General features: G+C 28.2%; 58 protein-coding genes and 1 other annotated feature (2 of these 59 cut by a window edge). Of the genes, 7 read left to right on the forward strand and 51 right to left on the reverse strand.

All coding sequences use genetic code 11. From position 1 onward, the window contains the following. From I4U66_RS08995 to infC, 5 genes are all read right to left on the reverse strand, one after another. A protein-coding gene (locus I4U66_RS08995; RefSeq protein ID WP_166506023.1) for a potassium channel family protein crosses the window boundary here: on the reverse strand, window positions 1–662 show its 5' portion. The gene continues 10 nt to the left of window position 1, outside the view; the window shows 662 of its 672 coding nt (coding positions 1–662); its start codon is at window positions 660–662; the stop codon falls past the left edge of the window. A gap of 53 nt (window positions 663–715) precedes the next feature. Then, entirely contained in the window at window positions 716–2092 is a 1377-nt protein-coding gene (locus I4U66_RS09000) for a TrkH family potassium uptake protein (protein WP_166506024.1), read from the reverse strand. A gap of 298 nt (window positions 2093–2390) precedes the next feature. Next, a complete protein-coding gene (gene rplT, locus I4U66_RS09005) occupies window positions 2391–2747 on the reverse strand; it encodes a 50S ribosomal protein L20 (protein ID WP_092923489.1) in 357 nt (118 codons plus the stop codon). 58 nt (window positions 2748–2805) lie between these two features. After that, the gene (gene rpmI, locus I4U66_RS09010; RefSeq protein WP_092923487.1) at window positions 2806–3000 is read right to left on the reverse strand and encodes a 50S ribosomal protein L35; all 195 of its coding nucleotides are present in this window, start codon (window positions 2998–3000) and stop codon (window positions 2806–2808) included. A 27-nt stretch (window positions 3001–3027) separates the two neighbouring features. Beyond that, window positions 3028–3555, reverse strand: coding sequence for a translation initiation factor IF-3 (gene infC, locus I4U66_RS09015; RefSeq protein WP_442971178.1), 528 nt, complete (start codon window positions 3553–3555; stop codon window positions 3028–3030). Between the two features lie 399 nt (window positions 3556–3954). Between infC and I4U66_RS09020 the strand changes: the two genes are divergently transcribed. Next, on the forward strand, window positions 3955–5358 hold the full coding sequence (locus I4U66_RS09020; RefSeq protein ID WP_166506025.1) for an ATP-dependent metallopeptidase FtsH/Yme1/Tma family protein: 1404 nt from the start codon (window positions 3955–3957) through the stop codon (window positions 5356–5358). Between the two features lie 46 nt (window positions 5359–5404). Here the strand turns inward: I4U66_RS09020 and thrS are convergent, their stop codons facing one another. The 12 genes from thrS to queG all read right to left on the reverse strand — a co-directional run bounded on the left by thrS (window position 5405) and on the right by queG (window position 20261). Beyond that, window positions 5405–7324: a threonine--tRNA ligase gene (gene thrS, locus I4U66_RS09025; protein ID WP_092923477.1), complete on the reverse strand. Its 1920-nt coding sequence runs from the start codon at window positions 7322–7324 to the stop codon at window positions 5405–5407. 128 nt (window positions 7325–7452) lie between these two features. Further along, window positions 7453–7671, reverse strand: a binding site (T-box leader). A gap of 52 nt (window positions 7672–7723) precedes the next feature. Further along, window positions 7724–8326: a DUF445 domain-containing protein gene (locus I4U66_RS09030; protein WP_092923474.1), complete on the reverse strand. Its 603-nt coding sequence runs from the start codon at window positions 8324–8326 to the stop codon at window positions 7724–7726. A gap of 138 nt (window positions 8327–8464) precedes the next feature. Next, window positions 8465–9238, reverse strand: a complete 774-nt coding sequence (locus I4U66_RS09035; protein WP_195581621.1) for a putative sporulation protein YtxC — start codon at window positions 9236–9238, stop codon at window positions 8465–8467. Window positions 9239–9407: 169 nt separating this feature from the next. Continuing rightward, window positions 9408–10343: an ABC transporter permease gene (locus tag I4U66_RS09040; protein ID WP_092923468.1), complete on the reverse strand. Its 936-nt coding sequence runs from the start codon at window positions 10341–10343 to the stop codon at window positions 9408–9410. Beyond that, window positions 10343–11434: an ABC transporter permease gene (locus I4U66_RS09045; RefSeq protein WP_092923465.1), complete on the reverse strand. Its 1092-nt coding sequence runs from the start codon at window positions 11432–11434 to the stop codon at window positions 10343–10345. Before I4U66_RS09045 ends, I4U66_RS09040 begins: the two co-directional genes overlap by 1 nt. Then, window positions 11427–12995: an ABC transporter ATP-binding protein gene (locus I4U66_RS09050; RefSeq protein WP_092923462.1), complete on the reverse strand. Its 1569-nt coding sequence runs from the start codon at window positions 12993–12995 to the stop codon at window positions 11427–11429. The genes I4U66_RS09045 and I4U66_RS09050 overlap by 8 nt, the downstream gene beginning before the upstream one ends. 276 nt (window positions 12996–13271) lie before the next feature. After that, a complete protein-coding gene (locus tag I4U66_RS09055; RefSeq protein WP_166506026.1) occupies window positions 13272–14321 on the reverse strand; it encodes a BMP family lipoprotein in 1050 nt (349 codons plus the stop codon). Window positions 14322–14640: 319 nt separating this feature from the next. Further along, window positions 14641–15489, reverse strand: a complete 849-nt coding sequence (locus I4U66_RS09060) for a DegV family protein (protein ID WP_195928779.1) — start codon at window positions 15487–15489, stop codon at window positions 14641–14643. Window positions 15490–15527: 38 nt separating this feature from the next. Next, window positions 15528–15998, reverse strand: a complete 471-nt coding sequence (gene trmL / locus I4U66_RS09065) for a tRNA (uridine(34)/cytosine(34)/5-carboxymethylaminomethyluridine(34)-2'-O)-methyltransferase TrmL (protein WP_092923453.1) — start codon at window positions 15996–15998, stop codon at window positions 15528–15530. A gap of 199 nt (window positions 15999–16197) precedes the next feature. Continuing rightward, the gene (gene nth, locus I4U66_RS09070) at window positions 16198–16824 is read right to left on the reverse strand and encodes an endonuclease III (RefSeq protein ID WP_092923450.1); all 627 of its coding nucleotides are present in this window, start codon (window positions 16822–16824) and stop codon (window positions 16198–16200) included. Between the two features lie 208 nt (window positions 16825–17032). Then, complete coding sequence (locus I4U66_RS09075) at window positions 17033–19267, reverse strand: Lon protease family protein (RefSeq protein ID WP_166506027.1); 2235 nt, start codon at window positions 19265–19267, stop codon at window positions 17033–17035. Between the two features lie 94 nt (window positions 19268–19361). Continuing rightward, window positions 19362–20261, reverse strand: a complete 900-nt coding sequence (queG, locus tag I4U66_RS09080; protein WP_166506028.1) for a tRNA epoxyqueuosine(34) reductase QueG — start codon at window positions 20259–20261, stop codon at window positions 19362–19364. Between the two features lie 64 nt (window positions 20262–20325). On the opposite strand from queG, the gene I4U66_RS09085 reads away from it, so the two are divergent. Beyond that, window positions 20326–20730 (forward strand): RusA family crossover junction endodeoxyribonuclease, encoded by a 405-nt coding sequence (locus tag I4U66_RS09085; protein ID WP_092923441.1) that lies wholly within the window; start codon window positions 20326–20328, stop codon window positions 20728–20730. A 113-nt stretch (window positions 20731–20843) separates the two neighbouring features. On the opposite strand, the gene I4U66_RS09090 is transcribed toward I4U66_RS09085, so the two are convergent. The 10 genes from I4U66_RS09090 to I4U66_RS09135 form a co-directional block, all read right to left on the reverse strand. Then, window positions 20844–21839, reverse strand: coding sequence for an aldo/keto reductase (locus I4U66_RS09090; RefSeq protein WP_176579621.1), 996 nt, complete (start codon window positions 21837–21839; stop codon window positions 20844–20846). 25 nt (window positions 21840–21864) lie between these two features. Then, a complete protein-coding gene (locus I4U66_RS09095) occupies window positions 21865–22701 on the reverse strand; it encodes a deoxyribonuclease IV (RefSeq protein ID WP_166506029.1) in 837 nt (278 codons plus the stop codon). Window positions 22702–22793: 92 nt separating this feature from the next. Next, a complete protein-coding gene (locus I4U66_RS09100; protein ID WP_092923432.1) occupies window positions 22794–23345 on the reverse strand; it encodes an ArsR/SmtB family transcription factor in 552 nt (183 codons plus the stop codon). Window positions 23346–23427: 82 nt separating this feature from the next. Next, window positions 23428–24345, reverse strand: coding sequence for a glutaminase A (glsA, locus tag I4U66_RS09105; RefSeq protein ID WP_166506030.1), 918 nt, complete (start codon window positions 24343–24345; stop codon window positions 23428–23430). A 95-nt stretch (window positions 24346–24440) separates the two neighbouring features. Further along, a complete protein-coding gene (locus I4U66_RS09110; RefSeq protein WP_092923426.1) occupies window positions 24441–26108 on the reverse strand; it encodes a nucleoside kinase in 1668 nt (555 codons plus the stop codon). Window positions 26109–26144: 36 nt separating this feature from the next. Next, entirely contained in the window at window positions 26145–26906 is a 762-nt protein-coding gene (locus I4U66_RS09115) for a sugar phosphate isomerase/epimerase family protein (protein WP_092923424.1), read from the reverse strand. Window positions 26907–26915: 9 nt separating this feature from the next. Beyond that, complete coding sequence (gene lepB, locus I4U66_RS09120; RefSeq protein ID WP_092923421.1) at window positions 26916–27449, reverse strand: signal peptidase I; 534 nt, start codon at window positions 27447–27449, stop codon at window positions 26916–26918. A gap of 31 nt (window positions 27450–27480) precedes the next feature. After that, window positions 27481–28281, reverse strand: a complete 801-nt coding sequence (locus tag I4U66_RS09125) for a hypothetical protein (RefSeq protein WP_092923418.1) — start codon at window positions 28279–28281, stop codon at window positions 27481–27483. Between the two features lie 220 nt (window positions 28282–28501). Beyond that, window positions 28502–29800: an RsmF rRNA methyltransferase first C-terminal domain-containing protein gene (locus I4U66_RS09130; protein WP_166506031.1), complete on the reverse strand. Its 1299-nt coding sequence runs from the start codon at window positions 29798–29800 to the stop codon at window positions 28502–28504. Beyond that, window positions 29797–30522, reverse strand: coding sequence for a PrsW family intramembrane metalloprotease (locus tag I4U66_RS09135; protein ID WP_166506032.1), 726 nt, complete (start codon window positions 30520–30522; stop codon window positions 29797–29799). Before I4U66_RS09135 ends, I4U66_RS09130 begins: the two co-directional genes overlap by 4 nt. Before the next feature lie 113 nt (window positions 30523–30635). On the opposite strand from I4U66_RS09135, the gene sleC reads away from it, so the two are divergent. Then, entirely contained in the window at window positions 30636–31910 is a 1275-nt protein-coding gene (sleC, locus tag I4U66_RS09140) for a spore cortex-lytic germination protein SleC (RefSeq protein WP_092923409.1), read from the forward strand. 88 nt (window positions 31911–31998) lie between these two features. Here sleC and I4U66_RS09145 read toward each other — a convergent pair whose 3' ends face one another. The 11 genes from I4U66_RS09145 to I4U66_RS09195 form a co-directional block, all read right to left on the reverse strand. Continuing rightward, window positions 31999–33369, reverse strand: coding sequence for a DUF3298 and DUF4163 domain-containing protein (locus tag I4U66_RS09145; protein WP_195581619.1), 1371 nt, complete (start codon window positions 33367–33369; stop codon window positions 31999–32001). 62 nt (window positions 33370–33431) lie between these two features. Continuing rightward, on the reverse strand, window positions 33432–34088 hold the full coding sequence (locus I4U66_RS09150) for a hypothetical protein (RefSeq protein WP_092923403.1): 657 nt from the start codon (window positions 34086–34088) through the stop codon (window positions 33432–33434). Window positions 34089–34321: 233 nt separating this feature from the next. Continuing rightward, on the reverse strand, window positions 34322–34639 hold the full coding sequence (locus I4U66_RS09155; protein ID WP_092923400.1) for a PTS lactose/cellobiose transporter subunit IIA: 318 nt from the start codon (window positions 34637–34639) through the stop codon (window positions 34322–34324). Window positions 34640–34652: 13 nt separating this feature from the next. Then, complete coding sequence (gene chbG / locus I4U66_RS09160; RefSeq protein WP_166506034.1) at window positions 34653–35378, reverse strand: chitin disaccharide deacetylase; 726 nt, start codon at window positions 35376–35378, stop codon at window positions 34653–34655. A gap of 9 nt (window positions 35379–35387) precedes the next feature. Then, on the reverse strand, window positions 35388–36698 hold the full coding sequence (locus tag I4U66_RS09165; RefSeq protein WP_166506035.1) for a 6-phospho-beta-glucosidase: 1311 nt from the start codon (window positions 36696–36698) through the stop codon (window positions 35388–35390). 33 nt (window positions 36699–36731) lie between these two features. After that, window positions 36732–38048 carry a PTS sugar transporter subunit IIC gene (locus I4U66_RS09170; RefSeq protein ID WP_195581618.1) on the reverse strand — a complete coding sequence of 439 codons (1317 nt, stop codon included), beginning with the start codon at window positions 38046–38048 and terminating at the stop codon, window positions 36732–36734. Between the two features lie 22 nt (window positions 38049–38070). Beyond that, complete coding sequence (locus tag I4U66_RS09175) at window positions 38071–38382, reverse strand: PTS sugar transporter subunit IIB (protein WP_166506037.1); 312 nt, start codon at window positions 38380–38382, stop codon at window positions 38071–38073. Between the two features lie 109 nt (window positions 38383–38491). Then, a complete protein-coding gene (locus tag I4U66_RS09180; RefSeq protein ID WP_092923388.1) occupies window positions 38492–39196 on the reverse strand; it encodes a GntR family transcriptional regulator in 705 nt (234 codons plus the stop codon). 255 nt (window positions 39197–39451) lie between these two features. Continuing rightward, complete coding sequence (gene rlmD / locus I4U66_RS09185) at window positions 39452–40807, reverse strand: 23S rRNA (uracil(1939)-C(5))-methyltransferase RlmD (RefSeq protein WP_166506038.1); 1356 nt, start codon at window positions 40805–40807, stop codon at window positions 39452–39454. Window positions 40808–40829: 22 nt separating this feature from the next. Next, window positions 40830–41552 carry a pseudouridine synthase gene (locus I4U66_RS09190; RefSeq protein ID WP_092923382.1) on the reverse strand — a complete coding sequence of 241 codons (723 nt, stop codon included), beginning with the start codon at window positions 41550–41552 and terminating at the stop codon, window positions 40830–40832. Then, entirely contained in the window at window positions 41552–41881 is a 330-nt protein-coding gene (locus I4U66_RS09195; RefSeq protein ID WP_092923379.1) for a DUF1904 domain-containing protein, read from the reverse strand. The genes I4U66_RS09190 and I4U66_RS09195 overlap by 1 nt, the downstream gene beginning before the upstream one ends. A 174-nt stretch (window positions 41882–42055) precedes the next feature. Between I4U66_RS09195 and fba the strand changes: the two genes are divergently transcribed. Then, entirely contained in the window at window positions 42056–42919 is an 864-nt protein-coding gene (gene fba / locus I4U66_RS09200) for a class II fructose-1,6-bisphosphate aldolase (protein WP_092923376.1), read from the forward strand. An 89-nt stretch (window positions 42920–43008) separates the two neighbouring features. Here the strand turns inward: fba and I4U66_RS09205 are convergent, their stop codons facing one another. The 7 genes from I4U66_RS09205 to I4U66_RS09235 all read right to left on the reverse strand — a co-directional run bounded on the left by I4U66_RS09205 (window position 43009) and on the right by I4U66_RS09235 (window position 48422). Next, entirely contained in the window at window positions 43009–43494 is a 486-nt protein-coding gene (locus I4U66_RS09205) for a hypothetical protein (RefSeq protein ID WP_092923374.1), read from the reverse strand. Window positions 43495–43525: 31 nt separating this feature from the next. Next, window positions 43526–44089, reverse strand: a complete 564-nt coding sequence (locus I4U66_RS09210) for a 5' nucleotidase, NT5C type (protein ID WP_092923372.1) — start codon at window positions 44087–44089, stop codon at window positions 43526–43528. Window positions 44090–44201: 112 nt separating this feature from the next. Beyond that, window positions 44202–45005 (reverse strand): hypothetical protein, encoded by an 804-nt coding sequence (locus tag I4U66_RS09215; RefSeq protein WP_092923371.1) that lies wholly within the window; start codon window positions 45003–45005, stop codon window positions 44202–44204. A gap of 92 nt (window positions 45006–45097) precedes the next feature. After that, the gene (locus I4U66_RS09220) at window positions 45098–45790 is read right to left on the reverse strand and encodes a metallophosphoesterase (protein WP_092923369.1); all 693 of its coding nucleotides are present in this window, start codon (window positions 45788–45790) and stop codon (window positions 45098–45100) included. Window positions 45791–45911: 121 nt separating this feature from the next. Continuing rightward, window positions 45912–46712: a GTP pyrophosphokinase gene (locus I4U66_RS09225; protein WP_092923368.1), complete on the reverse strand. Its 801-nt coding sequence runs from the start codon at window positions 46710–46712 to the stop codon at window positions 45912–45914. 57 nt (window positions 46713–46769) lie between these two features. Beyond that, a complete protein-coding gene (locus tag I4U66_RS09230; protein WP_195928781.1) occupies window positions 46770–47681 on the reverse strand; it encodes an MBL fold metallo-hydrolase in 912 nt (303 codons plus the stop codon). 12 nt (window positions 47682–47693) lie between these two features. Then, window positions 47694–48422, reverse strand: a complete 729-nt coding sequence (locus I4U66_RS09235; RefSeq protein WP_092923362.1) for a YkgJ family cysteine cluster protein — start codon at window positions 48420–48422, stop codon at window positions 47694–47696. Window positions 48423–48565: 143 nt separating this feature from the next. Between I4U66_RS09235 and I4U66_RS09240 the strand changes: the two genes are divergently transcribed. Both I4U66_RS09240 and I4U66_RS09245 read left to right on the forward strand, forming a co-directional pair. Beyond that, entirely contained in the window at window positions 48566–48817 is a 252-nt protein-coding gene (locus I4U66_RS09240) for a hypothetical protein (protein ID WP_092923359.1), read from the forward strand. A gap of 214 nt (window positions 48818–49031) precedes the next feature. Continuing rightward, window positions 49032–49367, forward strand: a complete 336-nt coding sequence (locus I4U66_RS09245; protein ID WP_195581617.1) for a hypothetical protein — start codon at window positions 49032–49034, stop codon at window positions 49365–49367. 74 nt (window positions 49368–49441) lie between these two features. Here the strand turns inward: I4U66_RS09245 and adhE are convergent, their stop codons facing one another. Continuing rightward, the gene (adhE, locus tag I4U66_RS09250; protein WP_166506039.1) at window positions 49442–52078 is read right to left on the reverse strand and encodes a bifunctional acetaldehyde-CoA/alcohol dehydrogenase; all 2637 of its coding nucleotides are present in this window, start codon (window positions 52076–52078) and stop codon (window positions 49442–49444) included. Window positions 52079–52669: 591 nt separating this feature from the next. Between adhE and I4U66_RS09255 the strand changes: the two genes are divergently transcribed. Then, window positions 52670–53584 carry a manganese-dependent inorganic pyrophosphatase gene (locus tag I4U66_RS09255; protein WP_166506040.1) on the forward strand — a complete coding sequence of 305 codons (915 nt, stop codon included), beginning with the start codon at window positions 52670–52672 and terminating at the stop codon, window positions 53582–53584. Between the two features lie 288 nt (window positions 53585–53872). Here I4U66_RS09255 and I4U66_RS09260 read toward each other — a convergent pair whose 3' ends face one another. From I4U66_RS09260 to I4U66_RS09280, 5 genes are all read right to left on the reverse strand, one after another. Further along, window positions 53873–54397 (reverse strand): peptidylprolyl isomerase, encoded by a 525-nt coding sequence (locus I4U66_RS09260; protein ID WP_092923347.1) that lies wholly within the window; start codon window positions 54395–54397, stop codon window positions 53873–53875. Window positions 54398–54535: 138 nt separating this feature from the next. After that, a complete protein-coding gene (locus I4U66_RS09265) occupies window positions 54536–55129 on the reverse strand; it encodes an AAA family ATPase (RefSeq protein ID WP_092923344.1) in 594 nt (197 codons plus the stop codon). Between the two features lie 148 nt (window positions 55130–55277). Further along, window positions 55278–56027, reverse strand: a complete 750-nt coding sequence (locus I4U66_RS09270; RefSeq protein WP_166506041.1) for a patatin-like phospholipase family protein — start codon at window positions 56025–56027, stop codon at window positions 55278–55280. 16 nt (window positions 56028–56043) lie between these two features. Next, entirely contained in the window at window positions 56044–57342 is a 1299-nt protein-coding gene (locus I4U66_RS09275; RefSeq protein ID WP_166506042.1) for a M18 family aminopeptidase, read from the reverse strand. A gap of 237 nt (window positions 57343–57579) precedes the next feature. Beyond that, window positions 57580–57671, reverse strand: the final stretch of a protein-coding gene (locus I4U66_RS09280; protein ID WP_092923335.1) for an ATP-dependent helicase. It continues 2131 nt past the right edge of the window; only the last 92 of its 2223 coding nucleotides appear in the window; its start codon lies beyond the right edge, outside the window; its stop codon occupies window positions 57580–57582.

Raw genomic sequence — 57671 nt, forward strand, 5'->3', positions numbered from 1 at the left:
CTAATAAATTCTTCATTTTCTGATGCGATAGTACTTATATGGCTATTTTGACCTATTACAACCAAAATACTACCTGCTTTTAACTCTTCATCTGGAGCTGGAGTAACATTTATGCTCTTACCTGTTTTTATAGCTAATACAGTTATTTCAAACTTAGCTCTTAAGTTTAATTCAACTAAAGTCTTTCCTACCCAACTATTTGGTGTTACTATCTCTACAATTGAATAATCTGGATCTAATTCTATATGATCTAGTATATTATCAGAAACTAAGTTATGTGCAACTCTAACACCCATATCTCTTTCTGGGAATACTACCCTATCCGCTCCTATTTTATATTGAACTTTAGCTTGTAGTTCATCTTTTGCCTTACATACTATATGAGGTACACCCATTTCTTTTGCTATAAGTGTAGCCATTATAGATGCTCTTATATCTGAACCGATGGCAACTATTGCAACATCAAAGTTACCTAGTCCTAAAGATCTTAATGACTGCTCATCTGTTACATCTACTATAGCAGCATGAGTTACTTTATCTGCTATATTTTGTATAATTTCTTCACTTTTATCTATAGCCATCACTTGATGACCTAAAAGATGCATAGTTGTAGCAACTGATGCTCCAAATCTTCCACAACCTATAACTATATATTGCTTCATTTCCTTCGTCCTCTCCACACTTAAATTATTCTTTACTATAAGTAAAGGCTATATTATCCAACTATTATCTTCCCTTCAGGGTATCTTATAGGAGGATTATTCTTTGTTTTTCTAGACATTATTGCCATAAATATTGTAAGAGATCCAACTCTTCCCATAAACATAAATAACATTATAAATATTTTTCCTAATGTACTTAAATTAGGACTTCCACCTAGACTTAATCCAACTGTAGCAAATGCTGATACTACTTCAAACCCTGCTTCTATTAAACTAAAACTTGGGTCAGTTATAGTTATAATTATAGTTCCAGATAAAACAACAATTATACCTATAAGAAATATTCCTAATGATTTTCTAACTATTGATGTTCCAATTCTTCTTGATCCTACTTCTATATCTTCTTTTCCAAGTATAAATGATTTAACAGTTAGAACTAAAGTAGCTATAGTCGTAACCTTTACACCACCACCTGTAGATGCAGGAGATGCACCAATAAACATTAGTATTATCATTATAAATAAACTATTCTCATGCATTGCCGTTAAATTGACTGTATTGAATCCTGCTGTTCTAGTTGTTACTGATTGGAAGAACGATGCAAGCATTTTTCCACCAAATCCTAACTTTCCTATTGTTTTAGGATTGTTGTATTCTAATACTAAAATAAGTAACATACCTACTAATATTAATGACACTGTTGTAATTAATACTATTTTAGAATGTAAATTTAATTTAGATAATTTTCTATTTTTTATTATATCTAAAATTACAGGGAATCCTAATCCCCCAAATATTATAAGTAATGAAATTGTAACACTTACTGTAAAGTTATTTACATAGTATGTTAATGATGTAAACTTACCTGAAACTGGCCCCATTAAATCAAATCCTGCATTACAAAAAGCTGAAATAGCATGAAATATACTATACCAAGTTCCTTTTAATAGCCCAAATTGAGGTATAAATACTGTTGATAATATTAATGCTCCTATACCTTCTATGGTAAATGTCATTAATAATACATACCTTGTTAACTTAACTAACCCTGACAAATCAAATTGATTTAAAGATTCTTGGATTAATAGTCTTTCTTTCAGATTTATTCTTTTCTTAGTTATAAGTGCAAATAGCGTGGTTATTGTCATAAATCCTAAACCACCAATTTGAATAAGTAGTATTATTACTACGTGTCCAAATCCATTCCAATAAGTTGCCGTATCTGCCATTATTAATCCTGTTACACATACAGCTGATGTTGAAGTAAATAAGGCATCTATAAATCCGATGCTTTCTCCGCTTTGAGTTGCTATAGGAAGATTTAATAGAAGCGCTCCAATTAATATAACGCTAGCAAACCCTAAAACCATTACTTGAGTTGGTTGCATTTTATTTATAAGAGCAATAAATCGCTTAAATATGGTCTTCATCTGTATTTATGCCTCCTTCTCACTTTATAGCTAATAAGTTTTTTCTCATTAGATACATCCTTCTTTTCAATTATTACTATATTATATTCCAAAACCTATATAAAAACAATAAAGGATATGTAAATTGGCCTATTTAAAATATTCACAATTTATAAACTTCCTTTACATATTTTTAACAAAACGTATTCATATTATATAATTTTTTATTTTTTTATAGAGTATAAAATCTATAATTTTATGGATATAAAAAAAGCCTTTGAATTTTATTCAAAGGCTTTTTATGAACTTAACTATTTAATTAAGCTAATTTTGACTTAGCAACTTCTACTAATTTAGCAAATCCTTGAGGATCGTTTATAGCCATTTCAGATAACATCTTTCTGTTAACTTCAACACCTGCTAATTTTAATCCGTTCATGAATCTTGAGTATGATAATCCATGAGCTCTAGTTCCAGCGTTTATTCTTTGTATCCAAAGTTTTCTGAAGTCTCTCTTCTTTAACTTTCTTCCTATATATGCGTTCTTTAACGCCTTCATTACGAATGTATTAGCTGGTCTGTATAACTTGCTTCTAGATCCTCTGAATCCTTTTGCAAGCTTTAATATTTTCTTATGCTTTTTACGAGCGTTCATTGCTTTTTTAACTCTTGCCATCTCTGTGACCTCCTTTGTTTTTCTCTTTTAAAATTTCTATTTTAATTTAATCCGATTTTTAGTATGGTAATAATTGTGCTATTCTTCTAGCATCACCTTCACTAACTATTCCTGCTTTTCTTAATTGCATCTTAGTTTTAGCAGCTTTCTTAGTTAATATATGTCTTCTGAAAGCTTTAGCTCTCTTTAATTTTCCACTTCCAGTTTTTTTGAATCTTTTAGCAGCTCCTCTATGAGTTTTCATTTTAGGCATTTTTATTTCCTCCTCTCAGTTTATCATCTATTTTTTTGGATCTATGATTACAACCATGTTATTGCCCTCAAATTTTGGTGGCTTTGCTGGTTCTCCAAACTCTTTTACTATATCTATAAACTTAAGCATTACTTCTTTTCCAAGATCTTTATGTCCTAATTCTCTACCTCTAAATCTTAGCTCAACCTTAACTTTATCTCCTTTTTTAAGGAACTTTATAGCGTTGTTAGCCTTAGTATTTAAATCATTTGATTCTATACCTGGTCTAAGTCTTACTTCTTTAACAGTTACAACTTTCTGCTTTTTCTTAGACTCTTTTTCTTTTCTAGCTTGTTCGTACTTATACTTACCATAATCTATTATTCTGCATACCGGTGGTTGTGCATTAGGTGATATCATAACTAAGTCTAAGTTTCTTTCGTTAGCTATTAATTGAGCTTCTCTAGCTGACATTATTCCTAATTGTTCTCCATCATGTGAAAGAACTCTTATTTCTTTTTCTCTTATTTGTTCGTTGATTGCTAATTCCTTGCTAATGGTAGGACACCTCCAAATTTTTTATATAAAATAAAAGGCGAATGATATAATCACCCGCCATATAAGTCAACAAATTTATATAAACCTAAACATATTGAAATAATATATTTAAAGTTTTGAACTTATATTTACCAGACAACCTAAGTCGAAAGGTGAGAAGCGGACTTCTACTTGCTTTTGTTATTAATTACTCTATATAATATATCACTTCTAAATATTATTTGCAACTATTTTTTTATTATTTTTTAAATTTTTTAATTCTCATAATATGTATAACTAACCTAAAATTTATATTCTTAGTAATGATTAAACAAAGTTTTGGTTATACTTAAATATAAACAAATGATTTTTCGATGGTTTTTGGTTTGTTAGAAATTATAAAACCAATAAACAATTTTTTATCTGAGGTGTATGACTATGAAAATGTTAGACAATTTCTTTAAAAAGATTAACAAACCAGTACCTGTATTTGCTCAAACTAAACTTGAGAAAGAATCTCCTAAGGAAGACTCGGCTTCTACTAAACCTAAAACTACATTTTGTGATGTAGCTGGTTTAGATGAAGTAAAAGAAGAGTTGTTTGAAATAGTAGATTTTATGAAGTCTCCTGATAAGTACAAAAAAATGGGTGCTAAAATACCAAAAGGAGTATTATTTTATGGACCTCCTGGTACAGGTAAAACATTACTTGCATCCGCTGTAGCTGGTGAGACAAATTCATCTTTTTTCAATGTTACTGGTTCTGAGTTTGTTGAAAAATACGTTGGTGTAGGTGCTAAGCGTGTAAGAACACTTTTTGAAAAAGCTAGAAAAGAATCTCCTAGCATCATTTTTATAGATGAAATAGATGCTATTGGAGCAAAAAGACATCTTGAAAGTAATAACGAAAAAGATCAAACACTAAATCAATTATTAGTTGAAATGGATGGATTCACTAAAGACTCAAATGTCATAATAATAGGAGCTACTAATAGACTTGATCTTTTAGATGAAGCTCTCCTTAGACCCGGAAGATTTGACAGACATATACACATAGGTTCTCCTAACTATCATACTAGATGTGAAATTTTAAAAGTTCATACAAACAATAAACCTCTTGATCCATCTGTAGATTTGGAATTACTTGCTAAGAAAACTCATGGATTTAACGGTGCTCATCTTTCAAATATAGCTAATGAAGCTGCTATATTTGCAGTTAGAGATAATAGTGATGTTATAACAACTGATCACTTTGATAAAGCACTTGAGAGAGTTATTGCAGGACTTGAATCTAAAAACTCTAAGTTAATAGAAAAAGAAAAACAAATAGTATCTTATCATGAGGCAGGACATGCTATTGTTAGCAATATACTTGGAATTTGTCCTATACAAAAAATATCAATAATACCTAGAGGACAAGCATTAGGGTATGTTCTCCAATTACCTGATGAAGATAGATATATCTACACAAAAGAAGAATTAATTGGTAAAATGAAAATTTTATTAGCAGGTAAAGCATCTGAAGAAATAATTTTTAATCATAAATCAACAGGCGCAAAAGATGACTTAAAAAAGGTAACAGATATAGCAAATCAAATGGTTTGTGAGTATGGTATGAGTAACTTAGGATTTATGACTATAGATGGAAATGTAAAAACATTTATGTCTGAACAAGTTCAAAAAGAAGCCAATGATATTGTCCAAAATTGTTACAATGAAACTTTAAGTCTTTTAAAGGATAATATAAATGATCTACATGTAGTTTCTAAACATTTATTTGATAATGAAACTATGACTCATGAAGAATTAAAGTCTTTGATAACTAAACAATTTATAAATTAATCAAAAAAGGGTATTAATAAAATTTTATTAATACCCTTTTTCTTTATTAGGCTAACTCTATATTAGTTCTTTCTTCTATTTCTTTTAATATAGTTTCTAAGAATTCATTTAAGTCTAAGCTTCCTATTTCTCCATTATCTCTTGATCTAACAGATACTTTCTTATCAGCTTCTTCTTTTTCTCCTACTATTAACATGTAAGGTACTTTTTGAAGCTGAGCTTCTCTTATCTTGAATCCTGTTTTTTCTGCTCTATCATCTATTTCAACTCTTATACCTTTGTCAAATAAAGCTTTTTTAACTTCCTTAGCATAATCATTGTATTTATCTGATATAGGTAATATCTTAACTTGAGTTGGAGCTAACCAAACTGGGAATTTACCAGCATAGTGCTCTATTAATATACCTATAAATCTTTCTATACTTCCGAATGCAACTCTGTGTATCATTACTGGTCTATGCTTTTCACCATCTTGACCTATATAAGTTATATCAAATCTTTGAGGTAATTGCATATCTAATTGTATTGTTCCACATTGCCAAGTTCTTCCTAAACAATCTCTTAAGTGGAAGTCTATCTTAGGTCCGTAGAATGCTCCATCTCCTGGATTTAACTTATATGGTAAATTTAACTCTTCTAAAGCTTCTCTTAATCCATTTTCAGCTACTTCCCACTCTTCATCAGTTCCTATAGAAGATTCTGGTCTAGTAGATAACTCCATATGATATTCGAATCCAAATACCTTATAAACACTATCTATTAATGAAACTACACCTTTTATTTCATCTTTTATTTGTTCTGGTAACATGAATATATGTGCATCATCTTGAGTAAATGCTCTAACTCTCATAAGTCCATGTAATGCTCCAGATAATTCATGTCTATGAACTCTACCTAATTCAGCAACTCTCATAGGGAAATCTCTGTATGAATGTGGCTTGAAGTTGTAGAATAACATTCCTCCCGGACAGTTCATTGGTTTTATAGCGAAATCTTGCTCATCTATACCCACAGTATACATATTTTCTTTGTAGTGGAACCAGTGACCTGAAGTTTCCCATAATTGTCTGTTTAATATTATTGGAGTTTCTATTTCTACATAGTTATCTTTTCTATGAACTTCTCTCCAGAAGTTTAATAATGCATTTTTAAGTTCCATACCTTTTGGTAGGAATAATGGGAATCCTGGACCTTCTTCTGGTATGAAGAATAACTCTAATTCTTTACCTAATTTTCTATGGTCTCTCTTTTTAGCTTCTTCTAACATGTGTAGGTATTCTTCTAAATCTTTATTCTTTTCGAAAGATATTCCGTATACTCTTTGAAGCATTTTGTTCTTTTCATCTCCACGCCAGTAAGCTCCTGTTACATTTAATAACTTAACTGATTTTACCTTCTTAGTTGATGGTAAATGTGGCCCTCTACATAAATCAGTAAAGTCCCCTTGCTTATAGAAAGATATTACTTCCCCTTCTGGTAACTCTGATATAAGCTCTACTTTATAATCTTCACCATTTTCTTTAGCCCAAGCTAAAGCTTCTTCTCTTGGTAATTCAAATCTTTCTATAGCTAAATCTTCTTTAGCTATTTTCTTCATTTCTTTCTCTATTTTTTCTAAATCTTCAGCTGATAATCTGTGCTCTAAGTCTATATCATAGTAGAATCCATTTTCTATACTTGGTCCTATTGCAAGCTTAGCTTCTGGATATAATCTCTTTATAGCTTGAGCTAACATATGAGCTGATGTATGTCTAAATACATCTTTTCCTTCTACATCATCAAATTTAAATAAGTTTAATTCACAATCTTCATTTATTTTATAGTCTAAACCTACTACTTCTCCATTTACAGATGCTGCTACTATAGCTCTAGCTAAGCCTTCACTTATAGATTTTGCTACATCCATGATAGAGATACCTTGTTCAAATTCTTTTACTGAACCATCTTTTAAAGTTACTTTAACCATTTTTGTTACCTCCTCTATTATTTTTTAATTTATTTCCTATTTATTTAGATATACTGATATCTAAATATAATTACCTAAATCATTTTTATTATTTCATGAAATTAAAAAAACTCGACCCAAATATATATATTTGGGACGAGTATAAATTCGCGGTTCCACCCAAGTTGATGTATATAATACACCCTCTTAAGACGACTATAAGGTAGTCAACCGAATACTTTCACATATGCTACTAAATTCTGCTCCAAGGTAGTTTTCAAATAGACATATTTAGACGAGCTTTCAGCCGGTGACTCATCTTCTCTGGAAATTGTTTCTATTTTACTTGTCCTTTTCATCGCAATTTCTATTAAGTTAGTATCATTATATCAGATAGTAATAGTTCTATCAACCATAATATTATAGAATTACTATTATTATTCCTTGCACTATTCCTATTGCAAAACCTAATACAAATCCTAAGATCTCTATATGCTTTAATTCATTTTTAGCAACTTTAAGAATTATTTCTTCTAATTCATATAAGTCAAGTTCATTAATCTTATCTTCTATCATTTGCTGGATATTTATTCTTTTACTAGCCTTATTTATCATTTCACTACTTAAATCATCTATACTATTTTTTATTTCTTCTTCTATCATATCTGATACATAAGATTGTATAAGATTTTTTATTGAACTTGGTGCAAATGACATTTTTTCATTTAATATACTTTTTATTTTAATTTGTATATACTCTGCTATTTTATCCTTATCTTCATCTGTAATAACTTGATTAAGTATTTCATCAATAGATAAAAATTCATCTTGTATAATCTCACCTATATTAGTTGCTATTTCACTTCTTCTTTTTGGTATTATACCGATTATTTCTGTATTAATTATAGGTATTTTTATTGGATTAATAGGCCTAAATATTAACTTTATTGCTATTATATTAGTAATATATCCTATTACGCCCCCTATAATCGCAAGTATTAAAACTTTTAATAAATTATCCATTTTGCAATCTCCTTACTAATATTAATTCTGTCCATATCTTACATAATTATAAGCTTTTTCATTTAATAAATAAAGCTATCTAATTATTGTATAATATTAACATAACTTACATTAGTTAAGAAGAATTATCTATATTCTTTAATTTTGATATACTATACTAACCTTATCTCCAAATATAGATTTTATGGTATTTATCATTTCTTTAGATATATTATTTTTTAATGTATCTAGTATTTCTATTTTCTTAGGGCATAAACTTAGTAAAGTGCTTATTAAAAAATCTTCTGAATTTAAGTTTTCTTCTATAACCATATTTACAATATCTTCATTATTCATTTCATTTATTCTATTGCCATTTTTATCATATATAAGAAAAGTATCTTCGTCTTTTATATGCACTTTCACTAAGTCAATTTTATCATCTTGAATTTCTATAAAATATTTAAGAACCTTTATAAATTCATCTTGGTCCTTTTTAATTATGTATTCTTCTACTGCCCTATCTGTTACAGCTAATATGTATTTTTTAAAATTTTTCATCCTAAAATTAACAAATCCATCTAAATTTATGTAGTCATTTGTCCTTATATAATCTAGCAGCTTTTGCCGTATGGATTCTTCTATAAATGGTTCCTTATTTTTTAATATTTCTAAAGAATATATATATATTTCATCTTTTTCATCTGGATAAATATTACTATATTCCTTATCTATATGGTCTTTTAATATTTTATCTCTTATAATTTTCATTACTATACTAGATATCCCACTTATAGTAGATTTGTTATTCTCATTAATATCAAGTTCAATTTCTACAATTTCATTATCCTCTGATATATTCTTGCTTTTAGAAAAAATATTTTTAGCATAAAGTTTTTCTTCTGATAATAAACTCACTTTTATTGTCTTCATACCTAACTTGTGATCCTTTCTTGATTTAAGAGGAACCTAGATAATTATTTCAAGATAGTTGTTTATATCAATATATCTTATAGATTTTATTATATGTGTTTTTATATTTTTAATTCATATTATATTAATTTTTAAAAAAAATGATAGCTTTAAGCTATCATTTTTTTGATTATCTTTCACCTTTTTTATAAGGGTTACCAAGTGCTGCTGGTGCTTTAGAACTCTTAACGAAGATAACTAAAACTATTAATGTTACAACATATGGTATCATAGATAATAAGTTTTCATTTATGCTAAATGGCAATGACGGATTACCAAAGAATACTGATAATGCTGTAGAGAATCCAAATAATAGACAAGCTACCATTGCCCATTGAGGTCTCCACTTACCAAATATAACTGCTGCTAATGCTATATATCCTTGACCTGATATTAATGTAGGTCTGAATGAAGAAACAACAGCTAAACTCATTGATGCTCCCCCTAAACCTGCTAATATACCAGATATTATAACTGCTGCATATCTTGTTTTAGCAACACTTATACCTAATGTATCTGCTGCACCTGGATGTTCTCCAACTGCTCTAACTCTTAAACCAAATTTAGTTTTATATAGTACATAATAAACTACTGCAACTAATATAAATGCTAAAAATACTGTTGCATATGAATTAAATATTGTATCTAATATACTTCCTGTTTCAAATAAACCATGTAAAGGTCTTGGTATTTTATTTTCCATTGGTATTGTTGGTGTCATTGTTGCACCATCAAACATTATCTTAGATGTAAATAATGCTACCCCAGGAGCTAATAAGTTTATTGCAACCCCTGATATTGTGTGGTCTGCATTACAAGTTATTGTTGCAAATGCATGTATTAAAGCAAATAGTCCACCTGCTAATCCACCAATTAAAAATGCTATCCAAGGATTTCCTATAAGAACACCTGCTGCTGCTGCTGAGAATGCTCCTATTGTCATCATTCCTTCTAGTCCTATATTAACTATACCTGAATTCTCTGAAAATACTCCACCTAATGCTGCAAATATAAGGGGCGTAGAGTACATTAAAGTGGTACTAATGATTAAAGCTAAATCTTCCATTATGCAATTCCCCCTTTATTTTTTTTATCTCTCATTTTTATATATAAATTTCTTAATACACTACTTAATGCTATAAAGAATACTATAGATCCTATAACTATATTTACTACTTCTGAAGGAGCCCCTATAGCTTGCATCTTAGTTGATCCATACTTAAGCCCTCCGAATAATAATCCTGAGAATATAACTCCAATTGGATTACTATTTGCAATTAAAGCAACTGCTATACCATCAAATCCATAACCTTCTTGAGCTGCTAATATTGTTATGTTATTTGATACACCCATAACTTGTATAGCTCCAGCTATACCAGCAAGTAAACCTGCTATTGCCATTGATTTTAATATTGCTGAGTTAACATTTATACCTGCATATTCAGCACCAAATTTGTTGTATCCAACTCCTCTTAATTCAAAACCTAAAGTAGTTTTAAATAATATGAATGCTATTATTAAAACAAGTATTATTGATATAACTATACCCCAGTTAACTTTAGTAGCTGGTCCTACTAATCCATTTAACCAACTTATACCTATGCTAGCCGAGTCATGTATACTAATTGATGCTTCACTGTTTGGTCTAGCTAACCAAGTATTTTTTATCATATAGTTACTTAAGTAAAATGCTATCCAGTTAAGCATTATAGTTGATATAACTTCATTTATTCCAAACTTAGATTTTAACCAACCAGCAAATCCCCCCCAAACAGCTCCAGCCAATGCTGCTGCTAAAAGAGTAAGTGGTACGTGTATTATTGCTGGTAATTGTACCCCAGCTCCTACGATAGTTGCTACTAAAGAACCTACTATAAATTGCCCTTCAGCTCCTATGTTGAATAGTCCTGTTCTAAATGCAAATGCAATAGATAGACCTGTTAATATAAGTGGCGTTGATCTTATTATAGCCCAAGCTATAAACTTTGGTTTTCCAAATACACCATCTATCATAGCTGAATAAGCTTCTATTGGATTAAACCCTGCTATTATTAATGCTATTGCTCCTACTAATAGTCCTAAAACTATCGAGATAATAGAAAATAAAATAGTATTATCAGCTAAAGATAGTTTTTTCTTATTTACCTTACTACTCATTATCTTCACCTCCAGCCATCATTAATCCTAATGTATTTTCATCTGCATCTTTTGCATCGACGATTCCAACTATTTTTCCTTCATATATTACAGCTATTCTGTCTGATACATTCATAACTTCATCTAGTTCTAATGATACTAATAGTACTGCATTTCCTTCATCTCTTTGTTTAACTAATGCTTGATGAACGAACTCTATAGCTCCAACATCTAATCCTCTTGTTGGTTGAGTTGCTATTAATAATTGTGCCTCTTTAGTAGTGGCTCTTGCTACCTCTATATTGTCAACCTCTCTACCTATTATAACCTTTTGTTGGTTACCTCCAGATAAAGCTCTTGATTTAACAGTATGATCTGTAGGTCTTACGTCAAATCTTTCTATTATTTCATCTGCATATTTTTCTATTGCAGCTTTATTTAATATTCCATTTTTAGAGAATCTCTTATCTTTATAGTTTTGTAAAACTGTATTTTCTGCTACTGTGAAGTCTAGTATTAATCCTCTCTTATGTCTATCTTCTGGTATATTTTTAATACCATTGTTAAACATTTCTTTTGGATTTTTATTTAATAATTCTTTTCCATTTATTTTTATACTTCCAGATTCAGCTTTTCTAAGGCCTGTTAAAGCCTCAACTAATTCTGATTGCCCATTTCCATCTATACCAGCTATCCCTAATATTTCACCAGCTTTTACTTCTAACGATAATTCATCTACTACTGATATTTTTCTATTGTCTTTAACAGTTAAGTTATTTATCTCTAAAACAACATTACTTGGCTTAGCTTCCTTTTTGTCTACTTTAAAGTTAACTTCTCTACCAACCATCATAGCTGCTAAATCATCTTCTGTAACATCTGATACTTTTACTGTATCTATATATTTACCTCTTCTAATTATTGTACAGTGATCTGCAGCTGCTTTTATCTCTTTTAATTTATGAGTTATTATTATTACTGACTTACCTTCTTTTGTTAAGTTTCTTATTATTTGTATAAGTTCTTGTATTTCTTGTGGCGTTAAAACTGCTGTTGGTTCATCTAGTATTAATATTTCTGCCCCTCTATATAATGCTTTTAGTATTTCTACTCTTTGTTGCATACCAACTGATATATCTTCTATCTTTGCATTTGGATCAACATATAGACCATATTTTTCAGATATAGCTTTTACATCATCAATAGCCTTGTTTATATCTACAGCTCCAAGTCCTTTTGTAGGCTCAGTACCTAATATTATGTTCTGAGCTACTGTAAATGGTTGTACTAACATGAAATGTTGATGAACCATCCCTATACCATTTGCTATAGCAACATTTGGATTATCCATTTCAACTAATTTACCATTTATGTATATTTCTCCTGATGTTGGTTGGTATAATCCATATAATATGTTCATTAAAGTAGATTTACCCGCTCCATTTTCACCTAAAAGAGCATGTACTTCCCCTTTATGTACAGTCAAATTTATATTATCATTTGCGACAAAGTTTCCGAATTTTTTTGTTACATTTTTCATTTCTACAACTTTTTGACTGTAGTTAACATTACTATTATTCATCGCTCTTTCTTACCCTCCTTAATTTAAATTTCTAGTATTTTTATTATACTAAAATATCGTATATATAACAAACTATTTTAACTATTTTTGATAAAAAAGTCATTTTTTATCGCTTTTTGTTGTATATTATATATAAATTAAAACTTATTTATACATCATATTTATCTAATTGTATGGAAAATACGATTTATTACATAGTTTTATTCTTTCCAATTTATATATAATTTATTTTTAAATATTAAAGGCTATCCTATTCTTACAGGATAGCCTTTAATGTTATTTATTTAATTCTTTATATTCTTTTTCATTTTGTGGAACTTTTATTTCACCAGATTTTATTTTTTCTGCTTCTTTTTGAACATATTCTAAAACATCTGGTGGAACATTCTTATCACTAGTTGGAGCTATTCCAACTCCATCCATGTCTAGTGTGTTTACTATAACTTGTCCACCTTTATAAGTTCCATCCATCATAGACTTAACTAAGTTAAATACTGCAACATCTATATTCTTCATAGCTGAAGTTATTACATTGTTTGGAGCTAACTTGTTTTGGTCTTGGTCAACACCTATAGCTTTTTTATTATTTTCTTTAGCTGCTTCTATAGCTCCTATACCTGCAGCACCTGCAGCAGAGAATATGATATCTACATTATCTTTGTGCATTTGATTAGCTATAGACTTTCCTAATGCTGAATCAGTAAAGCTGTTTGCATATTGAACTACTACTTTTGCATCTGGGTTAGCAGCTTTAACACCTGCTCTATATCCGTAATCAAATCTATCTATAACTTCTCCTTCTACACCACCTATGAAACCAACTTTATTAGTTTCAGTCATTTTACCAGCTATTAATCCTGTTAAATAAGCTGATACGTTATCTTCAAATAATAATGATGTAACATTTTTTGGTTGTTTTGGATAAGCAGCATCTATAAGAGCAAATTGATTTTCTGGATAATGCTCAGCTGCTTCTTTTATAGCATCTGCTAATTTAAATCCTACACCTATTATTAAATCCATATCTTGATCTACAAATGTTTCTATATTTGGAACATAGTCAGCATCTTGCTTAGATTCTAAGTACTTAACTTCTATTTTATCTCCGTACTCTTTCTTAGCTTTCTCAAGGCCTGCCCATGCAGATTGGTTGAATGATTCATCGTTTACTCCACCAACATCAGTAACCATACCTACTCTAATTACTTTTTCATTCCCCTCAGCAGCCTCTGAAGAGTCTGCATTCTTGCTAGATGAGCATCCAACTAACATACTAGCACTCATAACTACAGTTAACCCTAAAGTTAATAACTTTTTAAGTTTCATGTATTTCCTCCCAAATTTAAATATAGTGTACTATTTATTTATATTGTACACTATTTTAAAAACTTTTTCTACATAAAAATTTATTTTTATGGCAAATTATATTATTTTTCTTAAAAATTTGTGTTTAAGACTTATTTTAAACATAATAATTCATTTATTAATTAAATATATATGTAAAATATAATTTATATATCACTTTACAGAAAATATTATTATTTAATTTCAAACTATTAGTTTTAAGCCATTTTGTTTTATTAAGTCATTATAAGTAGAAAAATAAAAAAAGAGTCTTAAGCTTAAGACTCTTTTTTATGTTACACTATTTATTTTTAATGCATACTATTCCAGTTAATCCTGGACCTGCATGAGAACCAACACAAGATCCTATTTGGAAATATAGTATATCTTTTGGATTAAATTCAGCTTTAACAGCTTCAGTTAATCTTTCTCTTTCTTTAAAATCATCACTGTATCCAATACATATTGTTTGGTCTTGTAGATTTTCTCCACAATTATCTTTTACTAATTCTATCATCTTAGATATGACATTCTTTTTGCCTCTAACTTGGCAAACTGGAGCAACTAAACCATTTTTTATATCTAATATTGGCTTAATATTTAATATACTTCCTATAGCCGCTTTAGTTGAAGATATTCTTCCACCTTTTTGTAGATATTCTAACGTATCTACTGAGAATAAAACATAAGTCTTATCTCTTAACTCTTCTATGGCTTTCATTATCTCATCTATATCATATCCTTCTGATGCCATTATTGCAGCTTCAACTACTAATATTCCTATAACATAAGAAAATGCTTGAGAATCATATGTATATATTTCTCCATCTGTATCATTTTTAGCCATAACAGCACTTTGATAAGTTCCTGTTGCAACTGATGAACCTGCTATATATAGTACTCTTTTTCCTTGATTAACGTATTTTTCAAATACTTCTTTAAATTGAGCATATGTAGCTTGAGATGTTTTTGGATATACATTCTCTTCCCTAAGAGTTTTATAAAATTCATCATTTGATATATCTACACCATCTTTATATTCTTTTTCATTTAAGATTACAGTTAATGGTACTACTTCTATATCATATTTTTCTATTAATTCATTAGGTATATCTGATAAACTATCACATATTATTTTTATATCTTTCATGTACTTCCCCCTTATTACTTTATAGTAAGGTTAGTTTATTATCTCATTTTTGGATAATCTAATTGTCTTAATGCTTCATAAACAACTATAGCAACTGAGTTAGATAAATTTAACGACCTTGCTTTCTCAATGTCTAACATTGGTATTCTTATACATGTTTCTAAGTTAGCTTCTATTAATTCTTTTGGTAATCCTTTTGTTTCTTTTCCAAAAACTATAAATGAATTATCTACATAATCAACATCTGAGTGAGCTTGATTGACTTTAGTAGTTGCGAAGAAAAACTTACCTTCAGGGTTTTTTTCTACAACTTCTTCAAAGCTATCATAATACTTTATATTGGCTATATCCCAATAGTCAAGTCCGCTTCTTTTTAAATACTTATCTTCTAGAGAAAATCCTAAAGGTTTAACTAAGTGTAAGTTTGTGCCTGTTGCTGCACATGTTCTTATTATGTTTCCAGTATTTTGAGGTATCTCTGGCTCTACTAAAACTATATTTAATGACATATTTTCCCTCCTTACTTATTTAAATAACAACTATACTTACCTATATTAAAGTACGTTCAATTTTATTATGCCTTATCACTTAAAACTCTAATATTCTAAATTATATTATAACAGAAATTACGTTTATAACAATAATGCAGTCTTCTAATTTAATTCTTCATAAAAACATAAAAACCTCTTGTATTTAAAACAAGAGGTCCTATTTATTTTCTTTATAGTACTTACAATACTTTTGTATAGGACATATTTCACACTCTGGCTTTCTTGCCTTGCATATTCTTCTTCCATGAAAAATTAATAAATGATGAGAATGAGACCATCTTTTCTTAGGTATAACTTTCATTAATGGAAATTCTGTTTTTTCTGGAGTTGTCGTATTTACCATACCTATTCTATTAGCAACTCTAAATACATGAGTATCTATAGCTAAAGCATCTTGTCCAAAAGCATTACTAAGTACAACATTAGCTGTTTTTCTTCCCACTCCAGGCAACTTAATTAATTCATCTAGGCTATCTGGAACTTGTCCATTATAAAGTTCACAAATTTTAATTGATGTTTCTTTTATTTTTTGAGCTTTGCTTTTGTATAATCCACAACTTTTTATTTCTTCACTAATTTCTTCTATGCTTAATTTAGCAAAAGCTTCTGGAGTATTATATTTTTTAAACATCTCTTCTGTTACCTTATTTACTCTAACATCTGTACATTGAGCTGATAGTATTGTAGCAATCAAAAGTTCAAATGGCGTAGTATAATTTAATTCACATTTAGCATCAGGATAAGTTTCTTCTAATATATCTAATATCTTATTTATATTTTTCATCTTAGACTCCCTCATTATCTTGTATATTATTTATTATTTATATTATTTTTATATATATGTGTAAAATTTTAATTATTAATCTCTATATAAAATTTAAATCTATATGTTAATTTTATATACTGTAGTATTTTGATATTCTATAAAAGGAAGTAAAATTTTAAATAATTTTACTTCCTTTTATATCTTACCCATGAAATTTATAATAAAACTAGTCTTTTAACTTCTTATTTATATTGCTAAATTCTTTAAGCCTTTCTATTGTTTTTTTCTTAACATCTTCAAAACTCATATCCGTTAAAATCTCTATAGCTTCTTTTACATTTTCTACTTCATATATTTTAAATTTATTGTCTCTTATAGCATCACTAACTTCATCACATAAAACTAAATTTCTTCTATTATTCTTAGGTATTATAACTCCTTGTTCTCCACTTAATCCTTTTTTCTTACAAGTATAATAAAATCCCTCTACTTTTTCAGTTATTCCTCCTACAACTTGTATTTCCCCTTTTTGGTTCATAGAACCAGTAACTGCAATATTTTGCTTTAAAGGAATTTTACTTATAGAAGATATAAGTGCATATAATTCTGCTCCTGTAGCACTGTCACCATCTATTCCACCATAGTTTTGTTCAAAGCATATATATGCATTTAGAGATAATAAAAAGTCCGTTGCAAAGTTTTCAGATAGATATCCACCTAATATTAATACGCCTTTATTATGAATTGGACCACTCATGTTTACTTCTCTCTCTATATTTACTATGCCTTTATTTCCAGGGCTAGTAGTTACTGTTATTCTAGATGGTCTACCAAATGAATATTCACCCATATTTAGTACAGAGAGCCCATTTATAACTCCTACTCTACACCCCTCTGTTTCTATTAAAGTAAATCCATTTTCTAAGGATTCATCCATTTTACTTTCTATCCTGCTAAGTCTTTTCCTTCTTTCATTTATTGCTTTTTTTACATCATCTTTATCTACAAACTCTGCATTTCTAATTGTGGCATAAGCATCACCTTCAATTATAATCTCTAGTATTTTGTTAAACTGAGTAGATATTTTAAAACTATCACCTGATAGTCTTATAGAAAACTTTATAACTTCTTCTACTGCTTCATAGGTAAAATGTTTTAATTTATTTTTTTCACATTGTAATGCTATAAATCTAGCTATTCCATCTCTATTAATTTCACTTTCATCCATTTCATTATCAAAATCCACTAATATCTTAAAATACTTACTAAAATCTTTATCATAATGATATAAAAGATTATACATATAATTATCACCTATAAGAATTACCTTTACATCTATAGGTATGCTTTCTGGAGTTATAGATGTTTGCGTATCTATACTTATTTTTCTAGTTTGAATCGTTTTCTTTAGAATATCCCAAGATAACCCATATCTAAGCAGTTGATCTGTGTATAATACTAGATATCCTCCATTAGCTTTATGTATGGCCCCTGGTATAAGTTTTGTAAAATCAGTTTTTATACTTCCATTATTATAATCATATTCTGCTTTTCCAAATAAATTAGATACACTAGGATTTATTTCTGTGATTATTGGTGCTGATTCGTTTTCTTTATCTCCACCATTGTCTACAAATAAATTTACTTTATATTTTATAAAATGTTCTTTATCATATTTATCTTTTAATTCTTCTTCACTCATATAAAATAAATAAACATACTCTAATATATCTTTCCTCATATTATCTAGATATAAATTTACCTTTTCATACTCTTTATACTTTTCTTTAAGGTTATCTATATGTGGATCAATAATATACTTTGCAGTTTCCTCTTCTAGGTCAAGCAATGCATCTTTTGCTGCATCTTCTAAATCCCTTATTTTATATGCAACTTGTATTGCCATATTTTCTAACTCTCTTTTTAATTTATAGAATTCATCATCATCTACTTCTTCTCCATTTTCCTCTATTGGCATAAATACCATTCCAACTTTACTAGTTTTTAGCTTAAATCCTTTTTCTTCTCCATATTTCTTTATCTGCTTAAGCAAAGCATCTTTTTCTATTTCATACTCTTCTACAAGTTGATTTTTGCTTAATTCAAAATCTTCACTTTCAAAAGCTTCTATCAATTCATCTAATAAAGTCTCAATTAATTTCTCTATATCTTTTTTAAATATTTTCCCAGATCCCTTTCTTAATCCTATAGCTATTGGCTCTCTTGGATGCTCAAAATTATACACATAACACCAATCCTTATGTGTATCTTTTTCTAATGAATATTTTTTAAGAGCTTTCATTGCATAAGTAGTTTTTCCTGTTCCTGGTTCTCCAGCTAAATATATATTATACGCAGGGTTGTTTATTTTAAGACCTATCTCCATAGCTTCAATAGCTCTTTCTTGCCCCAATATACTTTCTAGAGGTTCTATTTCTGATGTGTTTTTATACACTAACATATGTATACCTCCTCAACTCTTTTATACATTTTATGTTGTATAGCTTGTAAAAGTTTCGTAGATATATCTATAAAAAAAGTCTTAATCTAAAAGACTAAGACTTTTCTAATATTATTTCTATATTTCTTTTTATTATTTTTTTGCCTCTCCAACTAAAAGCTCTATTTCCATATCTCCTTTTAAACTCTTTGTTTGATATTTCATCAATTTCTTCAAAATCTAAATTTAATATTAAATCTTTCATAAATTCTTCTATATGAGTTTCTTTTATATTTTTATTGTGAGGACATACTTCTTGGCATATATCACATCCAAAAATTTTCCCACTATTTTTAATTGCTTTAACTTCTTCTAAAGATAATTCTTCTTTCTTCTGAGTTATATATGATAAACACTTTCTAGGGTTCATATCATAATTTCCTAAAAGAGCATTTCCCGGACAATATTTTACACATTTTCCACATTTCATACATTCTTTATCCAATGGCTTATCTAAAGAAAATTCATAATTATTTATAATATAACCAATAAATACATAAGAACCATATTTATCTGTTATTATATTATTATTTATTCCAAAATACCCTATTCCAGACAAATAAGCTAATTCTCTATCTACTAATGGACCATTATCTACAAATATTTTATATTCAAATCCTTCGATATTCTCATCTAAATAATCGCATACTTTCTGTAATAATTCTTTCGCTACTATATGATAATCTAAACCTCTACAGTATCTAGATAAATTTGACTCTTTTTCATTATCTATATGGTATGGAAAGGCACATACTATTATAGATTTAGCATCTTTCATTATATTTTTAGGATTAATTCTGTTTTCTAAAATAGGTTCTTCCATTCCAGTAATATGTTCTTTTTCTATTCTTTCTTTTAATTTTTTTTCTAATTCATAGTTTACATTAACTCCTGTTATGCCTACTGTATCTAAGCCCAATGATTTAAAGTACTCTTTTAATTTTTCTTTATTCATAAAATTCCCTTCCATTAATTTTTTATTAGCTTTATAATATTTAAGATGTAAGGATGGTGATAAATTGATTAAATTAACAATCCCAGGTAGACCAATAAGTAAGTCTAATTTTAAACTTCACAACGTCCATGGTCAAGCATGGATGCCATCAAAAGGTAAACACTCTAAATATTTAGCCTATGAAAACATGATAGCAGGTTATATAAACCAACAATATGATGGAGAAACTATAGAAGAAGATTTAATAACTATTTTAAAATTATATTTCCCTAATAAACGTATGGGCGATTTACATAACTATCCTAAAAGTATATGTGATGGAATAGAAAAAAGTGGAATAATAAAAAATGATAAACAGTTAAAACCTGTATTATTATTTGATTTTATAGATAAAGAAAATCCTCGTGTTGAAATAGAACTTTATCCTGCTTCTGAATATGATGTTTCTTATAGCATTCTTAAAAAATAAATAGTAACATAAACTTTTTGATTTTTACTTTGATTATTTTTTCTAAAAACTATATAAGCTATAAGATTTTATATCTAAAAAGAGAACTTAATCTAAATTAAGTTCTCTTTTTATTAACCAAGTTTAGCGCATACTTCTTTTAACATTTCTCTTATTGGTAAATTATATGGACATTTAGTTTCACATAACCCACAATTTACACATTCATTAGCTTTACCAACTGTAGATGCATATCTTTCTTTTGCCCATTTTTTAAGGTTATATCTAGTATAATATCCTTCTAGTAAAAAATTGGCTGGGATATTTACTCCTACTGGACATGGTAAGCAATATTCACATCTTCTACAAAATCTTTTGCCTAATGTACTTTTTATTTCTTCTATTTTTTTATTGTCATCTTCATTTAATTCTAGATTATTAAGTACCGCACTATTTTGCTTTACCTGCTCTATACTTTCCATACCTGGTATAGCAACATCAATATAATCTTTTGATAATATATACTTAATAGCTAAAGTTGCATCATCTAGTGCTCCTCCTGCTAAAGGTTTCATTACTATTATTCCTATACCCTTCTCATTAGCTTTTTTAAATACTTCATCTGCTTGATTCTCAACTATATTATAAGGAAACTGTATAGTTTCAAATTTATCATTTTCAACTACCTTTTCTATAGTTTCTAAACTATGGCTAGTTATTCCTATATGTTTTATTTTTCCTTCTTTTTTAGCTTCTAACAAAGCTTTATATGCTTTATTATCTGCAAATATTTCATCATATTCTTCACTTTTTACATTGTGTAGTTGATATAAATCTATATAATCTGTTTTTAAGTTCTTAAGACTTATTTCTATATCATTTTTCATAGCCTCATAGTCTCTAGACATACTCTTTGTGGCTATAAAAAATTTTTCTCTTTTTTCTTCAATTGCATTTCCTATATACTCTTCACTAACTGTATATCCTCTAGCTGTATCTATAAAGTTTATTCCTTGTGCTTCAAGTTCATTTATTACTTTATTAGTCTCTTCTTGGGTAATTCTTTGTATAGGTATTCCCCCAAATCCTACTCTTTTAACCTTCATATTAGTTTTACCTAATTCTCTCAATCTACTTCCCTCCACTTAAACTTTACTATTTAGTTTCTATTATATCCCTTAGCATTTTTATTTCTTTTTTATGACCTTCATCTTCAAGAGGTGTTTCTAAGAAAAATGGTAAATCCTTTATCTTTGGATGTGTCATAAAATTAATAATAGCATCTAATCCTATTTTACCTTCTCCTATTACTGAATGTCTATCTTTCTTTTCACCAAATCCCATCATACTATCATTTAAATGTATTGTTTTCAATCTATCTAATCCTATGATTTCATCAAATTGATTTAAAACTTCATCTAAGTTATTTACTATATCATATCCTGCTGAGAATATATGGCAAGTGTCTAAACATACCCCTAGTTTTTCATTATGTTCTACACCATCTATAATTCTTTTTATTTGTTCAAACTCAAATCCTATTTCAGTACCTTTTCCAGACATAGTTTCTAAAAGAACTGTTATATTTTCATTTCCTGTTAAGGCTTCATTTAGTGCTGCTATTATCTTATTTATTCCAGCATCAATCCCTCCACCAACATGGCTGCCTGGATGGAAACATATATACTCTATTCCTAAAGAATCCATTCTTTCTATATCTTCTTTTATGACTTTTCTTCCAAATTCATATACATCATCTTTAGCAGCTGCCAAGTTCATAGTATATGGTGCATGTGCCAATAATGGGCCAAAGTTATTTTCTTTTCTTATTTCTTGAAAGTTTGCTATATCTTTTGTATCAAATTCTCTGGCATTTCCTCCTCTTGGATTTCTACTAAAGAATTGAAATGTGTTAGCTCCTATTTCGACTGCTGTTTTTGCAGCTTTTGCATATCCTTTTGCTATTGATATATGTGGTCCTATTATAATCATATTTACTCTCCTTATGTCTTTTATCATATTTTGATTTATTTTATATTTTAATTATACCCAAAAAAATAAGTATCAACAAAGGTCGATACTTATTATATGCTAATCGCTTCTTCTACTGGTATTGCCAATACTGATATGTTATATCCTATTTCATTTTCATCAGTATTTCTAGAATCTACGATTTCTTGTATTTTTATCTTAATTGCATTATTTAACTCTATAAGTTCACTTTCCGTAAGTGATATATTTTGATATTCAACTATACTTTCATCAAGCAACCTATTTCCCTCTGCTGCACTATAAAATAATTCGCTCATGTTTTCAAACTTAGATATACTAAGTTGTTCTTCATCTGTTAGTGAGAAGTTAAGAATCTTTTGCCCAATAACTATATTTTTTGCACTCGGGTAATAGTACTTCTCTACTATTCCAGATTTTATCTTTTCTTCTACTAACTCCAAAATTCCTACCTTATAAAGAGTTTTTATATGATAGTTAATTTTTGCATGAGGCTCATCTAATAATTGTGATAATTGCTTTGCTGATAGTGGTGATTTATCAAATGTTTTTAAAATGTCTATTCTTCTAGGATGTGCAATTGCTTTTATACATTCTAAGTCCCTAAGCACTAGTACTTCCTTCATTCCCCCACCCCTATAAAAAAATTGTTTTATTTATAAGATAATTATATATTAAGGACTTGTAGTTGTCAAAAAATTCTATAATTTAAAATATGTTAAGTTCTAACTTTTGAGATAATTCTTCTAGTATCTTTATACCAGCTATACTATTTCCCTTTTTATCTAGAGCTGGTCCGTATACTCCAATACCCATAGTATTTGGAACAGATGCTAGTATTCCTCCACCAACTCCTGATTTTGCAGGTATTCCAACTTTTATAGCAAACTCTCCTGATGCGTCATACATTCCACATGTAACCATAAATGTCTTAACTATCCTTGATACTTTTTCATCTATTATTCTTTCACCAGTTTCTATGTCTACACCATAAGATGCAAGATTAACTCCTATTCGTGCTAAATCTAATGTGTCAACTTCTATCGAACATTGTTTAAAGTATAAATCTAATAATTCTTCTACATCTCCTTGTATAAACCCGTCATTTCTTAAAAGATAAGCCATAGCTCTATTTCTATCTCCGGTCATTTTCTCTGACTTATACACATCATAATTTATTCCCAAGTTATCATTTTTAGCTAATTTTCTAAAGAACTTTAACATTCTTTCTTCTTTTTCTTCTAAACTAGCACCTTTTATTAAAGATGTAGTTACTATAGCACCTGCATTTATCATTGGATTACTTGGCTTTTTAGTATCATTTGTTTCTAATTTCATTATTGAGTTAAATGGATCACCACTAGGTTCTTTACCTACTTTAGAAAAAACATATTGCCAGTCATTATCCATCAACGCCATCGCAAGAACAACTATTTTAGATACACTTTGAATCGTAAATTTAGTATCCCAATTACCAGCTTTATATATGTTGTTATCTTTATCTATTACACATATACCCAGATCATCTCTTTTGGCTTTCTTTAATTCTGGTATGTATCCTGCTACCTGTCCATAATTTGTATATTTCCTATTTGAATTTAATACTTCTTCAAGAATCTTTTCCATACTTCTCCTCCTAATTTAATTACGTTTCCAAATGTCTAATAAATATATAATACAGAAACCCCTGATATTCTGTCAACATCAGGGGTTTTATAGTATTAATCAACTATTTTACTTCCACCTACAAACTCTCTCAATATTGATGTTGGTGGTATATCTGATATGTCTGATAACTCAACAAAATATTGAAGAAACTTTAAAAGTCTATTAGCTTCTATATATGAACTATTTTCCTTATCAATTTCCTCTAGTAATGGTTTTGCGTACTTTTTCAATACTGCTAATTCATAAATACATGCAGAGTTAAATATTATATCCGCTTCCTCTTGATATGGGAATATATTTTTCTTCTCTCCACGTCTTACTGATTCCCACTGCATTATTGTCTTTTCTGCGCTATAACCTCTAAAATTATAATCTCTAACCATTCTTCTTATTAACCTTAAATCCGTTGTAGGTATTCTATTATGGTCATCTAAATTAATTTGAGTTAGGGCACTTATATAAATTTTAAATTTATCTTCATCTGGTATTGATGATGTTAGCATAGGATTTAATCCATGTATTCCTTCTAATATTATTGGCTGATTTTCTTTTATTTTTAACTTCTTTCCTTTTTCTTCTCTTATTCCTAATTTAAAATTAAACTTAGGTAAACTTATTTCCTTACCTTCTAGTAAATCTTTTAAATCTTTATTAAATCTCTCTAAATCTATTGCATATATAGACTCAAAATCATAATTTCCAAATTCATCTAGTGGAGTATGCTCTCTATTAACAAAGTAATCATCTAAAGATATTGATACAGGATTTAGATTATTGACTCTAAGATGTATTGATAATCTATGAGCAAAACTTGTTTTACCTGATGATGAAGGAGCTGCTATTAATATAACTCTCTTATTTTTTTCTTTTATAATATCTGCTATTTGAGATAATTTTTTCTCATGTAGAGCTTCTACTGTTCTTATAATTTCTCCATACTCTTTTCTTTCTATTACCTCATTAAGTGTAGTTACTTTACTTACTCCCATAAGCTTTGACCAATTCTCCGCTTCATGATATACACTCGATAACTTAGGCTGTTCTTTAAATTTAGTTGGTATATTTTTATTTTCTTCACTTGGACCTAATACTATTATTCCATTTTTATATGGTTTTAAATCAAATGTCTTTATATATCCCGTAGATGGTAACATATATCCATAGAAATGATTTATATGATTGTTACACTTATATATCTTTACATCATCATGTTCCTTGTATTTAAGAAGCTCTGCTTTCTCATACATTTTATTATCTTTAAATATTTTTATTGCTTCTTCTTTATTAGTGTCTATTCTTTCTATTTTATAATTAGACTCTATTATATCTTTCATTTTTTTGTTTATAGCTTCTACATCTTTCTCTATCAATTCTCCATCTTTATGAACTTCACAATATAATCCCTTTGATAGAGAATGTTCTATTACTACTCGACAATCTTTAAATACTTCGTTACAAGCCATTATAAATATAAATGACACAGTTCTAAAGTATACTCTTAATCCATCTTCGCTAGTTGTATCTAAAAAACTTAATTTACAGTCTTTGTTTATACTATAATTTAATTCTCTTAGTTTGTTGTCTATAACTCCTAATGTTATGTATCCTTTATAGTCTTTATCTATTTCTTTTACTATACTTTCTAGTTTTACTCCTGGAGAATCTTTTTCTATTTTATAAACTTTTTCATTTCCTTCTACATTGATAGTTATATTTTTCATAGTAATCTCCTTTCTTTTATACTTAAAAAGAGGTATTTAAACCTCTTTTTTAATCTCTTTTATATATTCTATACTTTCCTTTATATCATGATATTTTATCTCTAATATTAAGAACTCTGGTTCTAAGTCAATGATAGTTTTAACTTCTTTTTTATCTAATATACCTTTATTTATCCCTATATGTATATCTTTCTTTCCATCATTGTCACTTAAATGAACTATTCTAATCTTGTTATGTAATTTGTCTATATAATTATCCCTATTGATTAGATTATGGCCTGTATCATAACAAAACCATAATTTTTCATTTTCTACTTTATTAAATATATATTCAAAATCATATAGTTTGTTACCTACATTTGATAAATCACCATTATTAGAATAAGTATTTTCTATTGATATATTAGCTTTCGTCTTATTTATAATATCATTTAACATACTACATGATATATCTAAATATTTTTCTCTATTTTTATCTAATCTATCAGATATAACATACCCTAGGTGAAGATTGTAGTAACAAATATTTAAATGTTTTAATTTATAGTTCATTTCTTCTACAAATCTTACCCAAGATTGTCTAATAAATTCTATATTCTCACACAAGTTTAACTCCATAGGTAAATGAATACTTAAAGATACATTTAATTCTTTAAGCTTGTCTATATATTTGTATATCTCATCACACTCATATAAGTTATCTATACCAAGTTCTATATGTTTTATTTCATCTATCTCTTTGCACAAATTTATTGCTTCATCAAGATTATATAATAATGCTGATATACCAATTTTCATGTAATTCACCTATTTTACAGTTCCTATTTTATTAAATGGATATAACCTTATCATTACCTTACCCATTATATTTTTTTCATTTACTAACCCGACATCTTCATATCTACTATCTAAACTCTTCTCTCTATTATCTCCCATTGCAAATACTTCACCCTTTGGAACTGTCATATCTATATATCCATCTGTATAATTATCATGTATATATGGTTCATCTAATAACTTTCCATTTACATATACTTTGGAATTTTCTATCTTAATATGATCTCCTCCGGTTGCTATAACTCTCTTTACTAAGTCTTTAGGTTTTCCATTGTCTTGAAGTAAATTCGTATGGAATACTATTATGTCTCCCTTTTTTGGCTCTCCTATTTTATAAGCCATTCTATTAATTATTAAATAATCATTTTCCTTTAAAGTAGGATACATAGATTCTCCCTTAACTAAAGTAGGTCTTATAAATTGAGTTATTATAAATGCAAAAATAAGAGCAGTAGCTATTACCTTAATCCACTCTATTGCTTCTTTTTTTAATTTTTCACTCATCCTAATAATCTCCTCCTAAATTTTAATTTAGTTAATAATTGGTGTAACTTCCTATCATTTGTATAGCCATCTCATTTATATTATCATATTTATCCATTTTTATACCTAAGTCTAGTAATTCACATGCTTTAACTAAGTCCTGAACTACTTCCATGGGATTGCCATATAACTCTTCAATATCTTCTTTGCTAACCCCTTTAAATCCATGTCCAACTGGGCTTTCATGTCTAATCTTAATTAAATTTTCTAGTCTTTCTCCATTTAATATATCAACAACCTTTTCCATTCTTTTTGTTTTTTTAATATACCTATTTATATAGTTAGTCACCCCAGTTATTAGATTTCCATTATATATATTATACTTCTTTTTTAATGTATATAGAATATTTTTCTTTGATACCATATAACCATGCATATTTACTTTATATTTTTTATTTTCCTTAGTACTTACAAATATATATTTAAATAATGCTTCCTTTAATCTATATAACCTTCCCAAAAAATCAATATACTCTTCATTAACAATTTGTATCTTCATATTTTCTATGAGCTCTGATAATATGTCTTCAGGTTCTCCATTTTCTAGATTTTCTAGGTTAGAAACCAATCTTTTTATCTCTCTTCTACTTAACATCTCACTGCTCATCTTTTTTAAACTTATCGATGCTTTTTTAAAGTCAAAGTTTATAGCATACTTAGATGATTCCATTAATAGGTATAGATCTCCTTCGACTATACCAACTTCTTCTAATACATCAATTACCGCATCATAATCATATCTTTGTAAAAATTTATATATAACATACTCTTTACTTTTATCTAATGGATTCATATTTCCCTCCTAGTTGTACCTCTTTTTAATACACATATATTTATTATTAAACTAGAAGGTTTATATTATGTAAAAAAGCTCATATTAAATATAATATATTAAGGCTTTTTTGAATAATATATATAATAATTATATTTATCTATAAATTTAAAATAAGTGTGTCTACATATATACTATAAAAAGGTACTAAGTTATAACTTAGTACCTTTTTATAGCTACTTTAGTATTTTATTCTAAGACCTTTCGGATAGTGGTTTTTTAATACTCCATTGGATTCTTTTCCCCACCCTAGTGGTATATTTTCTACTGTTACTAATACCCATCCTCTACTTTGTCCTGTATTTATGATATTTCCTCTTAAATAATTTAATACTTCTTCATCTTGTATTGATAAATTCTCTGTATACTTAACTTGATTTGGCTTTAAATAATGAGACAATGCATGTGATGGCTCAAACCTATTTTTCTTTAGTATTCCCAAATGAAGTCCATATCTTAAAACTTTTAATTTTTTAGTTTCTGGACTTTCTTCTGGCAATAGATATAAATTTTCTCCTCTTATATCAAATTTATTTCCTATTGACTCATTTAAAAATTTCTTTTCAAATTCTCTAAAATCCTTTAATTCTGTATCTAATCTTTTAACTTTTAATTCTTTAGTTTTTATATCCTCTTCTTCATTTTTTTGTATTTTAGCTACAAAGTGACCTTCTCCTTTTATCTTGTGAGGCCATAATCTTTCCATCTCTATAAGCTTAGCATTTTCATATTCTTCTATAAACTCATTTATAACTGTTTCATTTTCTTCTTTCGCAAATGTACATGTAGAATATACTAACGTACCTCCATTTTTAAGCATCTCATATCCATCTCTTATTATTTCTCTTTGAATAGATTGACATTCTAATACTTTTGCATAGCTCCAATCACTTATAGCAACTTCATCTTTCCTAAACATTCCTTGCCCTGAACAAGGAGCATCTATTACTATTTTATCAAAGTATCCTCTAAATACCTTCTTTAGATTATTTGAGTCTGTATTTGTTATTATACAATTTTTAGCTCCAAATCTCTCTAGATTTTCTCCTAGTGCTTTTATTCTCATTGGGTTTATTTCATTTGATACTAATAATCCTGTATTATTTAGTTTTGATAGTATGTATGTTGATTTTCCTCCTGGAGCAGCACACATATCTAGAATTTTTTCACCTTCTTTAATATCCAACTTTGGCACAACACTCATAGCTGATGGTTCTTGTAAATAATATGCTCCTGCCTCATGTAGTGGATTTTTGCCGGGTCTATCTATATCTTCATCATAATAAAAGCCTTCATTTACCCAAGGTATTTGTTCTAGTTTAAATAAATTTAATTTATCTAAGTCATTTTTACTTATTTTTAATGTATTAACTCTAAGGCCGGTAGTTTTTTTATCATCATATGTTTTTATAAATTCATCATACTCATCTTTTAGTATTTCTTTCATATCACTTAAAAATCTTTCAGGTAGCTTTGTCAATTCTTATCGTCCTTCCTCGTTCTCTTTTTTCTTCTCTTAAATCTATTTTTTGAACTAATTATGTATTTATCTAATTTGTCTAAGTTTAATTTACATAAAAAAATTATATAAACCACAAACAATATAATAGACCATCTATACTCTATCATCAATATAAAATCAAAAACTCCATGTATTAAAATTGGTATTAAAACAGATAGTATTAAATATTCTCTTTTTTTAAATTTCTCTGTACTAAATTTATATTTAGATATATAGTATCCCATGGTTATTGCAAATAACATGTGAGCTGGTGTAGATATTATAGCTCTAATCAATCCAACCTCCATCACTGTGCTTTTATCTTCTTTTAAGATATATAATACATTTTCTAGTGTTGCAAATCCTAATGACAAAAACATGGAGTAAATAATTCCATCTAGTTTTTCATTAAAATATTTTTCTTTTAAAAGATTTGGAATCAATACAATTGCCTTTAATCCTTCCTCTGTCATACCTGCTACTATAAAAGATATATATATTATACTTGTATATCCTGTTAATATATCTAATTTCAATAATAAAAGCTCTACAATAAGAGCAATTATCCCCATAAATACTCCTAATAAAAAAAACTTTGCTAACCTATTTATAGGTTCTTTATCATATTTATCTTTTAGGTATATCCAAAATATATAAGCTATAGTTGGTGCTATGGCCAATGTAAATATATTTATGTTCATATAATCACTTCTTTCTTTTTTGTATAATCTATATTATTTCCATTTTCCTTAACAAAATAAGATGTTTATTCATACTATAAAATAATAAGATACTATTTTTAAGGGGTGATTGCATGCAAGATGGTTTCTTAACGGTTAGTGTTATAGATAGCAATACTAATCAACCAATAGAAAATGCTACTGTTAATATCTACTCTATTCCAGAGTCAGAGCAACGTTTAACTAAAGTTTACGAAAACTTAAAAACAGACTCTTCTGGTCAAATCACAGGTTTAACACTAGATGCTCCAGATGTAAATTATTCACTAGATCCTTCTTCACCTATAAGACCATATAGCATTTATTCTGTTGAGGTGTCTAAAGATGGTTATGAAACAGTTTTAATAGACGGTACGCAGATCTTAGCTACTGTAGAAGCTCGACAAACAGTTCCTGTTAATTTAAAAACTAGATCTAGAAATTCTTATTCCAGACAAAATGAACAAGTATTTGATATTCCAGACCATACCCTATATGGAGATTATCCGCCTAAAATCCCTGAAAGTAGTTTAAAACCTCTACCACCTCCTACTGGGTTTGTTGTTCTTGATAATCCAGTAGTTCCAGAATTTATAGTCGTTCATGATGGAATGCCTGAAGATACTTCAGCTCCTAACTATTGGATACCTTTTAAAGACTATATAAAAAACGTAGCTTCTTCTGAAATATATTCTACGTGGCCTGAACAAACTATTTATGCTAATGTAATAGCTATAGTTTCATTCACTTTAAATAGAGTATTTACTGAATGGTACAGAAATAAAGGCTATAGCTATACTATTACTTCTACTACTGCTTTTGACCATAAATTTATTAATAATAGAAACTTCTTTGATACTATTAATGTTGTAGTTGATGATATATTTAATACTTTTATAAAAAGACCACCTACCTCTAGACAGCCCCTTTTAGCTCAATATTGTGATGGTGTAAAATCTCAATGCCCAAATCAAATGACTCAATGGGGAAGTAAATACCTTGGAGATGAAGGTAAAGACTATGAAAGTATATTAAGATCATTTTATGGTGAGCAAATAATCTTTGAAAAAGCACCTATCGTAAGTGGTGTTCCTATATCTTTCCCTGGCCAAATTTTACAAGTAGGTTCTAATAATAACTATGTTAAAACTATTCAAAACCAACTTAATGCAATCTCTAATTCATACCCTCTAATACCTAAAGTTAAAGAAGATGGCATTTTTGGAGAATCTACTGCTGAGGCTGTTAAAGTATTTCAAGGAATTTTTGGCCTACCTAAAAATGGTATTGTTGATTTTAAAACATGGTACGAAATATCTAGAATATATGTAGCTGTAACTAAAATAGCTTCTTTAAATCCTACAATATAGATATAAAATATATTTCTAAATAATAAAAGCTTTACTGATTATGATCTAATTTTTATTAGATATAAATAGTAAAGCTTTTTATTATTATCTATTTTAGTATTTCTAAGTATTCTTCTTTTAACATATGACTTATTATACTATTATTTATTTTAAATTCTGGTATCCCTGCTGCAAATGGTGCAATTTTATATAAATCAAAGTAAATAACTATATTATTGTCCTCTATATAAAACTTATTGTCTTTTTCTATTGATTCAAATTGATATATACCTTCATACTCCTTATTATTTTTAACTAATTCCTCTATTTGCCTTCTAATCTCATTATTTATTACTTTTATATAATCTGAGTTTGGCTTAAATAAATCGCTTAATTTTAATATTCTTCCACTTCTCATGTCTATATTATAACTTATATCTTCATAGTCTTCATGAGCTCCTCCACTATATTGATGGTAAGTTACTTTTATACTTAATATATCATCACTATTTTTTTTAACTTCATAATCCACATTTGCAACAAATTTATCTTTTGATACATCAACATTATCAAAATAGTTTTTAGCGCTCTCATAAACTTTATTATAAAAATCCATTATATCTTTTCTAATTTTATAATTTAATTCTTTATCTATATCCTTATTTGAAGATATTATTATAGGAATATTTAATATACTATTTATATATTTATTATTTTGAGTAATTGTTTGCGTATCTACATTTGCAATTATATTTTTTGTGTTTATTGATTTTACTTTGTTATTAAAAACATCATATGGAACTTTAAATTCATATTCTCTCATCTTACCATCTTTATTTTGGTCCAATATTATTGATAATCCCCCGTCTACAATTATAAAATTAGTTTCCTTATCTATAATTACTAGATTTTTGTCTATATCTATTTTATTTTCATCTATAGTCTTATTTATATAAGATTTTATTAATTCTTTATAGTTTTCATCTTCTCCTAAAAGATTATCTATATATATTCTTTGCCCTGTCTTTAAATCAAAAACATAACTTTCTTTGTTGGTTGAAAATTTATTTTTTCCACTTTTAGTTTCTTTTACTATAACTATATTGATTACATCTTTACTTTGAAACGCTAAATTATATTCTAATAATATATTAGTTTTTTGTTTATTATTTTGTAATTCTATATCTTGCCTCTTATGATTTATATAACTATTTATATTATTTCTGATAAAAGAATTAATGTACCTTTCAGCATTTTTATTATCACAATATAATTTAGGCATTCTAACTGTTATTGATAAATTTTTACATTCTATTTTACTTCTTTCTTCAGTAACCTTTACTGTTTTTATACTATCTACTATGTTAGCTTTTACTTTACTTGATATATCTACTAACTCAGTATTATATAAAAGTATTAAAGATAGTAATGCTATACATATTAATGACATAAATACTCTTATATTTCTTTTTTTATTCATTTATAATTCCTCCAAAACATAATTGCATTACTATGTTTTGAATTTATTATATTTTTATTCTACTAAAAACTTTTTAATTTTGATTTATTTGCCATTGCTAGTATAAGCCCTAGTGCTATAGATGCAAATGCAGACACTATAACTTGATATTGTGGTTCAAATAAAAATACAATCGTATGGCAAGGTATCCAGAAAAATGGTATAGTTTTTAACACTGTGAAATCAATGTACGTATACCAGTCGATTTTATTTGTTATATCTCTAAGACTTACTCTTCCTCCATTTTTATAATGTCTTATATCTATGTACGTATCTGTACACTTATGAAATAAAAATACTGCTGGTGATTGTAATATATTCATAATCGCACTTGTCAAAAATGCATGTGCAAAAATAGACTCTTTAAAAGGAAGCTTTCCCATCTCTTGAGCAGCCTCTACACCTTTAGAGAATACTGGCAATCCTAATGTTATAACAATACCTATTACACCCCAAATAATCGCTCTAAACATAACTCCATTTGGTTGCTTCCAGTACCCATAACTTATTCTCATACCTAGTAACTCTCCCATTGTAGCTAAGACCGCAAATTTAATAAATCCACTTACATATGGATACTCTCCTGTTACAGTAATGAATAAATCCCTACTAACTGGTATAACTAATATAAGTATCCAGATAAGAAGAATTCCTCCCCATATAAAATCCCCTTTTTTCATTAATGTCCCCCCTTGATATACTTTACATTTACTTAGTATATTTTCTTCATTAAGTATTAATACTCCTCTAATTTACACAATTTGCTATATCATAATTTGACTATATTAATACAACTTAATATATATTTAAAAATATATGACAAACTATCTTAAAGAATATAATCAATATACTTTTTATAAAATACAAAAGAGTATTGAATTTAATTCAATACTCTTTTGTATAAAAAAATATTTTACTTACTTTCTAATTTTTCGTATAAATCTATAAACTCTTCTGCTAACTGCTGAAAATTCATGGCATTCATCAAATGATCTTGTGCATGAACTAATAAAACACTCACTTCTGTTTTGCTTCCATTAGCCTCACCTTGTATAAGCTCTGTTTGGAATCTATGAGCTTTAGTTATTACTTCCTTAGAATTTTTCATAGTTTCTCTTGCTGCTTCTATATTCCCCTTTTTAGCTTGGGCTATTGCTTCAAAAGCTAATCCTTTTGCGTCCCCTGCATATCCTATTATGCCAAATGATATTTCAAATATTTTTTCATCCATTTAAAAAAACCTCCTAAATGTCCCTGTAACTACTCAATTCAAAGTTATCATTTAAATACTTTTTAACTTCCTCTGATGTCAATATCTCATGCTCTTTTGTTCTTTGCATTGCATAAGATGTAGAGTTTAAAATATATGCATCTAAGTATGCTGGATGAGTCATTATATCTAAAGCGTCATATTCTTTTAAAGTATTTATATTCTTCTTAAAGTAATCAATTTCCACATTATCACTATAAAAAGTATCTAACATAGGTACTACTTTTGAATATTCTAGATTATATTCAAATCCACCTCTTATTGGTAACTTATACTTTTCTATTATCCTTTCAATAACTGGCTGTAGTTTCTTTAAAGTATGAACATGGTGATGACTATCAAGATGAGAAATTTCAGTGTATTTCTTTACTTTTTCTATTTGAGCACAAAGTTCTTCATAAATTTCATCTAAGTTCATCTTATCTATTACATCATTAGTGATTCGCCTAAAAAATCTTCCATTTTCGTCTACTAGGCTTTCCAAATTAGGAAGTACTGGTCTATTACAACTAATAGTCATATGGACTCCACATGCCAAACCTGGATTTTCCTTTAAAAGTTTCATAGCATGCTCAAATCCTGGCATATTAGCCATAACTGTTGTAGATTTTACTACTCCTTCTTTATACGCTGATATTATCCCGTAATTTACAGCTTTACAATATCCAAAATCATCTGCATTTACTATAAGTTTAGTCATAAATTTCACCTACTTATTAAATTGAGGTAAGTACTCTTTATGAGCCTCTAACATCTCATCTAATATAGTTTTTGCTAAATCATCTGAAGGTATTAATGGGTTGATACAAAGTGCTAATAATGCACTTTCGTAATCTCCATATACGGCTGCTTTGGCTGCCAATATTTCAAAAGATTTTATATCACTTACTAAACCATCAGTACACTGCGGAAGATATCCCATTGATAAAGGTTTTGGTCCTTCGCTAGTTATTACACTACTAACTTCAACAGCTTGATCATCTCTAAAGTTTCTTATGGCTCCATTATTTAATGTATTAACTACTTGTATATCCCTTTTATCATTGTATATAGAACTTATTAAGTTACAAGCTGCATCACTATAATATGCTCCTCCCCTTTTCTCAAGTTGAGGTGGTTTTATGTCTAAACTTTCATCTTTATAAAGTTCAAATAGTTGCCCTTCTAATTCTTTAACAACTTGACCTCTTGCTTTACCTTTTTTAAATTCTTCTAATTCTTCATCTAGCATTTCTTTAGTTTTATAATAATATCTATGGTATGGACAAGGTATAGCACCTAAAGCTTTAACAAACTCTGGATTAAAATCTATTGCCTTTATATTTTCCATACTTATTTTAGAACTTACAAACTTATCTATTGCTTCCTTTGTGACATCTTTGCCATCCAAAATAACATTAAGCCCATATACCATATGATTAAGTCCAGCAAAATCCATATATATTCTATCACTTTCTACTTCAAATAACTTTGCAACTCCATTTCTAACACCTATAGGAACATTACATAATCCTACATAGTTTTTGAAGTTTGTGTATTTAAATACTGCTTCAGTTATTACACCTGTTGGATTTGTAAAATTTATTAACCATGCATTTGGACACAACTCTTCTATATCTTTTATTATATCTAGTATAACTGGTACAGTGCGAAGGGCTTTAAACAGCCCTCCTGCACCATTAGTTTCTTGACCTATTACTCCATGTGATAAAGGAATACTTTCATCTTTTATTCTAGCATCTAATAATCCAACTCTTAATTGAGTTGTTACAAAATCTGCACCTTTTAAAGCTTCTCTTCTATCTAATGTAAGGTTAATTTTAATATCTAATCCAGATTTTTTAATCATTCTCTTGGCAAGATTACCTACTATTTCTAATTTTTCTTTCCCTGCTTCTATATCTACAAGCCATAGTTCTTTAACTGGTAGCTCACTATATCTTTTTATAAATCCTTCTATTAATTCGGGGGTATAACTTGATCCTCCCCCTATTGTAACTATCTTAAGACCTTTTTTCATAATCTTCTACCACCCAATCTCTATGATTATTAACTAACCTTGTTGTTTAGCTAATCTTTTTTTTGCCATTCTTTCATCTGCAACTACAAATGGTAAATATATAACAACAGATATTATTAAGTTAACTGCTGCTAATGCTCCACCAGTCCAATGCCCTGTAGCCATTATTCCACTAAATATTGGAGGAGTTATCCAAGGAATTTTTGCCATTAAAACTGGTGCTACTATCCCACTGGATATAGCTAAGTATGAAGTTATTGTACATAATACTGGCGCTAGTACAAATGGAATCATGTATATTGGATTTAATACTATTGGCATACCAAATATCATAGGCTCACTTATATTGAAACATGCTGGTGGTCCACCTAAAGCTATCATTTCTTTACGTCTTCTACCTGCTATTATTAATGCTATTATTAATCCAAGTATCATCCCTGAACCACCTAAGTATACAAATGCATCTAAAAATGCTCCTGCAAATACATGGTAACCTTCTGTTGCTCCTGCTGATGCTAACTCAGCATTTTTACCACCTAATTCCATTAATATTGGCTCTACTGCAGGAAGTGCTATGTTTGCACCATGTAATCCAAATATCCATAAAACATGGATAAACAATACTGTAAACACAGCCCCTCCTAAAGAGTCAGCCATACCAGTTAAAGGTTTCGATAAATATGTTGATAATAAATCATTTATAAATAATCCGTTTGATAAAAGTTTTACTATTATACCTATTATACCTACTATAAATAACGCTATTACTCCTGGTAATAATTTTGCAAATGATCTAGAAACTGCTGGTGGTACACCATCTGGCATTTTTATAGTTAACCAAGTTACTTTAGATAATCTTACATAAATTTCTGTTGTTACTAGTGCTACTACCATAGCAGTAAATAGTGCATTAGTTGACACATAACCCCAAGGTATAAACCCCCACCCTGAAACTGCCTCTCCTGCCTCAGTTACTATGTCTGCAGTTTGAGGAGATAACACTAAAAATCCACATAATGCTAGAAGTCCTGCTTGTAAACCATTTGCTTCATATGATTTTGCTAAAGAATAGGCTACTGACACAGCTAAAAATAATGACATCATTGCAAGTGATCCCCACCATAAATCGCCTCCAAGTGCAGATATTTGTTGACCAACTGTAGTGTTAGCTAACATATCTTGGTAAGGTTTTAATGGTAAGTTTTTTATAAGTGATCCAAATGCCCCAACCATAGTTACTGGTATCATAGCAATGAAACCATCTCTTATTGCTACTAAGTGTCTTTGTGAGCCAACCTTAGATGCTATTGGAACTAAATGTCTTTCCATAAAGTTCATTAATGCTTCCATTTTGATTATCCCCCTTTTTAATTTACTTTGAATTATATAACTCCATTGCTCTATCTAATACAGCTTTACCATTACATGTTCCATAGTGCATCATATTTATAACCTCTACTGGTACATTGTATGGCTTAGCCATCTCTGTCGCTTTACCTAATATATATCTAACTTGCGGTCCTAATAATAAAACGTCACAATTTCCTATTTCCCTATCTAAGTTAACTTCTGATATAGCCCATATTTCTACCTCTATATCTTTTTCCTTCGCTGCAGCCTCCATTTTTGTAACTAGTAAACTAGTTGACATCCCCGCTGAACAAGCTAACATTATTTTTACCATTTTTTGTACCTCCCCAAAATATATTTTATTAAAATTTAAATGTCTATACATTTATTATATATTAAATGTATAGACATTTCAAGAAAACATTTTCACACTATATGTATTTTTATTTAGATATAGCGTTAACGGTTAAAGTATAACCATAATGGTATGTATGAGAGTATTCAAATGCTTCACCGTTATCAAGTCTGCAAACTTGCTTTATATATAATAACGGTTCTTTTCTATCCAATTTTAGATTTTCTTCTAACTCATCATTAGATATGACAGCCTCTACTTCTCTTTCTGATATAGCTATCTTACGTCCGCTAACTTCTTCAACATATTCATATAAAGAACCCTTGCAGTGAGTTTCATTTATATTTGGAAATAGTTTATCTGGCATATATGTAATCATATACGATAATCTCTTATCATTTGCTAGTCTAACTCTCTTTATCTCCCAAACATAATCACCTTCACTTATATTTAGCTTTTCAGAAATTTCATCATCTGATTCTATTTTTTCTAAACTAACTAATATACTTGATACTTTATATCCTTTGCTATTCATCTCTTTTGTAAAACCACTTATAGAAGATATATTGTCATATACCTTACTTCCTAAAACTATACTTCCTATACCCCTCCTCCTTGCTATATATCCTTCTTTAACTAGATTATTAAGTGCTGATCTAACAGTCATTCTTGTTACATTAAATTCTTCGCATAATTGATGTTCTGATGGTATTAAATCTCCTTGATTTAATTTTCCTGAATTAATTAATTCTTTTACATAGTTCTCTATTATTTTATATATAGGTTGACCCATAACTTTCCTCCCTCGGCTTTAGACATGAACTTATTGCCTATTTAATTGTATATACATTTAATAATATATTAATTTGTAACTTTTATAAACTCTTTTGATATAATTTTTATAATAACACTCCTTTATTATATCTTTTATATAGTCTTTGGTTAATATTTCAAATCAAATTATTCAAAGTATACAAAGTTTTTAATTGCTTTACACTTAAAATAAGACCACCTAAATTTATAGGTAGTCTTATTGATATAATCTATATTAAGCTTTTTTTAACTTAACAACAGTTTCAACATGAGGTGTATTTGGGAACATATCCATACATTTAACTAATTCTACTTCGTATCCATAGTTTTTAAATTCAACTAAATCTAATACTAATGTCTTTGGATTACAAGATATATATATTATTTCCTTAGAATCAAATCCACATATATCTCTTATAGCATCTTTGTGTACACCTGGTCTTGGTGGGTCAACTATTATTAAATCTGGCTTTTCTTTTAATTTGTTTACTGTTTTAGCAACATCTCCTGCTATAAATTCACAGTTTGTTAAACCGTTTAATTTTGCATTTTGATTAGCAGCTGCTACAGCTTCTTCTATTATTTCTATACCATAAACTTTCTTAGCAGATCCTGCCATAACTTGTCCTATAGTACCAGTTCCACTGTATAAGTCAAATACTACCTTGTCACTGTGGTCTCCAACAAACTCTCTAGCTATAGAGTAAAGCTCTTCTGCTCCTTTAGTATTTGTTTGGAAGAATGAGAATGGAGATATTTTAAATTTTAACCCTAATATTTCTTCTTGTATATAATCTCTTCCATAAAGAATTCTTAATTCATCACAATTTACTGCATCTGCTAATCCATCATTTATAGTGTGTAGTATACTTACTAATTCTGCATCTAAACCTAAATTTAAAAGCATGTTTTTATACTCAGTCATATCAAAATCTAGTTGAGAAGATGTAACTATGTTTACCATCATCTCTTTAGTATTTATACCTTTTCTAACTACAAGGTTTCTTAAGTATCCTTTGTGATTAAATGTTCTGTAATATGGTATTTGCTTTTCATTAAAGTACTCTACAGTAGCTTTTAATATATTTATGAAGTCTTGGTCTACTAAATAACATCCATCAACAGTTATTATATCTATATGTTTTCCTTTTTTGTGAAGACCTAAAGATAGTGGACCATCTTTAACCTCATCTCCAAAAGTATATTCCATTTTATTTCTGTACATTCTTTGCTCAGGACTTCCTTGTATTCCTAAGAATTTGAATCCAAATAACTCTTGTTGTAAGAATAAATCCATTACTTGTCTTTCTTTTATTTGAAGTTGTTTTTCATAAGGAACTGATAATATACTACATCCTCCACATTGATTGAAATGTTTGCATGGCTCTTCTGTTTCTAGCGGTGAGTTTTCTAGAAGTTCTAGCATTTTAACTTCAGCTTTTTTACTTCTAGCTTTTTGAACTACTGCTTTAACTTTTTGTCCAGTTATTCCGCCCTTCATATATATATCTTTTCCATCATATAAACTTACAGAAGTTCCACCGAACTCCATTTTATCTATTTCAAACTCTATTATGTCTCTTCTTTTCACTAAAACTACCTCCGCTCAATTGTTATCTTTCTTCTAATAATTTTATTTCATCTTCTGTTAATTCTCTATATTCTCCTAGCTCTAGATTTTTATCTAGCTCTAATTTTCCCATAGACAGTCTTTTTAAGTATACTACTTTTTTACCTACACTCTCAAACATTCTTTTAACTTGGTGGAATTTTCCTTCATGTATAGTAAGTTCTATTTCTGATATTTCATCACTCTTTAATATTTTAAGTTGTGACGGCATAGTTTCATATCCATCATCAAGCGTAACTCCTTTTGAGAAAGCAACTACATCCTCTTTTGTTACAATTCCTTCTATTTTAGCATAGTAAGTTTTTGGTACATGCTTTTTTGGTGATAATACCCTATGTGCAAGTTGTCCATCATTTGTTAATACCAATAGCCCTTCTGTATCTTTGTCTAACCTACCTACTGGAAATGGTTCAAAAACATAGTATGATGAATCTATTAAGTCTAATACTATTGGGTCATGCTTATCAAAAGTCGCCGATATATATCCATCTGGTTTATTTAACATTATGTACACAAATTCTCTATAGTTTACTTCTTCTCCATTAAAAAGTATTTTATCATTTTCTGGGTCAACTTGAATCCCTGGATTATTTATATTTTTTCCATTTACAGATATCATACCTTGCTTACAGTATTTTTTTATTTCCGCTCTACTACCATATCCTATATTAGAAAGTATTTTATCTATACGTAATTTTTTAGCCATTAAAAATGTTCTCCATTTTCATAGTATTTTTCCTTTTCAAAAACAGTAAATGCTAAATCCATACTTTCTACTTTTAATCCATCCCTTATACTATCTGTTATTATTTTAGCTACTGTGTCTTGGACTTCTTGTCCTCTATCAAACCAAGCTACTTCCACAAATGGATATACATCTGCTATTTTTCCGTCTCTTATTGCTACAGATTTTATACATTCTATTTCAAAATAATCTCTAGGACATTTTACTGCTTCCACTAATTTATCTATCATATTTTCACTTATTTTACATATATCATTTTCATTTATACCTCTTACTTTTATTTGTGGCATATATAATTCCTCTCTTTTCTTAAAATTTATTTAGTTATAGATATTATTATACTTTTAATTACTAGTTATTACAATTTACTATGTACTTTTTTTGTATTAGGGTTATAATATTAATTGATGGGTAAATTTTATATTTGATTATTTTTAATAATTAATTGTATGGAGGGTTTATATATGTTAGTTTCAGCTAAAGACATGTTACAAAAAGCTAGAGAAGGAAAATACGCAGTAGGTCAATTCAACATAAATAACTTAGAATGGACTAAGGCAATATTATTAACTGCTCAGGAAAACAATTCTCCAGTTATATTAGGAGTATCTGAAGGTGCTGCTAAATATATGTGTGGTTTTAAAACTATAGTCAATATGGTTGAAGGAATGATGGAAGAATTAAACATAACTGTTCCAGTTGCTGTTCATTTAGACCACGGAAGCTACGATGGAGCTAAAAAAGCTATGGAAGCTGGTTTCTCTTCAATAATGTTTGATGGTTCTCACTATCCAATCGAAGAAAATATAGCTAAAACTAAAGAAATGGTTGAATTAGCTCATGCTAAAGGTCTTTCTTTAGAAGCAGAAGTTGGTTCTATAGGTGGAGAAGAAGACGGTGTTGTTGGTGCTGGTGAAGTTGCAGATCCAGCTGAATGTAAATTAATAGCAGATTTAGGAATAGATATGCTAGCTGCTGGTATAGGTAATATACATGGTAAATATCCAGAAAATTGGGCTGGATTAAACTTTGATGCTTTAGCTGCTATAAATAATGCTACAGGAAACATGCCATTAGTATTACACGGAGGAACTGGTATACCTGCTGAAATGATACAAAAAGCTATATCATTAGGTGTTTCTAAAATAAACGTTAATACTGAGTGTCAATTAGCATTTGCTGATGCTACTCGTAAGTATATAGAAGCTGGTAAAGACTTAGAAGGTAAAGGATTTGACCCTCGTAAGCTTTTAGCTCCAGGGTTTGAATCTATAAAAACTACTGTTAAAGAAAAAATGGAATTATTCGGATCAATAAATAAAGCTTAATTCCTTTTAAAAATTAAATGAAAAGAGCATCTTTGTATACAGATGCTCTTTTTTATTTCTATATTAATCTTTTATATTATTTATAATCCTTAGCTATAGAATTTTGATGCTCCTACTAACTGTCTTTTTCCTACTATTTTAGATAGGTTAGCTAATGATGCTATTTTTATATCCTTGAAGCTAACTAAAAATACAAATTTAAAATCTGTAAAAGATTCATCTATATTATAAATATCAAAGAAACATCTTACATTATCAAATAAATATTTATCCTGAAGTTCTTCTTCAATTTCATCTGTAGCATCTTTTAAATATGCTCTTACATCTTCAAATAATACTTGGAAATAGCTTTCGTCTAAGTCTTCTCCTATTTCATCTAGTACATCTTCTATATCTTGCATATTAAATACATCTTGAGACAGTTTGCAGTCAAATGCCATTATACCATCTTGATTAATTGTATTTGATATATCTCTTGTATATTCTATATCTGGTCTTATTTTGATGATTTCTTTAACATCATTGCTATTTATGCTTATATTGCCTTTTCGATTTTCTACTTTTAATTCGACCATAAGACCACCTCCCCCTATAGTATTGCTATGTTTACTTGTACAATTCTATGAATTTATCTATGTCTTTCCAAGTGTCTACTCTTGTTATATTATCATGTTCTACACCTTGATTGTAGTTGGTATTTATTAGTAGTATTTTCATACCTTCACTTGCAAGTTGCATTGCATTTGATGGATTGTCTTCTATAAATATATTGCATTCTAATTCTTTAGCTTTAGCTATTTTATCGTGACTACCTAATAAGTGAACATCTATATCAGAAAATCCTTTATCGTTTAACCATCTTGTAGTTATCTCTGTAAGACTTTTATCTCTTGCCGTTACAAAATATAAGTTGTGGCTATTAGCTAACCACTTTTCTATAACGTCCTTAGCATATTCTACTATTTCTGCTTCTTCATAAGAATGCATACAGCTACTATGGAATTTATTTAATATTTCATCCATGGTATCACCATATAATTGTTCCCAGTTATAAGTTACACATTCTTCTTCTTTTATATTTTTATTATATATCTCATTTAAGTACGGAATAAAATGATATGGACTTGTTATAGTTCCATCTATATCTATACATATATTTAATCTTCCCATACATACCTCCCTGATTAACGTTATAATCGAAAATTATATCATATGTTATATTATAAATCAAAATTTATGCATTATAGTATATTTAAAGCTTATCATAAAAGATAAGCTTTTGTTATTTTATATTTAGACTTAGCTTATCTATTCTATCCTTAAAATTTGCTATGTGCTCATCAGATAAGCTTAAATACTCTGTTATTTTTCCAATATATTTTGGATTCTTACTTTCTACTAAGTTTATAGACTCGTTCATAGCCTTTTCTCTTAGCTCATAAGCCTTTTTAACATCATCTCTTGCATTGCTTAGTATTGTAGTATATTGTTCATCTGAAAGACTAGGTATATCCATACTTTCATAAAGTTCTATAACTTCTTTACATTTTTTGCTGGCATATTTTAAGTCATTTTCTATAGTCGGTAATTTTTTTATACTCTCAGATATATTTTTTGTATAAGGAATACAATCCCTCATAGGAATTAATGCTTTTCTTTCTATATTGTAAATTTCTTTTTTGAAATCACTAATTATTTCTTTATCAGTTTTTTTAATAACTTCTACTTCTTTATCCTGATTTAATTCTACTTCTTTTGATTCTAGTGCTACTTCATTTGATTTATCTCCTTTACTTTCATACACTTCACTGTCTTGCTTATCTACTTTATAAATTTCATCAATATTCTCTTCTTTGCCTACATTATCCTTATATTCGTATGGCTCATCATTAACATAACTGTAATAATATATAGCTTCTCTGATTTTATTTAATCCACTCATATAAAGATTTGTTGCTACTATCATTGTAACTAATACAACATAAATACTACTATATATGTACGATCTTCTCAAATTTTTATAATTTCTAAATAATATTATCAAGGGGATAAGATACAAAAATAAGAATACTAATATCCATCTCATCATTAACATCTCCTTCTTTTGTATATTTAAACAAAAATCCCCCAATTTTCATATTTTAACCATATATAATAGTATTTACAATTTTAAGATTATTAATCTAATATTTTTATTAATTTAAAATCAGTGTAATCACAAGATGCTAATATATATTCAATTCCATTTCTTACACCTCTTAATCCCATTTTAAATGATTCTTTTCCGTGCAAGTGTCCATATATAACTTTTTCAACTTTATATTCTTCATATAATTTAGTGAATAACGATTCTTCAAGTTTATCATTAGTAGGAGGATAGTGAGTGATAACTATAAATTTAGTATGTCCTTTCTTCTTAGCAGCTTCTAAAGATATTCTTATCCTATTTTCTTCTCTCTTATATATTTTAGCGTCATTTTCATCAAACTTAAAATCATTCGGACATATCCATCCTCTTCCTCCACAAATAGCATAATCTTTGTATTCATAGAAATTAGTTTGTAAAAAGTTCATATTATCATACTGCTTATTTAATGCTGTTACAGTAGTCCACCAATAATCATGATTGCCTTTTATAAATATCTTTTTCCCCGGCAAATTATCTATTATATCTAAATCACTTCTTGCTTCGTCTAGATTTATTCCCCAAGAAGTATCTCCTAATACTAATACTAAATCTTCATCACTTACTTTCTCTTTCCAGTCTTCTATTAACTTTTCCTCATGACCTATCCAATTCTTTCCAAAAACATCCATAGGCTTATTTACTGATGTTGAAAAGTGTAAATCTCCTATTGCATATAAGTTCATGTCTTTTTTCCTTTCTTATGTAGCTTTTCTTATATATTCTATATTAATACCTATAGTTTAAATTTAAATTCAATTACTATACTATTATATAAAGAAAGTTATCCATGAATATGGATAACCTCTATCTAACTTTATTATTGTTATTGTAAAATTCTAATAAATTATCTACCTCACTTTGAAGATGTAATATTTCTTCTATATCTTGTTCATTATCTATTTTATCTAGCCTTCTTTGATATATAAGCGCTTTATGTGTTTCTCCTAGATTATATAATTCTTGAATCTTACTAAGTACATCTCTTACTGTAACTGATTTTACCTGGCACATAACTTGAGCTTTCATTATATCTTCTCTTATCTCGCTCATTTCTTGATCTAATAGGAATGCTGCATCAGATGCTCTTCTTAATCTAACTGCTAATTCCTCTGGTATGTAATGTTCATATTTATATTTTAAAGAATGTTCTATAGTTGCCCAAAAGTTCATAGCTAAAGTTCTTATTTGGATTTCACACAATATTTCTTTTGAACCTGCTATCGTATTTATAGGATATTTTATTATAACATGATAACTTCTGTATCCACTATCCTTAAAGTTTTTTATATAATCTTTTGCATATACTATACTCATATCACATCTATTTTGTATAAGTTCAACTACTGTATATATATCTTCTACAAACTTACACATTATTCTTATACCTGCAATATCTTCCATCTCACCCTCTATATCTTCAATTCCTAGGCGCTTTGATTTAGATATTATAGAAGCTATTTTTTTAGTCCTTCCTGTTACAAACTCTATAGGACAGTATTCTCCTTTTGCTAAGAATTCTTTTCTTATATTCTTAAACTTAACTTTTAATTCTTCTACTGCATGGTCATAAGGTGTTAGTATTTCATCCCATTTTTCAAATTCCATCGTACTCACCCTTTATCTTATTTTGAGTCTTTTTTAACATATCTATTTTAGCATAATTTATTTTTTTTTGGTACAATAAAGCAATTCTCCATCATTTAATATATAGTCTATTTCATCTAAATCAGCTAAATAGCTTATCATCGAAACTAAAGATGACTTAAAAAAATGATATTCTTTATAATTGCACTTTAAATTATTATCTATTATAATTTTTTTTAATAATTCTTCTAACGTTATTGGTACATTTAAATCTTCTCTTACTTTATTTAAGTACTTATCAATAGCATTTAAATGCATTTCTGTTATAAACTTAGAATCTTTTTTACTTATTACTTCTTTACTATGCCCTAAGACTAAATAATCAAAATCTATTTCTTTTAATTTCATTATTGAGTCTATTTCTTTCTTTATATCATACAAAAATAAGAAATCATACTTTTTAAGCATATCTAAGCCTATTAGAAGGTCTCCAGTAAATAAAACTTTATCTTTAGTTAATATTCCTATGCTTCCGTCAGTATGTCCCTTTAAATCTATTATTTCAAATTCTTCATTATTTAATAACAGACTTCCTTCTTTTGCTATTTTATCTACTTTTATTTCATCTAATGATTTATTTTTTAATTTATCCACAAAAAATCTATTATATTTACCACCCATTATATATTTGCCAAATAGATAAGGCTTTTCTATATATAATTTAGCTTCATCTGATGATAATATACAAATATCATTATAATACTCTTTAAATTGGTTACACGCTCCATAATGATCATCATGTTCATGTGTATTTATTATAAAATTTACCTTGATATTTTTTTCTTCTAACATATTTATAATTCTCTTAGGTCTTGAACCAGCTAACCCGGGATCTATTATCAAAGCTTTATTATCATCAAAAATATAAACACCAGTGTTAGTTCCACCCTTTATATAAAATGTGTTTCCTTTTATTTTTTTAAGCTCCATTTAATCACCTAATTATAATAGTATCTTTTTTAATCTTTTTAATGCTATCTCTCTTACCTCTTCATCTTTTGATAATCTTATTTTTATATTGTAAGCAGTATCATCTTTTAATAAAGCTTCTATAAAATATTCAACTATACCTCTATCTTTAAAATCTATATCTATAATACCTTTAGAATATAACTTAGAATCTAGTATCATTAGCTCATCTGCAAAACTTAATCTAGTCGATTTATCTAAATATCCATTTTGGGGTTTAAAATCCTCACAGTATTTTATTTTGTAATTAACAACTTTTTCACTTATATCAAATCCATACTTTGATTTCATAAGATCACTATATTCTCTATTCCTTTTAGTTATATTTGATAAATTTTTATTATAATCCTCTTTTTTCCAATGACCAAAAATTCTACAATTTAGTGGCCTCACTTCATATATTAAACATCTGTTATTTTCATCTTTAAATGGACACGCACTCTTTTTAGTAAATTCTAAAAAATAGTAGTCTATAATTTTACTTAAACTTGTCTTTCTTAATTCATCTTTGTCTAATAAGTAGCTATATATATTAATAAATTCAATTAAATTTATACCTACTGATTCCATACAACAATTACCACAGCCAGTACAATCTCCACTTGGTAGTGATTTGTAAGTATCATTTAACTTATCAAACAGCTCATTTTCCTTACAATAATTTATACAATTTAAAATATCATTTCTATTTATACTAGCCATTATTATTACTCCTTGTTATAATTATTAGGTTAATACAAAAACTTATTATATCACACTTTTTATTAGTGTGATACGAATTAGTTAAGTGAAGAAAAATATTTACTTAAGAAATAAATATTCAATTTAACATACAGGAGGTAATCATGACTAGATATACAAAAATAATAAACATGATGGATAGTTATTATACAAAGGATTATGAAAAACAAAAGAAAAATATAACTAAAGTTAGGGAAGTTAGAGAAGAAACAGTTAGAAAGTTCTTCTTACAAGGTGACTGTGAAGTTCTAGTTGTGCTAGAAGAAAGTGGTAGAGAAATTCTTATAGATGATTTTTCATCTGATGACGATATAAGAAAATACCTTGGACCTAAGTTTATAAACAAGAAGAGATAGATTTAAAAATATTTTATAAATTTATGTATAGATTAAAGTTATCTGTCCATAATAGTAATATAAAATTAAATATTTAACTCAATCTCCCCCAAATTAAGTCTTCGTTCCCCCAACGAAGGCTTTTTATTTTTCAAAACATTTTACAAATGTATAGTTAGCTATCATTCTATAATGTATAATATATAAAAAAACTTTCGGTAGAAGAGGTTGTAAAATGGTAATTTTCGGTAAATTAAACTTAGATACAGACTTTGAATACAGAGTCATAAGGGAAGAAGAAAATGATTTAGACTTATTTATAGACTTAAACTATCGCAGCTTAGATATTAAACTAGAAGATTCAAATTTCTTTAATTCAAGAGTACAGTTTCCATTTGTTAGGTCTATTATATTAAGATTAAACAAAGAGAGCGATATTATTACTATGCATTTAATGAGAGACATTGATTTATTCTCTGCTTTTGCCAATTTTGAAATTAATATCTCTAATTCTATAATAAGCATAAAAAATGAATATGAAAAAGTTGTTATGTACAAGTCTATAAAATAAAGAGGGAGCCTTAATAAGGCCCCTCTTTATTTTATATTTTAATGTTCAATATACTTTCTTAATTTTTGAACTATTTACTTAGTTTTCTTATCTCCATATATTGTCTTATATATTTCTACTAACTCTGATACTAATGGTTGTCTTGGGTTAGCTGGAGTACATTGGTCATCAAAAGCATCTAATGCTAACTTTTCTATAGCTCCCATATATATTTTTTCTTCTATACCACATTCTCTTATAGTCATTGGCATATTTAATTCTCTCATTAAGTTTCTTATAGCTTCTACTAAGCTCTTAACTCCTTCTTCTGTAGTGTTAGCTTTTAATCCTAACATCTTAGCTATCTCAGCATATTTCTTATCTGCTACAAAAGATTTGTATCTTGGGAATGCAGCAAACTTAGTTGGCATAGATGCATTGTACTCTATTACGTATGGTAATAATATAGCATTTGCTCTACCATGAGGTATATGGAATTCTGATCCTAACTTATGAGCTAATGAATGGTTAATTCCTAAGAATGCATTGGCAAATGCCATCCCTGCCATACAAGATGCATTGTGCATTTTTTCTCTAGCTTCTTTACCTTCTTGAGTATTTGCTCCTTTATATGATTTTGGTAGATATTCAAATACCATTTGTATAGCTTTCATAGCTAAAGCATCTGTATAATCAGTTGCCATTACAGAAACATAAGCTTCTATAGCATGAGTTAATACGTCTAATCCTGTATCTGCAGTAACAGCTGCTGGCACAGACATTACAAATGTAGGATCTATTATAGCTACATCTGGAGTTAACTCATAGTCAGCTAAAGGATATTTAATATTATTAACTTTATCAGTTATAACTGCGAAAGAAGTAACTTCTGAACCAGTTCCTGAAGTAGTTGGTATAGCCACCATCTTGGCTTGTCTTCCTAATTTAGGGAATTTATATATTCTCTTTCTTATATCCATAAACTTAAGTCTTAAATCTTCAAAGTCTGCTTCCGGATTTTCGTAGAATAACCACATACCTTTAGCAGCATCCATTGCAGATCCTCCACCTAAAGCTATTATAGTATCTGGCTTGAACTTTCTCATAGCATCAGCACCATTTAACACTGTATCAACAGATGGATCTGGCTCTACATCAGCAAATACTTCTATCATAACTGGGTTTCTTCTTTTTCTTAAATGATATTGTAATTTTTCAACATATCCTAATTGAACCATCATTCTATCAGTAACTATCATTACTCTCTCAACTTGTGGTAGTTTTTCTAAGTATTGTATAGATCCAACTTCATGATATATTCTTTCAGGTACTTTAAACCATTGCATATTTACTCTTCTCTTAGTAACTTTCTTAAGGTTTATTAAATTTACCGCTGATACATTATCTGTAGTTGAGTTATTACCCATAGATCCACATCCTAGTGTTAATGATGGTGTATTCACGTTATATACATCTCCTATTGCTCCGAAAGTAGATGGCGCATTTACTAATAATCTTCCTGTTCTTACTTTCTCGCTAAATTTTAGTATTATGTCATCATTTTCTGAATGTATAACCGCTGAGTGACCTAATCCACCAAATTCAGTCATTTCTACACATCTTTGTATTCCTTCTTCAGCATTTTTAACTTTTAAGCAAGCAAGTACAGGACTTAACTTTTCTTTTGATAATGGGTAATCCATACCTACACCTTCTATTTCAGCTACTAACATTTTAGCATCTTTAGGTACTTCAAATCCTGCCATTTGAGCTATCTTATAAGGACTTTGCCCAACTATATTAGGATTTAATGTTTTAGTTTCTGGATTTATAACTGTTTTTTCTAATAATTCTCTTTCTTTTTTGTTTACAAAGTAGCAATTGTATCCCTTCATTATATCTACTACTTCATTGTATATTGGCTCTTCTATTATAACTGCTTGCTCTGAAGCACATATCATTCCATTGTCAAATGTTTTTGATAATATTAAATCGTTAACGGCTTGTTTTATATCTGCTGATTTTTCTATAAAACAAGGTACGTTTCCTGCCCCAACCCCTAAGGCTGGTTTACCTGAAGAGTAAGCTGCCTTAACCATTCCAGGTCCACCAGTAGCTAATATTAATGCTACTTTGTTATTTTTCATTAAAGCACTTGATGCTTCTAATGATGGTTCTTCTATCCATTGTATACAATTTTCTGGAGCTCCAGCTTCTATAGCTGCATCTCTTAAAATTCTAGCAGCTTCTGCTGAACATTTTTGAGCTGATGGATGGAAGCTAAATATTATTGGATTTCTTCCTTTTATAGCTATTAATGATTTGAACATTGTTGTTGAAGTTGGATTAGTAACAGGTGTAACACCTGCTATAACTCCTATTGGTTCCGCAACCATCATGTAGTTTTCTTCATCATTTTCTTCTACTACACCAACAGTTTTTGTATATTTTATACTATTATAAACATATTCTGTAGCGAATATATTTTTAGTTACTTTATCTTCAAATATTCCTCTTTCAGTTTCTTCTACTGCCATTTGTGCAAGTTCTATATGCTTATCAAGACCAGCCTTAGCCATAGCTTTTACTATCTTGTCTACCGCTTCTTGGTCTAATTTTAACATTTCCTCTTTAGCCTTATTTCCTTTTGTTACTAAATCGTTTATCATACTTTCTACAGTTATTTCTTGCTTTTCTTTTACATTTTTAACTTTTTTTAAATCTTTAGTCATTATGCTTTCCTCCCAGGCAATTTATATAAAACTGTGTTAGTTATTTAACAAACTATCTATGTTTAGATAATACATCACATAGATAAAACTGTCAATATTTTTTGTTAAATTTTTATCTTATTTGTTTTATGAAATCGTTTTTATAATTTATTTTAATTTTCTACATCTTTATTTATAAGTTTAAATTTATTTTAAAATCTTACTTTAAGTATTTAAAATTCATTTAATTACAATAGTTAATTTTTAATCAAACTATTTATTTTTGCATTTTTACATTAGATCAAATATTATTATAGTAATTTTTAATTTACTTATTTTAATAATATTTCAATATACTATATATTTTCATAGTAATACACTATTTGTTATTGCTATTACTAAAATTGGCAATAATATAATATACTTTTTTAAATTTTTTATTTTTTGAACAATTTTTTTAGTTATTTTGATATAATATCTTTGTTATTAACAAATATATTTATAATGTATATTAAATTTTAGTACTATTAATTATAGATATAGTGTTTTATTCTCTTATATAGAGGTTTATTTTTTAAATTAATACATAATTTTGCGAAAGGAGTTTTTTGTATGACATTATTAGTTTTCGGGCATAAAAATCCAGATACAGATTCTATATGCTCTTCAATTTCGTTAGCTTACCTAAAAAATCAATTAGGTGAAGAAGCTACTGCTTATGCTTTAGGGGAGGTAAGAAAAGAAGCTCAATACGCTTTAAATCACTTCAATGTTGAAGCTCCTCAAATATTAAATATAGATGATTTAACTAATAAAAATGTAGTTTTAGTTGATCACAATGAATACGCTCAAAGTGCAGATGGCATAGAAAATGCTAATATAGTAGAAATAATTGACCACCATAAAATAGGTGGTATAACTACAGATGTACCTATATCATTTAGAGTAATGCCTGTTGGATGTACTTGTACTATAATTTACAACATGTTTAAAGAAAATAATGTTGAGGTTCCAAAACATATAGCTGGACTTTTATTATCTGCTATATTATCAGATACATTATTATTTAAATCTCCAACTACTACAGAAAAAGATAAGTTAGCTTGTGAGGAATTAAGTAAAATAGCTGATGTTGATATGGAAAGCTATGCTATGGATATGTTTAAAGCTGGTACTTCACTAGATGAATACAGCATAGAAGAAATAGTTAATATGGACTTTAAAGAATTTGATATGAGTGGAAAAAGAGTTGGTATAGGTCAAGTATTCACTTTAGATATAGATTCTATATTTGATAAAAAAGATGAATTTTTATCTTATATAAACTCTACTGATTACGATATGTTAGTTCTTGCTATAACTGACATAATAAAAGAAGGTTCTTACCTAATATACAAAGCTGAAGATAAAGTAATATCTGAAGCATTTAATGTTGAAGCTCATCAAGGAGTATTTGCTGAGGGTGTAGTTTCTAGAAAGAAACAATTAGTTCCAAATTTAACTTCTGCTATTAAGAATAATTTATAATAATAAATAAAAAGTATTTATAATGATTTTATAATCTTTTATAAATACTTTTTTGTTTACTATAATATATTTAATATATAGAAAAAGGAGCTATCTTTAATATAGATTAGCTCCTTTTTCATATGTTATAAATTTAAATCGTCTACTTATAAATAATGTAGATTAATAAAATGGTTTAATTTCTGTATTTTGTGTGTTTTGTGTGTTTCGGTTAGGATTAAACCTTATAATATTTTAAAATAATTTAGTTAGATTGTAAATAGTTATTTTTTACCTTTTAGAAACTAACTAGCATTTTTCAACATCTGAATAATCTTTTCCAAATGTCTCCACTGTTACAGACTTCATAATTTGAGGAGTCTTAGGCTTGTCAGCTCTATCTGTCGCAGTTGTAGCTATTTCATTAACAACGTCCATTCCTTCTATTACTCTACCAAATGCAGCATATTGTCCATCTAAATGTGGAGAATTTTTATGCATTATGAAAAATTGTGATCCAGCTGAGTTTGGAGCCATAGTTCTAGCCATAGATAATACTCCAGCTTCATGCTTTAAGTTATTAGTGAATCCATTTCCTCTGAATTCTCCCTTTATAGAATATCCTGGTCCACCCATTCCATTTCCATTAGGGCATCCACCTTGTATCATAAATCCTTCTATTACTCTGTGGAACCCTACTCCGTTGTAGAATCCTTGGTTTACTAGTGTTACAAAGTTTTTAACTGTGTTAGGAGCTATATTGGGATATAATTCAGCTACTATTTTCTTTCCATTTTCCATTTCTATAGTTACTATTGGGTTTTTAGTTTCCATTTTTTTAATTCCTTTCTTCTTATCTTTATGTATTTTCTATTTATTATTATATACTAACTTTGAAATAATTCTCTACATATTTGAATTATAAAGTAATTATTTTTGTATAAGTAAAATAAGCTACTATATAATAGTAGCTTATTTTTCTTCTCCATCTAATTGTGGAGTATCTTGATATTTTATATCTAATAACTCTAATATTTGCTTAGCTCTTTCTTTTGTAGAGCCTTTAACTTCTACAAAGTTTACATTCTCAGCTTTTAAGAAACTTAATATAGCTTCATCTATTTTAAGAGCGATTTCTTCATCTTGCCATCTTACACCATCTTGCACATATCCAAACTCTCGTGGCACATATATTATAGTGTCATAGTTTTGTATATCTTCTATTGCTAGACAGTATAAATCTTTAAGTATTTGTATTTCTTTTTTACTTCTTTCCTTATTTCCTAACATAAATCTTCCATATATGTAAGGTACGAAAGTAGCATAGTCTGTTAGAGCATAATCAAATGTTGATAACTCATCTTCTATTCTCTTTTGCCCTAAGTATATTCCGTATTGTTCAGATATAGTCTCTATCATACCCTTATCTTTTAAATAATCAGTTGAGTATTCTAAAGCATATCCTACATTTAATCCTGCTATTTTCATTTCAACGTATAGGTGTTGTATTAGTGTAGTTTTACCACATCTAGGCCCACCTAAAACTGCTATTCTCTTAGTTGCCATTATTTATATCAACTCCATAATTTATATTCTTTTTAAGGAACTTTTATATTATACTAATATTTAGCAGTTTATTCAATGTTTTTGATACAATTCTATATATTTACATAGAAATGTTCATATTTTAATATTTACTCTAAAAAGAACTATTTTATATGTGCATAGAAAAATTCTTTCCTATTTCATATCCTTCATTGTATATTTTTTTACAAAATTCTTTTTCAAATCTTAATGTAGCATTTTTTTCAAAAGGTTTTTTAGGCTTTATTATAAAAATATTGTCTTTACCAAATTTATCGCTTATTTCTGCAGGTAGTTCATATTCTGTATGTGTATCTATTATTATTATTTTATCTAAGTCTTGTTCTACTAATGGCTGTATTAATGTATTATTAACTAATCCTCCATCAAGATTAAATCCATCATATAGCCCTTCACTTACATCTTTCATAAACTGCTGTCCTAGCGGTAAAGTTGCTTTTGGGTTACATGGTAATAAAGAACTATACTTAATACTTTCTAAAGCTTTAGACTTATCTACATCTTTTATATTCATTACCTTTTCATTTAGATTTTTATTTTTTATTTCTATATAATTAACATAAAAGTCTATTTCCGCTTCTTTACTTACTTCTAAAGTTTTTAATCCTTCTATCACATAAGAATTATCCACAGTATTATCTATTATTTTGATATCGTTTGCAGGATCTATTTCTATATTTGTCCACATATCCTCTAACTTTTCAACATTTCCTGTGAATATATAATATCCATTAATTGCTCCTATAGATGTTCCCGATATTGCACTAAAATCTAACCCTCTGTCATAAAGAGCCTTTATAACTCCTGCTTGATAAGCTCCTTTAGCTCCTCCTCCAGAAAGGCATAATCCTATTTTCATCTGTCTCATCTCCTATTTATATTTCATAAAATTTATTAAATGTCTTATATATACTATAATGATCTTTTACACTTCCTAATTCTCTTATAGAGTGCATTGCAAGTATTGGTGAACCTACATCAACAGATGGTATATCTATATGTGTTGATGAAATTGGCCCTATAGTACTTCCTCCTCTTTCATCTGATCTATTTACAAATTCTTGATACTTAACGTTAGCTTCTTTGCATATAGCTTTGTATATAGATATTGAGCTGGCATCACTTGTATATGCTTGATTTGCATTTATCTTTATAACTGGTCCTTTACCCATTACTGGTTTGTTTGTTGGGTCATGCTTTTCTCCTAAGTTTGGATGCACTGCATGTGCTAAATCAGCTGATATAATAAATGAAGAATATAATGCTGTAAAGAATTCTTCTCTTGATTTACCTAAAGATATACATATTCTTTCTAGTATGTTTAATAACATATTAGAATCTGCACCTTGTTTAGTAGAACTTCCTACTTCTTCATTATCAAATACAGCTACTAAATTTACACCATTTTTACCATTAGCATTTATAAGTGCATGTAAACTAGCATGTGCCATTGATAAATTATCTAATCTGCTTGTTGATATAAACTCCTCATTAGGACCCATTAAAGAACCTTTTTCATATTCATATAAGAATAAATCAAAGTCTAATATTTCTTCCTTATTTATACCTAGTGACTTACTTATTTCATTTATTAAGAAGTTATCTTTTTCTAAACTTTCGTTTATAAGACCTACTAAAGGTAACATATCCTTTTGTTTATTTAGTGCATATCCATCATTTACTCCTCTATTTAAATGAATAGCTATATTTGGTATGATACATATTGGTTTATTTATATTTACCATTTTTTCTACTGGATTTAATATACTTTCTCCCTTTAATACAACCCTTCCAGCTATGGCTAAAGGTCTATCTAACCAAGTATTTAATATTGGTCCACCATAGCATTCAGTATTTAATTTTAAGTATGTACCTTCAGAACACATTTCAGCATTTGGCTTTATTCTAAATGTAGGTGAGTCAGTATGAGAACCTACTATTCTAAATCCTTCTTTTTCTATGTTATTAGAGTTAACCTCAAAGGCTATTATAGCAGAAGAATTCTTTGTTACATAATACTTCCCATTTACTTCTATGTTCCATATATCATCTAATTTTAATTCTTTAAAGTTATTATCCTCTAAAAGCTTTATAGATGTTTCTACTGCTTGAAATGATGTTGGACTTTTATAAATAAAATCTATTAAATCTTTAGCAAATCTCTTTTGTTCCATTTTGTAGCCTCCCTAGTAAATGTAAATTAATGTATTTCTACATTATAAATATATTATAATACTAATTTTCCCAATCTTAAACAGAGTATTTTAATCTTTAAAATAAAGATTTACTATATTTATATTTGTCATTAACTTAGTGAGTTCTAATGTGTTATATAGTTAACCTAAGCTTTTTAAATATATTATTTAAATAAAAATAAAGGATATATAAATATATCCTTTATTTTTTATTTACTATAATACATCTAATGTTGTGTATTCTTTATTTATTTTTTTAATTCCTTGTTCTTTAAATGCTATTGTAACATCAGAGCCCATCATACCAA

Origin of the sequence: Romboutsia sp. D33t1_170424_H2, assembly GCF_015669105.1 — a bacterium.
Taxonomy (GTDB): domain Bacteria; phylum Bacillota; class Clostridia; order Peptostreptococcales; family Peptostreptococcaceae; genus Romboutsia_C; species Romboutsia_C hominis.

Bases quoted from the DNA above. Each gene is read 5' to 3' on its own strand.
- I4U66_RS09000 (WP_166506024.1), bottom strand. From the start codon at position 2,092: ATGAAGACCATATTTAAGCGATTTATTGCTCTTATAAATAAAATGCAA.
- rplT (WP_092923489.1), bottom strand. From the start codon at position 2,747: ATGGCAAGAGTTAAAAAAGCAATGAACGCTCGTAAAAAGCATAAGAAA.
- rpmI (WP_092923487.1), bottom strand. From the start codon at position 3,000: ATGCCTAAAATGAAAACTCATAGAGGAGCTGCTAAAAGATTCAAAAAA.
- I4U66_RS09020 (WP_166506025.1), top strand. From the start codon at position 3,955: ATGAAAATGTTAGACAATTTCTTTAAAAAGATTAACAAACCAGTACCT.
- thrS (WP_092923477.1), bottom strand. From the start codon at position 7,324: ATGGTTAAAGTAACTTTAAAAGATGGTTCAGTAAAAGAATTTGAACAA.
- I4U66_RS09030 (WP_092923474.1), bottom strand. From the start codon at position 8,326: ATGGATAATTTATTAAAAGTTTTAATACTTGCGATTATAGGGGGCGTA.
- I4U66_RS09035 (WP_195581621.1), bottom strand. From the start codon at position 9,238: ATGAAGACAATAAAAGTGAGTTTATTATCAGAAGAAAAACTTTATGCT.
- I4U66_RS09040 (WP_092923468.1), bottom strand. From the start codon at position 10,343: ATGGAAGATTTAGCTTTAATCATTAGTACCACTTTAATGTACTCTACG.
- I4U66_RS09045 (WP_092923465.1), bottom strand. From the start codon at position 11,434: ATGAGTAGTAAGGTAAATAAGAAAAAACTATCTTTAGCTGATAATACT.
- I4U66_RS09050 (WP_092923462.1), bottom strand. From the start codon at position 12,995: ATGAATAATAGTAATGTTAACTACAGTCAAAAAGTTGTAGAAATGAAA.
- I4U66_RS09055 (WP_166506026.1), bottom strand. From the start codon at position 14,321: ATGAAACTTAAAAAGTTATTAACTTTAGGGTTAACTGTAGTTATGAGT.
- I4U66_RS09060 (WP_195928779.1), bottom strand. From the start codon at position 15,489: ATGAAAGATATAAAAATAATATGTGATAGTTTATCAGATATACCTAAT.
- trmL (WP_092923453.1), bottom strand. From the start codon at position 15,998: ATGTCATTAAATATAGTTTTAGTAGAGCCAGAGATACCTCAAAATACT.
- nth (WP_092923450.1), bottom strand. From the start codon at position 16,824: ATGAAAAATATAAATAAGATATTAGATATATTAGAAGAAACTTATCCT.
- I4U66_RS09075 (WP_166506027.1), bottom strand. From the start codon at position 19,267: ATGTTAGTGTATAAAAACACATCAGAAATAGAACCTCTAGAAAGTATA.
- queG (WP_166506028.1), bottom strand. From the start codon at position 20,261: ATGAATAAAGAAAAATTAAAAGAGTACTTTAAATCATTGGGCTTAGAT.
- I4U66_RS09095 (WP_166506029.1), bottom strand. From the start codon at position 22,701: ATGATTATAATAGGACCACATATATCAATAGCAAAAGGATATGCAAAA.
- I4U66_RS09100 (WP_092923432.1), bottom strand. From the start codon at position 23,345: ATGAAGGAAGTACTAGTGCTTAGGGACTTAGAATGTATAAAAGCAATT.
- glsA (WP_166506030.1), bottom strand. From the start codon at position 24,345: ATGGAAAAGATTCTTGAAGAAGTATTAAATTCAAATAGGAAATATACA.
- I4U66_RS09110 (WP_092923426.1), bottom strand. From the start codon at position 26,108: ATGAAAAATATAACTATCAATGTAGAAGGAAATGAAAAAGTTTATAAA.
- I4U66_RS09115 (WP_092923424.1), bottom strand. From the start codon at position 26,906: ATGAAAATTGGTATATCAGCATTATTATATAATCTTGATGAAGCAATA.
- lepB (WP_092923421.1), bottom strand. From the start codon at position 27,449: ATGAGTGAAAAATTAAAAAAAGAAGCAATAGAGTGGATTAAGGTAATA.
- I4U66_RS09125 (WP_092923418.1), bottom strand. From the start codon at position 28,281: ATGAATCCATTAGATAAAAGTAAAGAGTATGTTATATATAAATTTTTA.
- I4U66_RS09135 (WP_166506032.1), bottom strand. From the start codon at position 30,522: ATGAACATAAATATATTTACATTGGCCATAGCACCAACTATAGCTTAT.
- sleC (WP_092923409.1), top strand. From the start codon at position 30,636: ATGCAAGATGGTTTCTTAACGGTTAGTGTTATAGATAGCAATACTAAT.
- I4U66_RS09145 (WP_195581619.1), bottom strand. From the start codon at position 33,369: ATGAATAAAAAAAGAAATATAAGAGTATTTATGTCATTAATATGTATA.
- I4U66_RS09150 (WP_092923403.1), bottom strand. From the start codon at position 34,088: ATGAAAAAAGGGGATTTTATATGGGGAGGAATTCTTCTTATCTGGATA.
- I4U66_RS09155 (WP_092923400.1), bottom strand. From the start codon at position 34,639: ATGGATGAAAAAATATTTGAAATATCATTTGGCATAATAGGATATGCA.
- chbG (WP_166506034.1), bottom strand. From the start codon at position 35,378: ATGACTAAACTTATAGTAAATGCAGATGATTTTGGATATTGTAAAGCT.
- I4U66_RS09165 (WP_166506035.1), bottom strand. From the start codon at position 36,698: ATGAAAAAAGGTCTTAAGATAGTTACAATAGGGGGAGGATCAAGTTAT.
- I4U66_RS09170 (WP_195581618.1), bottom strand. From the start codon at position 38,048: ATGGAAGCATTAATGAACTTTATGGAAAGACATTTAGTTCCAATAGCA.
- I4U66_RS09175 (WP_166506037.1), bottom strand. From the start codon at position 38,382: ATGGTAAAAATAATGTTAGCTTGTTCAGCGGGGATGTCAACTAGTTTA.
- I4U66_RS09180 (WP_092923388.1), bottom strand. From the start codon at position 39,196: ATGGGTCAACCTATATATAAAATAATAGAGAACTATGTAAAAGAATTA.
- I4U66_RS09190 (WP_092923382.1), bottom strand. From the start codon at position 41,552: ATGGCTAAAAAATTACGTATAGATAAAATACTTTCTAATATAGGATAT.
- I4U66_RS09195 (WP_092923379.1), bottom strand. From the start codon at position 41,881: ATGCCACAAATAAAAGTAAGAGGTATAAATGAAAATGATATATGTAAA.
- fba (WP_092923376.1), top strand. From the start codon at position 42,056: ATGTTAGTTTCAGCTAAAGACATGTTACAAAAAGCTAGAGAAGGAAAA.
- I4U66_RS09205 (WP_092923374.1), bottom strand. From the start codon at position 43,494: ATGGTCGAATTAAAAGTAGAAAATCGAAAAGGCAATATAAGCATAAAT.
- I4U66_RS09210 (WP_092923372.1), bottom strand. From the start codon at position 44,089: ATGGGAAGATTAAATATATGTATAGATATAGATGGAACTATAACAAGT.
- I4U66_RS09215 (WP_092923371.1), bottom strand. From the start codon at position 45,005: ATGAGATGGATATTAGTATTCTTATTTTTGTATCTTATCCCCTTGATA.
- I4U66_RS09220 (WP_092923369.1), bottom strand. From the start codon at position 45,790: ATGAACTTATATGCAATAGGAGATTTACACTTTTCAACATCAGTAAAT.
- I4U66_RS09225 (WP_092923368.1), bottom strand. From the start codon at position 46,712: ATGGAATTTGAAAAATGGGATGAAATACTAACACCTTATGACCATGCA.
- I4U66_RS09230 (WP_195928781.1), bottom strand. From the start codon at position 47,681: ATGGAGCTTAAAAAAATAAAAGGAAACACATTTTATATAAAGGGTGGA.
- I4U66_RS09235 (WP_092923362.1), bottom strand. From the start codon at position 48,422: ATGGCTAGTATAAATAGAAATGATATTTTAAATTGTATAAATTATTGT.
- I4U66_RS09240 (WP_092923359.1), top strand. From the start codon at position 48,566: ATGACTAGATATACAAAAATAATAAACATGATGGATAGTTATTATACA.
- I4U66_RS09245 (WP_195581617.1), top strand. From the start codon at position 49,032: ATGGTAATTTTCGGTAAATTAAACTTAGATACAGACTTTGAATACAGA.
- adhE (WP_166506039.1), bottom strand. From the start codon at position 52,078: ATGACTAAAGATTTAAAAAAAGTTAAAAATGTAAAAGAAAAGCAAGAA.
- I4U66_RS09255 (WP_166506040.1), top strand. From the start codon at position 52,670: ATGACATTATTAGTTTTCGGGCATAAAAATCCAGATACAGATTCTATA.
- I4U66_RS09260 (WP_092923347.1), bottom strand. From the start codon at position 54,397: ATGGAAACTAAAAACCCAATAGTAACTATAGAAATGGAAAATGGAAAG.
- I4U66_RS09265 (WP_092923344.1), bottom strand. From the start codon at position 55,129: ATGGCAACTAAGAGAATAGCAGTTTTAGGTGGGCCTAGATGTGGTAAA.
- I4U66_RS09270 (WP_166506041.1), bottom strand. From the start codon at position 56,027: ATGAAAATAGGATTATGCCTTTCTGGAGGAGGAGCTAAAGGAGCTTAT.
- I4U66_RS09275 (WP_166506042.1), bottom strand. From the start codon at position 57,342: ATGGAACAAAAGAGATTTGCTAAAGATTTAATAGATTTTATTTATAAA.